Source organism: Amycolatopsis sp. NPDC051903 (assembly GCF_044452505.1).
In the GTDB taxonomy this organism is placed as follows: domain Bacteria; phylum Actinomycetota; class Actinomycetes; order Mycobacteriales; family Pseudonocardiaceae; genus Amycolatopsis.
The window spans coordinates 57,256-113,449 of sequence record NZ_JBITBT010000030.1 but is presented as its reverse complement, the minus strand read 5'-3'; the positions used below and the strand labels follow the sequence as shown (position 1 = coordinate 113,449).

The 56,194-nt window shown below is 68.1% G+C and carries 58 protein-coding genes (1 of these 58 cut by a window edge); 40 read left to right on the top strand and 18 right to left on the bottom strand.

All coding sequences use genetic code 11. The features are described 5' to 3' along the window. Both ACIA77_RS39340 and ctaD read left to right on the top strand, forming a co-directional pair. Positions 1–855, top strand: an 855-nt coding sequence (locus ACIA77_RS39340; protein WP_395891219.1) for a TetR/AcrR family transcriptional regulator, incomplete at its 5' end; no start/stop codon positions are given. Between the two features lie 248 nt (positions 856–1,103). Continuing rightward, the gene (ctaD, locus tag ACIA77_RS39335; protein ID WP_395891218.1) at positions 1,104–2,876 is read left to right on the top strand and encodes a cytochrome c oxidase subunit I; all 1,773 of its coding nucleotides are present in this window, start codon (positions 1,104–1,106) and stop codon (positions 2,874–2,876) included. 108 nt (positions 2,877–2,984) lie between these two features. On the opposite strand, the gene ACIA77_RS39330 is transcribed toward ctaD, so the two are convergent. The 3 genes from ACIA77_RS39330 to nhaA all read right to left on the bottom strand — a co-directional run bounded on the left by ACIA77_RS39330 (position 2,985) and on the right by nhaA (position 5,812). Continuing rightward, positions 2,985–3,611, bottom strand: coding sequence for a TetR/AcrR family transcriptional regulator (locus ACIA77_RS39330; RefSeq protein ID WP_395891217.1), 627 nt, complete (start codon positions 3,609–3,611; stop codon positions 2,985–2,987). 86 nt (positions 3,612–3,697) lie between these two features. Continuing rightward, positions 3,698–4,288 carry a uracil-DNA glycosylase family protein gene (locus tag ACIA77_RS39325; protein WP_395891216.1) on the bottom strand — a complete coding sequence of 197 codons (591 nt, stop codon included), beginning with the start codon at positions 4,286–4,288 and terminating at the stop codon, positions 3,698–3,700. Between the two features lie 111 nt (positions 4,289–4,399). Further along, the gene (nhaA, locus tag ACIA77_RS39320) at positions 4,400–5,812 is read right to left on the bottom strand and encodes a Na+/H+ antiporter NhaA (RefSeq protein WP_395891215.1); all 1,413 of its coding nucleotides are present in this window, start codon (positions 5,810–5,812) and stop codon (positions 4,400–4,402) included. 135 nt (positions 5,813–5,947) lie between these two features. Between nhaA and ACIA77_RS39315 the strand changes: the two genes are divergently transcribed. The 8 genes from ACIA77_RS39315 (at position 5,948) to ACIA77_RS39280 (ending at position 11,665) form a co-directional block, all read left to right on the top strand. Then, entirely contained in the window at positions 5,948–6,451 is a 504-nt protein-coding gene (locus ACIA77_RS39315) for a DsbA family protein (protein WP_395891214.1), read from the top strand. Positions 6,452–6,864: 413 nt separating this feature from the next. Beyond that, entirely contained in the window at positions 6,865–7,368 is a 504-nt protein-coding gene (locus tag ACIA77_RS39310) for a hypothetical protein (RefSeq protein WP_395891213.1), read from the top strand. Between the two features lie 27 nt (positions 7,369–7,395). After that, the gene (locus ACIA77_RS39305) at positions 7,396–7,485 is read left to right on the top strand and encodes an Ada metal-binding domain-containing protein (protein ID WP_395891212.1); all 90 of its coding nucleotides are present in this window, start codon (positions 7,396–7,398) and stop codon (positions 7,483–7,485) included. Between the two features lie 11 nt (positions 7,486–7,496). Then, positions 7,497–7,880: a GNAT family N-acetyltransferase gene (locus ACIA77_RS39300; protein ID WP_395891210.1), complete on the top strand. Its 384-nt coding sequence runs from the start codon at positions 7,497–7,499 to the stop codon at positions 7,878–7,880. An 86-nt stretch (positions 7,881–7,966) separates the two neighbouring features. Then, on the top strand, positions 7,967–8,545 hold the full coding sequence (locus tag ACIA77_RS39295) for a GNAT family N-acetyltransferase (RefSeq protein WP_395891209.1): 579 nt from the start codon (positions 7,967–7,969) through the stop codon (positions 8,543–8,545). 42 nt (positions 8,546–8,587) lie between these two features. After that, on the top strand, positions 8,588–9,460 hold the full coding sequence (locus ACIA77_RS39290; RefSeq protein ID WP_395891208.1) for an aldo/keto reductase: 873 nt from the start codon (positions 8,588–8,590) through the stop codon (positions 9,458–9,460). A 76-nt stretch (positions 9,461–9,536) separates the two neighbouring features. Then, entirely contained in the window at positions 9,537–11,003 is a 1,467-nt protein-coding gene (locus ACIA77_RS39285) for a DHA2 family efflux MFS transporter permease subunit (protein WP_395891207.1), read from the top strand. Positions 11,004–11,254: 251 nt separating this feature from the next. Next, positions 11,255–11,665, top strand: coding sequence for a hypothetical protein (locus ACIA77_RS39280; RefSeq protein WP_395891206.1), 411 nt, complete (start codon positions 11,255–11,257; stop codon positions 11,663–11,665). 61 nt (positions 11,666–11,726) lie between these two features. On the opposite strand, the gene ACIA77_RS39275 is transcribed toward ACIA77_RS39280, so the two are convergent. Next, the gene (locus ACIA77_RS39275) at positions 11,727–12,167 is read right to left on the bottom strand and encodes a nuclear transport factor 2 family protein (RefSeq protein ID WP_395891205.1); all 441 of its coding nucleotides are present in this window, start codon (positions 12,165–12,167) and stop codon (positions 11,727–11,729) included. 61 nt (positions 12,168–12,228) lie between these two features. Further along, the gene (locus ACIA77_RS39270) at positions 12,229–12,513 is read right to left on the bottom strand and encodes a hypothetical protein (protein WP_395891204.1); all 285 of its coding nucleotides are present in this window, start codon (positions 12,511–12,513) and stop codon (positions 12,229–12,231) included. Between the two features lie 434 nt (positions 12,514–12,947). On the opposite strand from ACIA77_RS39270, the gene ACIA77_RS39265 reads away from it, so the two are divergent. From ACIA77_RS39265 to ACIA77_RS39245, 5 genes are all read left to right on the top strand, one after another. Then, positions 12,948–13,721: an SDR family NAD(P)-dependent oxidoreductase gene (locus ACIA77_RS39265; RefSeq protein ID WP_395891203.1), complete on the top strand. Its 774-nt coding sequence runs from the start codon at positions 12,948–12,950 to the stop codon at positions 13,719–13,721. Positions 13,722–14,726: 1,005 nt separating this feature from the next. Then, positions 14,727–15,374: a sigma-70 family RNA polymerase sigma factor gene (locus ACIA77_RS39260; RefSeq protein ID WP_395891202.1), complete on the top strand. Its 648-nt coding sequence runs from the start codon at positions 14,727–14,729 to the stop codon at positions 15,372–15,374. Positions 15,375–15,471: 97 nt separating this feature from the next. Then, on the top strand, positions 15,472–16,080 hold the full coding sequence (locus ACIA77_RS39255; protein WP_395891201.1) for a sulfite oxidase-like oxidoreductase: 609 nt from the start codon (positions 15,472–15,474) through the stop codon (positions 16,078–16,080). Next, positions 16,080–16,778, top strand: coding sequence for an FAD-binding oxidoreductase (locus tag ACIA77_RS39250; RefSeq protein WP_395891200.1), 699 nt, complete (start codon positions 16,080–16,082; stop codon positions 16,776–16,778). The genes ACIA77_RS39255 and ACIA77_RS39250 overlap by 1 nt, the downstream gene beginning before the upstream one ends. Before the next feature lie 216 nt (positions 16,779–16,994). Then, the gene (locus ACIA77_RS39245; RefSeq protein WP_395891199.1) at positions 16,995–19,820 is read left to right on the top strand and encodes an ATP-binding protein; all 2,826 of its coding nucleotides are present in this window, start codon (positions 16,995–16,997) and stop codon (positions 19,818–19,820) included. Between the two features lie 84 nt (positions 19,821–19,904). Here the strand turns inward: ACIA77_RS39245 and ACIA77_RS39240 are convergent, their stop codons facing one another. Then, positions 19,905–20,846 (bottom strand): NADP-dependent oxidoreductase, encoded by a 942-nt coding sequence (locus ACIA77_RS39240; protein WP_395891225.1) that lies wholly within the window; start codon positions 20,844–20,846, stop codon positions 19,905–19,907. A 298-nt stretch (positions 20,847–21,144) separates the two neighbouring features. Between ACIA77_RS39240 and ACIA77_RS39235 the strand changes: the two genes are divergently transcribed. Both ACIA77_RS39235 and ACIA77_RS39230 read left to right on the top strand, forming a co-directional pair. Then, on the top strand, positions 21,145–21,687 hold the full coding sequence (locus tag ACIA77_RS39235) for a TetR family transcriptional regulator C-terminal domain-containing protein (RefSeq protein ID WP_395891198.1): 543 nt from the start codon (positions 21,145–21,147) through the stop codon (positions 21,685–21,687). A 115-nt stretch (positions 21,688–21,802) separates the two neighbouring features. Next, the gene (locus ACIA77_RS39230; protein WP_395891197.1) at positions 21,803–22,234 is read left to right on the top strand and encodes a DUF5709 domain-containing protein; all 432 of its coding nucleotides are present in this window, start codon (positions 21,803–21,805) and stop codon (positions 22,232–22,234) included. A gap of 46 nt (positions 22,235–22,280) precedes the next feature. Here ACIA77_RS39230 and ACIA77_RS39225 read toward each other — a convergent pair whose 3' ends face one another. Together ACIA77_RS39225 and ACIA77_RS39220 are read right to left on the bottom strand one after the other, a co-directional pair. Continuing rightward, positions 22,281–22,919 carry an RNA polymerase sigma factor gene (locus ACIA77_RS39225; RefSeq protein WP_395891196.1) on the bottom strand — a complete coding sequence of 213 codons (639 nt, stop codon included), beginning with the start codon at positions 22,917–22,919 and terminating at the stop codon, positions 22,281–22,283. An 87-nt stretch (positions 22,920–23,006) separates the two neighbouring features. Beyond that, positions 23,007–23,978: an ornithine carbamoyltransferase gene (locus ACIA77_RS39220; RefSeq protein WP_395891195.1), complete on the bottom strand. Its 972-nt coding sequence runs from the start codon at positions 23,976–23,978 to the stop codon at positions 23,007–23,009. A gap of 133 nt (positions 23,979–24,111) precedes the next feature. Here ACIA77_RS39220 and ACIA77_RS39215 point away from each other — a divergent pair, with 133 nt between their 5' ends. The 6 genes from ACIA77_RS39215 to ACIA77_RS39190 all read left to right on the top strand — a co-directional run bounded on the left by ACIA77_RS39215 (position 24,112) and on the right by ACIA77_RS39190 (position 29,718). After that, entirely contained in the window at positions 24,112–25,719 is a 1,608-nt protein-coding gene (locus tag ACIA77_RS39215; RefSeq protein WP_395891194.1) for a cytochrome bc complex cytochrome b subunit, read from the top strand. A 12-nt stretch (positions 25,720–25,731) separates the two neighbouring features. After that, positions 25,732–26,133: a GNAT family N-acetyltransferase gene (locus tag ACIA77_RS39210; protein WP_395891224.1), complete on the top strand. Its 402-nt coding sequence runs from the start codon at positions 25,732–25,734 to the stop codon at positions 26,131–26,133. 108 nt (positions 26,134–26,241) lie between these two features. Continuing rightward, the gene (locus ACIA77_RS39205; RefSeq protein ID WP_395891193.1) at positions 26,242–26,919 is read left to right on the top strand and encodes an alpha/beta fold hydrolase; all 678 of its coding nucleotides are present in this window, start codon (positions 26,242–26,244) and stop codon (positions 26,917–26,919) included. Between the two features lie 83 nt (positions 26,920–27,002). Then, on the top strand, positions 27,003–27,200 hold the full coding sequence (locus ACIA77_RS39200) for a hypothetical protein (protein WP_395891192.1): 198 nt from the start codon (positions 27,003–27,005) through the stop codon (positions 27,198–27,200). Between the two features lie 19 nt (positions 27,201–27,219). Beyond that, positions 27,220–28,806 carry an NAD(P)/FAD-dependent oxidoreductase gene (locus tag ACIA77_RS39195; protein WP_395891191.1) on the top strand — a complete coding sequence of 529 codons (1,587 nt, stop codon included), beginning with the start codon at positions 27,220–27,222 and terminating at the stop codon, positions 28,804–28,806. 249 nt (positions 28,807–29,055) lie between these two features. Next, positions 29,056–29,718: a DNA-3-methyladenine glycosylase family protein gene (locus tag ACIA77_RS39190; protein ID WP_395891190.1), complete on the top strand. Its 663-nt coding sequence runs from the start codon at positions 29,056–29,058 to the stop codon at positions 29,716–29,718. Positions 29,719–29,777: 59 nt separating this feature from the next. Here the strand turns inward: ACIA77_RS39190 and ACIA77_RS39185 are convergent, their stop codons facing one another. Beyond that, on the bottom strand, positions 29,778–31,535 hold the full coding sequence (locus tag ACIA77_RS39185; RefSeq protein WP_395891189.1) for a hypothetical protein: 1,758 nt from the start codon (positions 31,533–31,535) through the stop codon (positions 29,778–29,780). Between the two features lie 84 nt (positions 31,536–31,619). Continuing rightward, positions 31,620–33,491 (bottom strand): transketolase, encoded by a 1,872-nt coding sequence (locus ACIA77_RS39180; RefSeq protein WP_395891188.1) that lies wholly within the window; start codon positions 33,489–33,491, stop codon positions 31,620–31,622. Positions 33,492–33,804: 313 nt separating this feature from the next. On the opposite strand from ACIA77_RS39180, the gene ACIA77_RS39175 reads away from it, so the two are divergent. The 5 genes from ACIA77_RS39175 to ACIA77_RS39155 all read left to right on the top strand — a co-directional run bounded on the left by ACIA77_RS39175 (position 33,805) and on the right by ACIA77_RS39155 (position 39,485). Further along, positions 33,805–35,202: an FAD-binding oxidoreductase gene (locus ACIA77_RS39175; RefSeq protein WP_395891187.1), complete on the top strand. Its 1,398-nt coding sequence runs from the start codon at positions 33,805–33,807 to the stop codon at positions 35,200–35,202. 110 nt (positions 35,203–35,312) lie between these two features. Next, the gene (locus tag ACIA77_RS39170) at positions 35,313–35,693 is read left to right on the top strand and encodes a nuclear transport factor 2 family protein (RefSeq protein WP_395891185.1); all 381 of its coding nucleotides are present in this window, start codon (positions 35,313–35,315) and stop codon (positions 35,691–35,693) included. A 212-nt stretch (positions 35,694–35,905) separates the two neighbouring features. After that, positions 35,906–36,790 carry a hypothetical protein gene (locus ACIA77_RS39165; protein WP_395891184.1) on the top strand — a complete coding sequence of 295 codons (885 nt, stop codon included), beginning with the start codon at positions 35,906–35,908 and terminating at the stop codon, positions 36,788–36,790. An 80-nt stretch (positions 36,791–36,870) separates the two neighbouring features. Continuing rightward, on the top strand, positions 36,871–37,497 hold the full coding sequence (locus tag ACIA77_RS39160; RefSeq protein ID WP_395891183.1) for a TetR/AcrR family transcriptional regulator: 627 nt from the start codon (positions 36,871–36,873) through the stop codon (positions 37,495–37,497). Between the two features lie 530 nt (positions 37,498–38,027). Continuing rightward, positions 38,028–39,485 (top strand): MFS transporter, encoded by a 1,458-nt coding sequence (locus tag ACIA77_RS39155; RefSeq protein ID WP_395891182.1) that lies wholly within the window; start codon positions 38,028–38,030, stop codon positions 39,483–39,485. A gap of 19 nt (positions 39,486–39,504) precedes the next feature. Here the strand turns inward: ACIA77_RS39155 and ACIA77_RS39150 are convergent, their stop codons facing one another. Then, positions 39,505–40,419: a DNA-3-methyladenine glycosylase family protein gene (locus ACIA77_RS39150; protein ID WP_395891181.1), complete on the bottom strand. Its 915-nt coding sequence runs from the start codon at positions 40,417–40,419 to the stop codon at positions 39,505–39,507. A 49-nt stretch (positions 40,420–40,468) separates the two neighbouring features. Continuing rightward, complete coding sequence (locus ACIA77_RS39145) at positions 40,469–41,113, bottom strand: TetR/AcrR family transcriptional regulator (RefSeq protein WP_395891180.1); 645 nt, start codon at positions 41,111–41,113, stop codon at positions 40,469–40,471. 582 nt (positions 41,114–41,695) lie between these two features. On the opposite strand from ACIA77_RS39145, the gene ACIA77_RS39140 reads away from it, so the two are divergent. The 4 genes from ACIA77_RS39140 to pcaD all read left to right on the top strand — a co-directional run bounded on the left by ACIA77_RS39140 (position 41,696) and on the right by pcaD (position 45,296). After that, positions 41,696–42,244 (top strand): carboxymuconolactone decarboxylase family protein, encoded by a 549-nt coding sequence (locus ACIA77_RS39140; RefSeq protein WP_395891179.1) that lies wholly within the window; start codon positions 41,696–41,698, stop codon positions 42,242–42,244. A gap of 111 nt (positions 42,245–42,355) precedes the next feature. Next, positions 42,356–43,150, top strand: coding sequence for an isocitrate lyase/phosphoenolpyruvate mutase family protein (locus tag ACIA77_RS39135; protein ID WP_395891178.1), 795 nt, complete (start codon positions 42,356–42,358; stop codon positions 43,148–43,150). A gap of 53 nt (positions 43,151–43,203) precedes the next feature. Next, positions 43,204–43,851 carry a nitroreductase family protein gene (locus ACIA77_RS39130; RefSeq protein ID WP_395891177.1) on the top strand — a complete coding sequence of 216 codons (648 nt, stop codon included), beginning with the start codon at positions 43,204–43,206 and terminating at the stop codon, positions 43,849–43,851. A gap of 275 nt (positions 43,852–44,126) precedes the next feature. After that, positions 44,127–45,296, top strand: a complete 1,170-nt coding sequence (gene pcaD, locus ACIA77_RS39125; protein WP_395891176.1) for a 3-oxoadipate enol-lactonase — start codon at positions 44,127–44,129, stop codon at positions 45,294–45,296. Positions 45,297–45,362: 66 nt separating this feature from the next. On the opposite strand, the gene ACIA77_RS39120 is transcribed toward pcaD, so the two are convergent. Continuing rightward, positions 45,363–45,668, bottom strand: a complete 306-nt coding sequence (locus tag ACIA77_RS39120) for a DUF427 domain-containing protein (RefSeq protein ID WP_395891175.1) — start codon at positions 45,666–45,668, stop codon at positions 45,363–45,365. A 225-nt stretch (positions 45,669–45,893) separates the two neighbouring features. On the opposite strand from ACIA77_RS39120, the gene ACIA77_RS39115 reads away from it, so the two are divergent. Together ACIA77_RS39115 and ACIA77_RS39110 are read left to right on the top strand one after the other, a co-directional pair. Continuing rightward, positions 45,894–46,811, top strand: a complete 918-nt coding sequence (locus tag ACIA77_RS39115) for a ferritin-like domain-containing protein (protein WP_395891174.1) — start codon at positions 45,894–45,896, stop codon at positions 46,809–46,811. Between the two features lie 377 nt (positions 46,812–47,188). Then, positions 47,189–48,106: an NADP-dependent oxidoreductase gene (locus ACIA77_RS39110; protein ID WP_395891173.1), complete on the top strand. Its 918-nt coding sequence runs from the start codon at positions 47,189–47,191 to the stop codon at positions 48,104–48,106. A gap of 436 nt (positions 48,107–48,542) precedes the next feature. Here ACIA77_RS39110 and ACIA77_RS39105 read toward each other — a convergent pair whose 3' ends face one another. After that, positions 48,543–48,875 carry a GNAT family N-acetyltransferase gene (locus tag ACIA77_RS39105; protein WP_395891172.1) on the bottom strand — a complete coding sequence of 111 codons (333 nt, stop codon included), beginning with the start codon at positions 48,873–48,875 and terminating at the stop codon, positions 48,543–48,545. Positions 48,876–49,027: 152 nt separating this feature from the next. Here ACIA77_RS39105 and ACIA77_RS39100 point away from each other — a divergent pair, with 152 nt between their 5' ends. After that, positions 49,028–49,258 carry a hypothetical protein gene (locus tag ACIA77_RS39100; protein ID WP_395891171.1) on the top strand — a complete coding sequence of 77 codons (231 nt, stop codon included), beginning with the start codon at positions 49,028–49,030 and terminating at the stop codon, positions 49,256–49,258. Positions 49,259–49,260: 2 nt separating this feature from the next. Here the strand turns inward: ACIA77_RS39100 and ACIA77_RS39095 are convergent, their stop codons facing one another. Beyond that, positions 49,261–49,878, bottom strand: coding sequence for a TetR family transcriptional regulator C-terminal domain-containing protein (locus tag ACIA77_RS39095; protein ID WP_395891170.1), 618 nt, complete (start codon positions 49,876–49,878; stop codon positions 49,261–49,263). Between the two features lie 97 nt (positions 49,879–49,975). Further along, positions 49,976–50,605, bottom strand: coding sequence for a TetR/AcrR family transcriptional regulator (locus ACIA77_RS39090; protein ID WP_395891169.1), 630 nt, complete (start codon positions 50,603–50,605; stop codon positions 49,976–49,978). A gap of 753 nt (positions 50,606–51,358) precedes the next feature. On the opposite strand from ACIA77_RS39090, the gene ACIA77_RS39085 reads away from it, so the two are divergent. Together ACIA77_RS39085 and ACIA77_RS39080 are read left to right on the top strand one after the other, a co-directional pair. Beyond that, positions 51,359–51,916 carry a TetR/AcrR family transcriptional regulator gene (locus ACIA77_RS39085; protein ID WP_395891168.1) on the top strand — a complete coding sequence of 186 codons (558 nt, stop codon included), beginning with the start codon at positions 51,359–51,361 and terminating at the stop codon, positions 51,914–51,916. A 182-nt stretch (positions 51,917–52,098) separates the two neighbouring features. After that, complete coding sequence (locus tag ACIA77_RS39080) at positions 52,099–52,725, top strand: TetR/AcrR family transcriptional regulator (protein ID WP_395891167.1); 627 nt, start codon at positions 52,099–52,101, stop codon at positions 52,723–52,725. Here ACIA77_RS39080 and msrA read toward each other — a convergent pair. Further along, positions 52,706–53,236: a peptide-methionine (S)-S-oxide reductase MsrA gene (gene msrA / locus ACIA77_RS39075; protein WP_395891166.1), complete on the bottom strand. Its 531-nt coding sequence runs from the start codon at positions 53,234–53,236 to the stop codon at positions 52,706–52,708. The genes ACIA77_RS39080 and msrA overlap by 20 nt on opposite strands. Before the next feature lie 210 nt (positions 53,237–53,446). Between msrA and ACIA77_RS39070 the strand changes: the two genes are divergently transcribed. Both ACIA77_RS39070 and ACIA77_RS39065 read left to right on the top strand, forming a co-directional pair. After that, positions 53,447–54,394: an NADP-dependent oxidoreductase gene (locus ACIA77_RS39070; protein ID WP_395891165.1), complete on the top strand. Its 948-nt coding sequence runs from the start codon at positions 53,447–53,449 to the stop codon at positions 54,392–54,394. Positions 54,395–54,711: 317 nt separating this feature from the next. After that, positions 54,712–54,852: a hypothetical protein gene (locus tag ACIA77_RS39065; protein WP_395891164.1), complete on the top strand. Its 141-nt coding sequence runs from the start codon at positions 54,712–54,714 to the stop codon at positions 54,850–54,852. 43 nt (positions 54,853–54,895) lie between these two features. Here ACIA77_RS39065 and ACIA77_RS39060 read toward each other — a convergent pair whose 3' ends face one another. Further along, positions 54,896–55,069, bottom strand: a complete 174-nt coding sequence (locus ACIA77_RS39060; RefSeq protein WP_395891163.1) for a hypothetical protein — start codon at positions 55,067–55,069, stop codon at positions 54,896–54,898. A gap of 386 nt (positions 55,070–55,455) precedes the next feature. On the opposite strand from ACIA77_RS39060, the gene ACIA77_RS39055 reads away from it, so the two are divergent. Next, a protein-coding gene (locus tag ACIA77_RS39055; RefSeq protein ID WP_395891162.1) for an alpha/beta fold hydrolase crosses the window boundary here: on the top strand, positions 55,456–56,194 show its 5' portion. The gene runs 14 nt beyond the window's last position; only the first 739 of its 753 coding nucleotides appear in the window; its start codon is at positions 55,456–55,458; its stop codon lies beyond the right edge, outside the window.

Below are 56,194 nucleotides of genomic sequence, written 5' to 3'. Positions count from 1 at the left end.
ACGAAGCGGCCGAACTGGTCGGCGGCGGCTACGGCGCCGGCGCCCACTGACTTCCCGATTTTCGAACCACCCGAAGGAGAAACCCATGGCCAACAACGCGTCTGTCGCGAAGCTCGACCTGCGGGGATCGCCCTGCACGCCCGCACGTTCCGCATGGCCGGCGTGACCCTGCTCGTCCGAAAGATGGAGGTCATGGCCGGCGCACGCAGGCAATCCGGCGAGTGTCCTCAGCCCGCGAGCTCAGCGGGCGACGCGGACCAGCCCGATCTTGGCGGCCGGCCGCGTGATCCGGCCCTGGACGAGGCGATCGTCCTCGCCACCCGTGAGCGGTTGGTCCGGGACGGCTACGCCGAGCTGACCATCAGCGACATCGCGGCCGATGCCAAGGTCACGCGCCGCACGCTGCATCGGCGGTGGCGCACCAAGTTCGACCTCGTCGTCGACGCCCTCGACTACGGTTTCCGCAAACAGTGCGACCTGTCCACGGCCGACCTGAGCGGCCTGGAGCCCCGTGCCGCGTTCGTGGAAGCCATCCGCCGCATCGACCCCGCCTGCTACAGCCCCGGCGCCATGGTGCTGATGGGTGATTTCGCGGGCGAGACCATCCGCACGCCCGAGCTGGCCGAGATCCTGCGCAAGCACGCGGTCGAGCCCCGCGTCGGGTTCGTCGAGAAGGTGCTGACGCAGCTGCAGGAACGTCGCGCGGTCGGCGACGGCATCGACGTCCACACCATCGCGACCCTGTGCTTCGGCGCCTACTTCCCGCCGTTCTACCGCGGCGAGGTGGCCGAGGACATCCCGGAGAGCGCGGCGGCCGTCCTGTGGCCGGCAATCGTGGCGAACACCACGACTTAGCGGTGGGCCCGGTTTCGCGCTCGGCGGCGACTTGATTGGGACCATATAGTCCAGTAAGGTTCGGTCGCCGAAGTGCGACCGGCTGACTGCTCGCGCTCGGTGCCGACAGGAACCGGGTCCGGACTGAAGGCCGTCCGGCAAGGTGAGTGCTCCACGAAAGATCAGGCCGGACCGGTGCCGTCGAACGGTTCCCCACTCCGAACCGGGATCGAAGAAGCAGCCAGTCCAGCATCCAGCAGGAGGAAATCATGAGGACCGTCGCGCCTCGCCCGATCGCAACGCGGCCCTATCCCACGCGCGCTTCCACGAAGGGCGCGGCGTTGCTTCGGTTGATGCGGACGACGGACCACAAGCAGATCGGTGTGATGTACCTCGTCACGGCGTTCGCCTTCTTCATGATGGGCGGCGCGATGGCGATGCTGATCCGCACGGAGCTGGCCCGGCCCGGGCTCCAGTTCCTGTCTCAGGAGCAGTACAACCAGCTGTTCACGATGCACGGCACGATCATGCTGCTGATGTACGCGACCCCGGTCCTGTTCGGGTTCGCGAACTTCGTGCTGCCGCTGCAGATCGGTTCGCCCGACGTCGCGTTCCCGCGGCTCAACGCGTTCTCCTACTGGCTCTACCTCTCGGGCAGCCTGATCGTCGTCTCGGGGTTCCTGACGCCGGGTGGCGCGGCCGAATTCGGCTGGACGGCTTACACACCGCTGTCCGAGGCCGCCCACACTCCAGGCCCTGGCACGGACATGTGGATCGCCGGCCTCATCGTGTCCGGTCTGGGCACGATCCTCGGTGCGGTCAACATGATCACCACCGTGGTCTGCCTGCGCGCGCCGGGCATGACAATGTACCGGATGCCCATCTTCACCTGGAACATCCTCATCACCAGCATCCTGATCCTCGTCGCTTTCCCGATCCTCACGGCCGCGTTCTTCGGCCTGGAGGCCGATCGCCGCTTGGGCGCGCACGTGTTCGACCCCGCGAACGGCGGGGTGATCCTGTGGCAGCACCTGTTCTGGTTCTTCGGCCACCCCGAGGTGTACATCATCGCGCTCCCGTTCTTCGGGATCGTGTCCGAGGTCTTCCCGGTGTTCAGCCGCAAACCCCTCTACGGGTACAAGGGATTGATCTTCGCGACCCTCGCGATCGCCGCGCTCAGCGTCTCCGTGTGGGCGCACCACCTCTACGCCACCGGCGCCGTGCTGCTGCCCTTCTTCTCCTTCATGACCTTCCTGATCGCGGTCCCGACCGGCGTGAAGTTCTTCAACTGGATCGGCACGATGTGGAAGGGCCAGCTGTCCTTCGAGACACCGATGATCTTCGCTGTCGGCTTCCTGGTCACGTTCCTCCTCGGCGGCCTGACCGGCGTCCTGCTGGCCGCCCCGGCCATCGACTTCCACGTGTCGGACAGCTACTTCGTGGTCGCGCACTTCCACTACGTGCTCTACGGCACGATCGCCTTCGCGACCTTCGCCGGCATCTACTTCTGGTTCCCGAAGATCACCGGCCGGATGATGGACGAAAAGCTCGGCAAGTGGCACTTCTGGACCACGTTCATCGGTTTCCACGGCACCTTCCTCGTCCAGCACTGGCTCGGCGCCGAGGGCATGCCCCGCCGCTACGCCGACTACCTCACCTCCGACGGGTTCACCACCCTGAACACGATCTCCACGATCGGCGCCTACATCCTGGGCGCCTCCACGCTGCCGTTCATCTGGAACGTGTTCAAGAGCTACCGCTACGGCGAAATCGTCACCGTCGACGACCCCTGGGGCTACGGCAACTCCCTCGAATGGGCCACCTCCTGCCCCCCGCCGCGGCACAACTTCACCGAACTGCCCCGCATCCGCTCCGAACGCCCCGCGTTCGAACTGCACTACCCCCACATGATCGAACGCATGCACACCGAAGGCGAAATCGGCTTCTTCGGCAAACCCCGCCACGTCGCGGCGCCGTCGCAGAAACTCGTGGACGCCACCATGCCCGGCGACCACAGCACGGACAACGCAGGCGAGCACTAGCTTCGTGCTCCGCCCCCGGTGGAAGGACTGTCGTCCGCGTGGCCGGTGACCGGGCGGTCACCGGCCACGCGGACGGGCGGCACAGAACCGGCGACCGTCGCCGAGGCCTCAGGCCTGGAAACCGCGGATGTAGTCGATCGCCATGTCGAGTGCGATGCGCATCGGCTTGACGTCGTGCTCCGTCTGCGCCAGCAGGTATCCGCCTTCGAGGGCCCCCATCAGGCCGATGGCGAGGCGTTCGGGGTCGGCGTCACGGCGCAATTTGCCCGCGTCGCGCATCCGCCGCAGACCGTCCGCGATCAGGCCCAGCCAGGTCTCGAAGTGGCCGGCCAGTGCGGACCGGGCCCGCTCGTTCTGGTCGGAAAGCTCACTCGCGAGCGAGCCGAGCTGGCAGCCATAGGCTCCGTTGCGGAGCGCGTTCCGCTGGATGATCGCATCGCGCCAGCGCTCGAGCCCGCGGATCGAATTCAGCCGGCGCAGCTGTTCGCCCTGCGCGGTCAGCAGGTCCTGAGCCTGGTATTCGATGACGTCCTGGACCAGTGCGTCCTTGTCGGCGTAGTGGTGGTAGAGCTGTGACTTGCTGGTACTGCTCGCCGCGCGGACATCGTCGAGCGTGGTGGCGGCCACGCCTTTGACCGTCATGAGGTCCACGGCAGCCCGCAGAATCCGAGCCCGGGTCGCCTCGCCGCGCGCCGTCAGCCGGACAGGCTTCACTGTGCTCTCCGGTTCCACCACCGCGACAGGCTATCGTACCGGCGCGTAGCACGACCTCACATGATGCGACCCGACCGTCCGAGCCCAGGTCAGACGTCCTTCTCAGCTCATCCGCGGCCCAGCGAGATCGACACCTGGCGGGCCAGCTCGGGCACGACCTCGGCGGTGAACCAGGAGTTCTTCGCGTGCCAGCCGTAGTTCAGGGGCGACGGGTGCACCAGCGGGAACTCGGCCGGGAGGTATTCCCCATAGGACTGAACGGTCTGGGTGAGGTTCGCCTTGGCGCGGTTCGCGAGGTAGAACCGCTGCGCGTACGCGCCGATGAGCACGCGGAGAGTGATGTCGGGCATCGCGGCGAAGAGCCGCGGGTGCCACCGTGGCGCGAAATCCTTGCGCGGAGGCAGATCACCCGTCTTTCCCTTGCCGGGGAAGTAGAAATCCATTGGCACGATGGCGAACAGCGCGGGGTCGTAGAACTCCTCGTCGCGGACCCCGAGCCACGAGCGCAGGCGCACCCCGCTGGCGTCGTCCCACGGGATACCGCTCTCCTGGGCGCGCCAGCCCGGCGCCTGGCCGATGATCGCGATCCGCGCGGCGGGGGACCCGGCCCACACGGGGCGGTAGCCGAGCTCGCGTGCCCACGCGTTGGACGGGTCGGACGTCAGCTCGTCCACGACTGCACGCAAGACGTTGGTCAACTGCACTCCTGGTTCGCGGCGGGGAAGGCTGGGCACCACTTTAGATGGACTATGTGGTCCATCGACGCAGGGGGCGACGAGAGCGCTGCCGCGCTGGGGAGCGCTGTCGGGCTAGGCCAGGCTCGGATCCAGCCACGGACCTTCGGGCAGTTCCGGGAGCGAGAACCGCTCGTCGAACGAGCACAGTGGCAGGCGTTCGCCGAGGACGCGCAACACGACGGACCCGAGGACCGCCGCAAAGAGCGAACCGGCGAGAACACCCACCTTGGCCTGCTGCTGCAAGCCGGGGTCGGTGAAGGCGAGACCGGTGATGAACAACGCGATCGTGAAGCCGATGCCGGCCAGGATGGCGCCGCCGATGAGGTGGCCGTAGCGGACGCGGCCCGGCAGGTTGCCCAGTCCCGTTCGGAGCGCGATTCCCGCCCCGAGCGAGATGCCGACCGTGTTGCCGACGATGAGGCCGACCGCGACGCCGAGGGTCACGGTGGAGGACGCCGCCGTCCGCAGCGTGGTGCTGTCGAGCTGCACGCCGGCGTTCGCCAGGCCGAACACGGGGATGATCACGTACGCGCTGATCGGGTGCAGAATGGCCTGCAGCCGTTCGTTCGCCGACAGCGTCGCCTTCATCGCGGTGGTGGCGAGCCGCACTCGCACGGCATCCGCGCGCTCGATCACGGCGCGCCCGTAGAGGCGGAGGCGCTCGCGGGTGTGACCGTCGACCGCGCCGGCCGGCACGATCAATCCGATGAGCACACCGGCCAGCGTCGGGTGGACCCCGGACGCGTCGACTGCCGCCCACAACCCGACACCGACGACGAGGTAGGGCGTCAACCGCCACACGCCGAGCCAGCGCAGGCCGAGCAGCGCCAGGATCAGCACCGCGGCGACAACGAGCGCCGGCACGGACACGTGGTGTGTGTAGAACACCGCCATCACCGTGATCGCGCCGATGTCGTCGCCGATCGCGAGCGTGAGCAAGAACAGCCGCAGCTGGTCCGGGCAGCGCGGGCCGAACAGCGCCAGCACTCCGATGAGGAACGCCGTGTCGCTCGACATCGGAATGCCCCAGCCGACCGCGGCGGCGCCGGAACTGTTGAACAGGAAGTAGATGATCGCGGGCAGCGCCAGGCCACCGAGCGCGCCGCAGGCCGGGACCACGATCGAGCGGACGTCGTGCAGCTCGCCGACGGACACCTCGCGGCTGATCTCCAGCCCCACCACGGCGAAGAACACGACCATGGCAACGTCGTTCACCCAGTCACGAAGGTTCAGCGAGAAGTGTGCGGTGCCGACTTCCACGCCGGCGTGGGTTCCCCAGAACGCGTCGTAGTTGACCCCGGCCACGTTCGCCCACACGAGTGCGGCCACGGTTGCGGCGAGGAGCAGGACGGCGCTGCCGGCTTCGGTGGCCAAGAACCGGCGGAATCCCGCGGACACGTACGGCAGCGGCACGTTCATCTGGCGGGTCGTCGACGGCAGCCGGGGGAGGAGCCCCTCGTTGAATCGGCTCGAGTCGACTTTCACGGGCCGAGTATGCCTGACGTACCGGCGGCTTGGTTGTGTACCGTCCATCGGACTGGGCGTCAGCCCGGGAACTTCTACAGCTGTTTTGCGGTGACACTGTCCGGAGTGGACCGTCCTGGCACGGAGGGATCGCACGTGGCGACACGGAGTGATATCGACCTGGACCGGCACGTGTACGGCGATCCGTCAGCTCGCGTGACCGTGGTGGAATACGGCGATTTCGAGTGTCCGTACTGCGCTGCGGCGGCGCCCGAGTTGCGCAAGCTGATCGACAGCTCGGACGGCTCGATCCGCCTGGTGTTCCGTCATTTTCCGATCTTCACGGTTCACCCGTACGCGCTCACGGCCGCTCTCGCCGCCGAGGCATCGGGTGAGTTGTTCTGGGAGATGCACGACTTGCTGCTCACCCATCAGAGCAAGCTGACGGACGTCCACCTCCGGACCTACGCGGCCCGCATCGGGGCCGGCGACGTCACGGGCGAGGCCGTGCAGCGGTTCCGCCCGGCCGTCGTGGCCGACTACACCTCCGGTGCCGAACTGGACGTCCGGGGAACACCGACGCTGTTCATCGACGGTCACGCGTACCGGGGCCGGGTCAGCTACCAAGCGCTCCGATCGGCAGTGCGCCTGCCCTCCTGACCCGGGGCCTCAGCCGAAGCGGCTTCAGGATCGCTCAGCACTCACTGAGCACGCAAAGAGTGGACCTTCCAGTTCGGTACCTGGGCCGGTCGCCTCAGCGATCGACGACGCGGCCCCGATCGTCGCCGTGAGGACGCCCGGGCGAACGAACCCGGAACCGGTTTCGATCCTCCGCAGGTCGGGGCGTAGGCGCAACCAGTGAAGAGCTGCACAATCGCGCCGGCAGGTCTATGGTCCGACGTGCGGGCGACATGACCTGGGACACCCCGCTTGCCTCCTGTCGACCCCTGACTGGACTAAATAGTTCTCTTTGGTGCATGATGGGCGCGCCAGGGAACGAAGCTGCGTCGCGCGCACTCAGTGGCGCTTGAACGACCGGACTTCGTCGTAGGAACGCAAGAAGGGCTACCACGGTGAGTGAGCAGCTGGGCTTCACGCCGAGTTCGCCGGTTACCGGCCTGCCCCTGAAGCTGGCCTCGGCCGTCATCACCGCCGATGGCAGCGGGTTCCGCGACCTCGACCACCTCCTGCCGCTCGAGCTCTCGATCAGTGCGCAGGTGCTGGGCGACATCGAAATCATGCTCGCCACAACGCACGAACACGCAGAAGGCCCCACCAGTTCCACGGAAGAAGGCCCGGCAGCACCGCGGTGCGAGCTGCACATCAACTCGATCTTGCTGAGTTCGATGCCCGACGTTCTTCACCTCGCCGGCCGGAGCCACGGTTCGCACCCCGACGAAGCCGGCGCGCGGTCGTACACGCTGACGTTGAGCTTCTCCGGCGGGAGCGCGACCGAGATGGTCTGGAGCACGACGTTCGAGGTGCCCCGTTCACCAGCGGTTGACTCGCGATGGCACCTGACCGTGCCGTTCAGCCACTCGCTGATGCCGGCGACCCTGCCGCCCCGCGCTCCGTGAGATGAGAGGGCCGTCATCCACCACGCCGTGCGCACGAGGTGCCGGCCGTTGTGTCGAGCACGGACACCCCATGTCGAAAACGTGTCGTTTCAGACCCGTCCATCCCTCGCCGGCTGAGTGAAAAATTCATGCTGGCCTGGTCGAAGAAATATTGGGAGAAACAAGTGGATGCCGAAATGGATGTGCAGCGAAACGGCGACAGTGGCTCGTATGACGCGGTGATCGACGGGCAGGTTGTCGGCATGATCGTGTATCAACTCCCGGGCGGTGGCCGGCGCGTGACGTTCAGTCATACGATTGTCGACCCTGAGTTTCGTGGGCGTGGGGTGGCGACCCGGCTGGTGAAGAACGCGTTGGATGATCTGCGGGCGCGGGAGTTGACGCTCACCAATTACTGCACGTTCGTGGCGGATTACATCGCTGATCATCCGGAGTACAAGGAGCTGGTCGACGCTCGTTTCCCGGGCAGTGCGGTCGTGCCTGATCGTGCGCCGCGGGAGCGCGCCAGTTGACGGTCCGTGCGGACGTTGAGTAGACGGCGAGGCAGGGGAGTGTGGAGATGGTTCAACGGTCGCATTCGGTCGATATCGACGGTGCGGTGATTCGGACCGCGCGCGTGGAGTTGGCTCCGTGGACGATGTCCGATGCCGAAGCGGCTCTGGGCATTTTCGGTGACGGGGAGGTCGCTCGGTGGCTGGCGCCGGCGATGGATCAGGTGCCGGACCTGGCGGCCATGGCGGACCTGGTTTCCGGGTGGGTCGCCGATGGTGCGGCCCTGGAGGCGCCGCTCGGCCGGTGGAAGGTCACTGATCTCGCCACCGGGCGCGTCGTGGGTGCGGTTTCCCTGTTGCCGTTGCCTCCGGACGACATCGATTCCGAGATCGGTGTCCAGATCGCGCGGCGCTGGTGGGGGAGCGGGTACGCCGGCGAAGCCGGTGACGCGCTCGCGCACTACGCGTTCGGCGCCGGTGCCGATGAGATCTTCGCCGTGTCGCGTCCGGCGAACCGGCGCGCGGCGGCGGCTGCGCGGCGGATGGGGATGGACTGGGTCGGGCAAACCGAAAAGTACTACGACACGAGGCTCGACGTGTTCCGGCTGCGCCGGTACGACCTGGACGTACCGGCGGTCGCGGCTCCGCCGGACACCGCACAGGCGGGCGAACCCACTGACCTCTGACCGATTCCTGCCGGCGCCCGTCCACAACACCTTGGAGGAGACATGACCACGCCTGGAAACCTTCCCGATCGATGCGGCACCTTCACGATCGGCGGCCACGCGATCACCCGGCTAGGACTCGGGACCGCTCAGATGAGCGAGTCCGGTGTCTGGAGCCATCCGGAAGACGCCGCCGAAGCGGCCCGTGTTCTCCGAGCGGCGGTCGATCTCGGGGTGAATCTCATCGACATCGCCGAGACGTCGGGACCGTTCGACTACGAAGAACTCATCGTGCGGGCACTGAGTCCGTTTCCCGAAGACCTGCTGCTGATGATCAAGGGCGGACTTCTTCGCTCGCCGGACGGGCAGTGGGAACCGGTACCGCGGCCCTCGTTCCTCCGCAAACAGATTGAGACGCGGCTGTGGTACCTGAAGCTCAACCGCGTGCCGTTGTTCCAATTGCACGGGTTCAGTCCGAATTCCCCTATTTCTGATCAGATCGGCCTGCTCACTGATATGCAGCGGGAAGGAAAGATCGGGCAGATCGGATTGGCGGAGGTGACCCTGGGCGAACTGGAGGAGGCGAGAAAGTTCGCGGAGATCGCGACAGTCCAGGCTGAATACAATCTCATCGACCGCGCGGCCGACCCGTTGCTGAACTACGCGGAAGCGGCCAACATCGGGTTCATCCCCTGGCTTCCGCTGGCGACCGGTGCGCTGGCGAGCCAGGAGGGCCCTCTGGCAGAGATGGCGCGACGGCGTGACGTCACGCCGGCGCAGCTCGCACTGGCCTGGCTCTTGAAGCGCTCGCCTGCGATTCTCCCCACGCCCGGCACACTGAGCGTCCAACACCTGAACGACAACGTGTCCGCAGTGGACATTCCGCTGACCGCGGTCGAAGTCGATGAGCTCAACCGGTTGACAGCCAAACCGTGATCGGAGTCTTCCGGCAAAGGCGTTCGGCGAGCTCGTTCGGAAAATGCTGGCAGTCAGTACGTGGAGGACGCTCAGCGTGGCGAGTTCAGAGGTCGCCCTGCCGAAGCCGGTGGGCTTTCCCCTCCGGTCTGCCCAAGGTCGACGGATCCTGATCGCGACCGTCCTCGGCTCCAGCATCGCGGGTATCGACTCCAGCGTCGTGAACGTCGCCCTCCCCGACATCGGCCGGGACTTCGGCGCGGACTTCGCGTCGCTGCAGTGGACCGTGACCGGGTACACGCTCAGCCTCGCCTCGCTCATCCTGCTGGGAGGCGGGCTCGGAGACCGGTACGGCCGCCGGCGGATCTTTCTCGTCGGCGTCGCGATTTTCACCTTCGCCTCGGTACTGTGCGCCGTCGTCCCCGACGTCGGGAGTCTCATCGGCGCGCGCATCCTGCAAGGCATCGGCGGCGCGTTGATGGCACCCGCGAGCATGGCCATCCTGCAGGCCACGATCGCGCCTGATGACCGGCCGAAGGCGATCGGAACCTGGTCCGGGTTCGCCGGAATCGCGGGCGTTCTCGCGCCGTTCGTCGGCGGGTGGCTGCTGTCGATCAGTTCGTGGCGCTGGATCTTCCTGATCAACGTGCCGGTCGCCGTCATCGTGCTGCTGGTGAGCGTGCGCCACATCCCGGAGACCCGCGATGACGAATCGTCCAGGATGGACTGGGGCGGCTCGGCTCTGGCCGTCCTGACGTTCGCCGCGGCGACGTACGCCTTGACTGCGATACCGGCGGATCCCGCGGAACCGTGGGCGTGGGCGAGCGCGGTCGTCGCCGGTGCGGCGGCGACGGGGTTCGTCTGGTACGAACGGCGCACGGCATCGCCGATGGTGCCGTCGTCGCACCTGAAGTCCAGGCCGTTCGTCACGATCAACGTGCTGACCTTCATCGTCTACGGTGCGTTCGGCGTGTTCTCCCTGATCTTCACGATCGCACTGGAGACCGTCTCCGGGTACAGCCCCGTCAAAGCCGGCAGCGCTCTCTTGCCGATCACGATCATCAGCCTCGTTTTGTCCCGCTCCAGTGGCAAACTCGCGGCGCGGATCGGGCCCGGACTGCAGCTGACCGTCGGCCCCGCGTTGTGCGGCGTGGCCGCGCTGATGGCGTTGCAGCTCAGTCCGGACGCGGGCTACTGGAGTGTGGTGATCCCGGTCGAGTGCGTGTTCGGCCTCGGTACCGCCACGATGGTGACCCCCTTGACGGCCGTCGCGCTGTCGTCCCTGCCGGGCAAGCGCGCCGGTGTCGCGTCCGCGGTCAACAACGCGGTCGCGCGCAGCGCCGGCTTGTTGTGGATCGCGGCGCTTCCGCCGCTCGCCGGGCTCACCGGTGCCTCGTACACCCGATCCGACGCGTTCCTGCCCGGCTTTCGGCTGACCTGCCTCATCTGCGCCGTTGCCTTGTTCGTCTCCAGCGCTTTCGCCGCCGCGAGTTTCCGCAGCCACGCTCCGTGCGACCGGCACCTCTTGTTCGCCCACCCCTTGCTGCACCCACTGTGTCGGTGACGGTGAGTCATTCGGGTTGTGTCTCTCGACCTTGGTGGCGAAAACGCGCAAACCGGTGGTAAGAGCTGCGACTGCCTCGTCGCCAAGCAGGTAGCAGTGCAGTGACGACGGTGGCGTGGTCTTCCCAACGCGCCCGGGGGGATCTGTCTCCCATTCCTTCCGGACTACAGGAGGAGAAGTCCTTGACAGACGCAGTGAACGGCAAAGTGGTGCTTCGCTTGCCGCGACTGGTTGCGAGGATCGACCGGGCCATGGCTGTCGCGGTCGCCGTGCAGGGCGCGTTGGTGCTGGCCGACTTCGTGGTGCTGGGGCTGCTCGCCCGAGGGGTGCCCGTGCTGAAGGAGTTGTTCCTCGTCGTGTCCGGCCTCGCCGGCCCGGCGATCGGCGTCACGCGCCATTTCCGGTCCGCGACACGGGACGGAGCGGGCCTCGTTCTCGTCTCGTCGGCCGGCTCGCTGGTCCTGGGTGTGCTGTGGCACTTCGTGCTCGACGGGCCCGGCAGTCTCCGTGTCGCCCTCCGTTCGGGGGTGCCGGTCGTGGCGAGGGTCTTCGAGGTCTCCGTGACGCTCGAGGTGGCCGCGGGAGCCGCGGCAGTGCTGCTGGCCGCGCTCGCGTTTCGCCGCCGGACTGAGATCTTGTCGATCGGCCGGCTACCGGCGTAGGCCGAGGATGAGGCCGGCACGTGGCGGGATCGGGGTGACCTCGCTGTCGAGGAGCCCCGCCTCAGGCCTCCACAGCGTTTTCGGCGACGTTTTCGGCGACGTTTTCGGAGAGGTTTTTGGCGAGGGCGATGATGCGGGTCACGGTGGCGACGTCGAAGTACTCTTCGATTCGGGTGATCTTGCCTCCGGTGACGGCGAGGTACATCACGGTGTCGAGCGCGGACTCCTCACCGTTGGGCAGCTGTCCGCGCAGGACGTGCTGCTGAAAGACCCCGTCTCCTACGTCGACGCGGCGCGAGACGTCGAAGTGCAGGTCCCGGATGCCGCCGCTGAGCACGCGGAGGACGGCGAGGTTGGCTTCGAGGTCTTGCTCGCCGGCGCCGTCGTTGTGCCAGATCACGGCATCAGGGGCGTAGCTGGCGCGCACTGCGTCGAGGTCACCGCGCTCGATCGCTCGGAAGTAGTCGTTCACCAGGGAGGTGTTGGTGCTGGTTTCGGCCATGGGTGTCTCCGATCCGTGAAGCAACTGCAACCGTTCAGGAGCAGCGCACACATTCTGCAGGTCAGGCGTAGCGGGCGGAGAACTGTGAGCCGTGTTCGCGGTGGCTGAAGCGCAGGCCGACGATCGATCCGTCTTCGACGATCCACTGCAGGTCGTAGGGAGCGCGGTAGCTGGGCGGCCAGAACAAGGCGAAGCGGCCGTCGTCGTCCACGTACCACTCCCCGTGCACGGCGTGCCCCCGATCAACGTAGGTGGTGGCACCACTGTGGTCGAAGACTTGTTCTGCGCCGTTGTCGTAAACGATCCGTCCGGCTGTCAACGCGGCCACGAGGTCCTTCGTCGTCACCCGTTCGCCATCGACAGGATTCGCCGACCTGCTCACTGAGCTCATGGTGGATTGGTGGCGGCGACCGTGCCAGGTCTTACCTCTGTGCGGGCTGAGAAGAGTGGTTTCGCGTCGCTCGACGATCCGAATCCGTTTCCCATTTGACCCACGGGCCTGGTTTCCCCGGGATTCCTACGGGTGCGTTGTCTTCGCACGCCGAGTTGACTGGAACCCGCACCTTGCTACGGTGTGGTGCGCGGCCGGGGCGCACACTTCGGTTGCGGGTCCGCGGGGGAGTGGGAACTGTCCGACGGGTGCGGGCTCATCGGCTGTGCGGGTTCGGGACCGTCGCGCAACCCGCGGCTGTCTCGCCGGCCAAGGCAATGCTGTGGCGCGCTGCGCTTTTCATCTATTGCGGGCGCGCCTCAGTCGTTGAGTGGGGAAGGGGAGTTTTCATGGGCGAAGCGTTCGAGGGCGCTAAAATTGTCGTTGTCGGTGGGAGCAGCGGGATAGGTTTCGCAACGGCGCAACAGGTCCTCGCTGGGGGTGGCAGCGCCGTGATCACCGGCCGAAATCCGGAGAAGCTGCAGAAGGCAGTGCAAACGCTGTCGCAGCACGGTGAGGCCTGGGGCATCGCGGCGGAGTTGACCGACCGGGCCCAGATCCCTGACGTTCGAAAGCAGCTTGCCGCCGAGCACGCCGATGCGAACCTGCTCGTGAACGGCGCGGGGATTTTCACGCCGAAACCGTTCACCGAATATGACGAGGCCTGCTACGACTCGTTCAACGAGCTGAACCGCGCGATGTTCTTCATCACCCAGACTGTTGTCTCCGGGATGCTCGCCGAGGGCAAAGGTGGCGCGATCGTCAACATCGGCGCGATGTGGGCCCGTCAAGGGATCGCGGCGACGCCGCACTCCGGCTTCTCCGTGCAGAAGGGCGGCCTGCACTCGCTGACGAAAGCGCTCGCGATCGAGTTGGCGCCGCACGCCATTCGGGTCAACGCGGTCTCGCCGGCGTCGGTGAAGACGCCTCCGTATTTCCGCCTGGTGCCTGAAGAGCAGCTCGACGATCCCGTCAACAGCTACGCCAGCATGCACCCGCTGGGCCGGGTCGGCACCGCGGAAGACGTGGCGAACATGGTGTCGTTCCTCCTTTCCGACAAGGCGAGCTGGATGACCGGCGCCATCGTCGACGTCGACGGCGGCGTCATGGCCGGGCGCAACTAGCCGCAGGAGCTGACCGAGTGAGGCGCACTTCTGGTGATCCCCGGCGGCAGCCACCAGGTGATCATCCACAGAGGAGGGACACCGTGCGCGTGAGCCAGCACGCCAGTCCGGACGGACCGGTTCTGCCGGCGCCTTCTACGGTGGCGGCGGACGCGATCGCCGCTCACCACCCGGTTCCGGAGAGTCATCTGAGGACCGCGGTCTCCGACGGCTCGATCACCATCTTCGTCAGCGGCCGGCTACTCGACCCCTCGGCTGTCGAACGCCTCTGTGCCGAACTCGACTTCGCGACGTCGGTGTGTCGCGGGATCGTCACCATCGACCTGACCGACTGTTCTGAGCTCGGCGCGGGGGCGATCCGGGTCCTCCACTGGCGGCACAACGCGGCTCGCACTTCGGAATCCCGATACCGGTTCCGCGTCGTCGTGGGCTGTTCGTCGACGGTCCGCGCCCTCGTCGCCGGGGGTGTCCCGCTCGAGCACGAGGCCCGATCGCACTGTCCGTGCGGTGTCCTGCCGCCCCGGCCCACCGGCAGCCGAGCGCCACTTCGAACGGCGTAGCGCACAGCGCACAGTGCCCGCGGACATACATCGCAGAACGGGCGTAGCAGACATTCCGTGACAAAGCGAACTGCCGTGGTGATGCAACAGGCGCTACCTCGCGGGGGACGGAAGGGCCAGGCGCGAGGGACAACCGTTCACCCTGCTGGTCATCCCTGGAACAGAGTCTGGACTTTTTGGTCCTTTTTGGCTATGAAGGTAGCAGCGGACTCGGCGGGCCGTCCCTGATCACAGCGGCCTGCCCCGAGGGGCGACCGTCGTTGCCGATGGCCGTCGATGCGGTGGTGCGCAAGTCCTTGCGGGTGCTCTCGAGCAGCGACGAGGGCGTCGCCGCGAGGTTGCAGATACAGGCGGTTCACGAAGGAAGGTGAGGCGGCATGACGCGAAGCGCGTCCCGCATCCAGACGGCACACACCGCTGACACCGGACGGAAACCCCAACCCACATGACCACATCGGACATCAGCGGACGAGTCCTGGTCCGAGGACGCAGCTTCGACCCCGAGTCCGCCGCCTGGGTCCGAGAACTGAGCCCCGACAGCTCGAACTTCGAGGATGCCTGCCGCAGGTTGCACGCGATGCTCATCAAGATCGCCAGAAGGGAGACCGCACGCAGGTCTTCGACCACGCGGATCAGCGGCCCCGAGCTCGAAGACCTCGCCCACCAGGCCGCGGCCGACGCTCTCATGCGCATCACCCACAAGATCGGCGACTTCCGCGGCGACGCACAGTTCAAGACCTGGGCCTTCAAGTTCGTCATCTTCGAGGTGTCGACGAAGGTCGGCCGGCACTTCTGGCGCGACCACCGGGTGTCCCTCGACCAGGACGAGACGGACCGCGCACCCGCGGCCGTCGGTGACGAACCGCTCCACCAGGCGCAAGCCGTCGAACTCCGAGCCGCTCTCACCCACGCCATCGAGAACGTGCTGACCGAACACCAGCGAAAAGTCTTCGTCGCCGTCGCCATCGACAACGTTCCCATGGACGCACTGGCGGCACGACTGGACACCAATCGCAACGCCATCTACAAGACCATGTTCGACGCCCGCCGCAACATCCGCACCTACCTGGTGGAAAACGACTTCATCACCTGACCGACCGGCGTCCAGTGGCTTGCCTTCTGGACGTTATAGTCCATAAGCTCCAGGATCGCTCACGCGCTCCGCAGCCGAACAAGAAAGGCGAACAGCTTTGGTGATCACAAGAGGCTTCACCGGGCGCCAGCCCTCCAGCCGGGATCCTCGGCTACCACCAGGTCAATACGACGCGGGTGACGAATGGCCGGTCCTGCACGTGGAAGCGACTCCGTCGATCGACACCGAGGACTGGTCCTTCACCGTCGACGGCCTCGTCGACAAGCCGACCAGCTGGACCTGGGACGAGATCCACGCACTCGAACCGGATCGGTACGAAGGCGCCATCCACTGCGTCACGACGTGGTCGAAGTTCGGCATGACGTTCGACGGGGTCTCCGTCGACACCCTGCTCGAACTCACCGGGCTGAGCGACGACGCGGCGTACGTGATGGCGCGCTCGCACACCGGCTACACGACCAATCTGCCGATCGAGGACGTGGTCGACGGCCGGGCGTGGGTGGTGTGGGACGTCAACGGCTCACCCCTGGATGCCATCCACGGTGGCCCGGCCCGGCTGCTGGTGCCGCACCTGTACTTCTGGAAGAGCGCCAAATGGGTGTCCGGGCTGAAGTTCATGGCCGAGGACGAGCAGGGCTTCTGGGAGCGAAACGGCTACCACGACCACGGTGACCCGTGGCTCGAACAGCGTTACCAGGGGGACTGATGGCCGCCGTGTCAACCTGGCAGACCGGCGTCGTGACTGAGATCGGCCCGGAGACGGCACACGCGAAGACCTTCCGGCTCCGGCTCGCCGAGCCCCGGACCCACCGGGCCGGCCAGTTCTACGTCGTCCGGCTGACCGCCCCGGACGGCTACCACGCGCAGCGCGACTATTCCGTGGCCAGTGCCCCCGGCGGAGACGACATCGAGCTCACGGTCGAGATGCTGCCGGACGGCGAGGTGTCGGGGTTTCTGCACAACGTGGTCGAAGTCGGCGACGTCCTGCAGGTCCGCGGCCCGATCGGCAGGTTCTTCTCCTGGGACGGTGTCACGCCGATCCTGGGGGTTGCCGGAGGCTCGGGCGTGGTCCCGCTCATGTCCATGCTGCGGCTTGCCCGTCGCGGGAACTCCGCTGACCTGATGCGGCTGTTCGTGTCCGTCCGCTCGCCCGCTGAGCTGTACTACGCGGACGAACTCCCCGGTCCCGAGACCACCGTCGTCTACACGCGCGAAGCTCCGACGCACAGCTCCCGGCCCGTGGGGCGTCTCACGGCTGACGACCTCCGCCCGCTCGTCGGGCCGGATCGCGAGGTCTACGTCTGCGGTTCGGCGGGCTTTTGCGACGGGGCCACCAAGTCGCTGCTCGATGCCGGAGTCGAGGCGAAGCGGATCCGCGTCAGCCGGTGGGGTCCGACAAGCTGAGCCTGGCGTTGCCGCGCGTAGCAAGCCCTGAAGAGACCTGCCCGTTCGCCGATAGTGACCAAGGGTGCGATTCACCACCACCATGCGGGTGCCAAGTACACGATGTGTCCCGGTAGAAGGAGGACCGCCGCTTCTACCCCGGGGGGATTTCTGCGGCAGCGGAAACAGCGAGGCCCGGCCGACGTTGTGCCACGGCTTCGGCCGGCGGGGGATGCGGTGAACGGCGGTGCCGATCCCGCTCCGGTCCTGTTCGGCCGGCACCGTGAGCTAGAGGTGCTGGGCGCGGTGCTCGGCGAGCTGCGGCAGGGACACAGCGCGGTGCTGGTCGTTCGTGGGGAGGCGGGGGTCGGCAAGACCGCGTTGCTCAAACGCGCGGTCGCCGAAGCCGGTGATCTGCAGGTCGTCCACGTGTCCGGCGCCGAATCGGAGGCGGAGCTGGCCTTCTCCGGCGTGCACCAGGTGTGCGCGCCGCGGCTGGACTTGCTCGGCCGCCTGCCTGCTCCCCAACGCTCGGCGCTGACCACCGCGTTCGGGCTGACGGAGGGGAGTCCGCCGGACCTGTTCGTCGTGGGCTTGGCGGTGTTGACGTTGCTGGCCGAGGCTGCCGCCGAGCAACCTCTGGTGTGCGTGATCGACGACGCGCAGTGGCTCGACAGCGCGTCGATGCGGACGCTGTCGATCGTCGCGCGCCGGCTGCGCGCGGATCCCGTCGCGATGGTCTTCGTGGTCCGCGAGGGCGAGCAGAACGCGGATTCGGCGTGCCTCGAGCGGCTGCCGGAGCTGGTCCTGGCCGGACTCGGCGACAGGGCTGCCCGGGCACTGCTGACGACGACGATGCCCGGCCTGATGGACGAACGGGTGCGCGAGTGCATCCTCGCTGAAGCGCGCGGCAACCCGTTGGCTCTGCGAGAACTGCCGCGGGCGGCGAACCTGCCCGCGTTCGCCGGAGGCTTCAGGCCGGGTGGCCACCGAAGGCCGTTGGCGCGACGCATCGAACGCAGTTTCGCCGCCCGGGTGTCCGCTTTGCCGGCGGACACCCGGCTGCTGCTGCTCATCGCTGCCGCCGACCCGGTGGGGGAGGCGGCCGTGCTCTGGCGTGCCGCCGAACTGCTCGGTGTACCTGAGTCGGCGGCGAAACCGGCGGAAACGGCGGAGCTGATCACGATCGGGCGCCGGGTGCGGTTCCGCCACCCGCTGATCCGGTCCGCCGTCTACGAGTCGGGCGGCAGCACCGACCGCCGGCGCGTGCACGAGGCGCTCGCCGATGCCCTCGATCCCGGGGCCGACGCGGAGCACCGCGCCTGGCAACGCGGTCAGGCGGCGACGAGTCCCGATGAGGCCATCGCGGCCGAGCTGGAACGGATGGCGGAGCGCGCACGGGCGCGCGGCGGAGTTGCCGCGGCGTCGGCGTTCCTGGCCGATGCGACCGAGCTGACCCCGGACCCCGTCGAGCGCGCGTGCCGTGCTCTGGCTGCGGCGCGCGCGAAGCTCGACGCCGGAGCTCCGGACGCGGCACTCGAACTTCTCGCCCAGGCGCAGGCGGCGCCGCCGGAACTCATGCGGCAGGCCCAGATCGAGCTCCTTCGCGCGCAGATCACGTTCTCCCTTAACCGGGGCCGCGACGCGCCGGCCTTGCTGCTGTCAGCGGCAGAACACCTGCGGGAACTCGACCCCTTGCTGTCGCGCGAGACCTACCTCGAGGCGATGGCGGCGTCGGTCTTCGCCGGTCGCCTCGTGTGGACGCAGGACAGCGCCCCGGCCGGGATCGCCCGCGCCGTGCGGTCAGCCCCGCGGGCCCCCTCTCCGCCCCGGGCAGTCGACCTGCTGCTCGACGGCCTCGTGCTGCGGTTCACCACCGGCTACGCGGCCGCGGCCCCCGGGCTCATCCGCGCCGTCCGGCAGTTCCGGCGTGATTCCGCCTCCGGTACCGCCGGGCTGCGCGGGTACGGGGTCATCAGCCGGATCGCGCTGGACCTGTGGGACCAGCAGTCGTGGGACGACCTGGCGGCCCGGCAGGTGCGGATTCTGCGGGAACAGGGCGTGCTGAGGTTGCTGCCGGTCGCGCTGGCCAACCGCGCGGGCGTGTGCGTGCACACCGGCCGGTTCGACGAAGCCGCTGCCCTGCTCGAAGAATCCGATGCCATCACTCAAGTCACCGGTGCGCCGCCGCCGCTGTACATCGAGCCAGTGCTCGCGGCCTACCGCGGGCAGGAGGCGCGGACGCTGCAGCTCGTGCGCACGAGCCTGCAGAGCGCCACCGCACGCGGTGAGGGCTTCGTGATCCCGATCGTGCAGTACGCGGCCGCCGTGCTGCACAACAGTCTCGGGCAGTACCGCGAGGCGCTGGCCGCCACCGACTGGGCCGTCGAGCACGACGACCTCGGCATGTACGGCTACGCGCTCCTGGAACGCGTCGAGGCCGCCGCTCGCTGCGGCGAGACCCGGATCGCGCTCGACGCGATGCGGGAGCTGGTCGGCCGCGCCGACGCGGCGGGGACCGAATTGGCACTCGGCGTCGCGGCGCGCTCGCGCGCGTTGCTGGCCGGAGGAGCCGAGGCCGACGAGCTGTACCGCACCGCCATCGAGCACCTCGAGCGCAGCGAAGTCGACGTGCTGCGAGCGAGGGCCCAGTTGCTCTACGGCGAATGGCTGCACCGGGAACGCCGTCGTGACGACGCAGCCAACCAGCTGAGGCGCGCCTACGACACGTTCCGGCGCGTGCGCGCCGACGGGTTCGCCGAACGCGCCCGCCGCGAGCTCGTCGCCGGCGGGGAAATCGTCGCAGCACCCAAGGCGTCGCCGGCGGAACAGCTGACCGGGCGGGAAATCACCATCGCCCAGCTGGCGGCCGAAGGACACACCAACTCCGACATCGCCGCGCAGCTGTTCCTCAGTCCACGAACGGTCGAATGGCACATGGGCAAGATCTTCGGCAAGCTCGGCATCGCCTCGAGGAGGAAGCTGAAGGCCGCGCTCGCGGATCCGCTCGCGAGCAGACTCCCAGGGACACAGCGGGACTCGGCGGATCCGCGGGTCTCATGACGACCCGTTGCGGCGGTTCCCTGGCGCGCGGGCGAATTCTGGTTGTCCGAAGGGATAGTGCGCGGTTCCGCAGCCCCCGAGCCGCTACCGAACGCGGATGATCGTCTTGCCCTTGACCCGTTCGGTCGGGTTGAAGGCGGCGACGGCGTCGTCGAGGGTCGCGACGGTGCCGATGTTCGTCCGCACCCGTCCGTCCCGCATCCGCTGGACGACCTCGCCCAGCTGGGTGCGATCGGGCACGACGACGAAGTCGATCGTGCGGCCTTCGGCAGGCCGCGCTTCCGGCGGGCCGGCGACGCTCACCAGCGTTCCTCCGGCTCGAACCAGACCCGCGGATCGGTTCGCGATGTCCCCGCCGAAAACATCGAAGACGAGATCGACGCCACCGAGGTCTTCCAGGGTGTCGTGCTCGAGGTCGAGGAACTCCTGCGCGCCGAAGTCGAGCGCCGCCTGACGGCCGGCGGCGCGCCCGGTGCCGATGACGTAGGCGCCGGCTTCGCGCGCGAGCTGGGCAGCCATCGATCCGACGACGCCGGCCGCACCGTGCACGAGGACGCTCTGGCCCGCTTGCAGCCGGCCGTGCTCGAACAGGCCCTGCCACGCGGTCAGGCCTGACATCACCAGGCCCGCGCCCGACGTGAAGTCGACGTCCCCCGGCAGCGGCGCGAGGTTGCGCGCCTCGACGACGACGTACTCCGCCAACGTGCCATCGCGAGTCCAGTCCGTGAGGCCGAACACCCGCTGCCCCACGGCCAGCCCCGCCGCGCCGTAGCTGAGTGCGGTGACCACACCGGCCACCTCGTGCCCGGGAATCGACGGCGTCCGGTCACGACCGAGCCGATCCACCCAAGTCGAGGGCCACGACAGCTCATCCCAGGTGAAACCCGACGCGTGAACCTCGACGACGACATCGCCGTAGTTCGCGCCCGAGAGGTCGGCGAGCTTCGCCGCGTCCGGATCGGGCCGCTCCGCCAGCCTCATCCCAGCCCGACCCGCGGCCTCGTCCGTCACCACGATCGCTTTCATGTGAATCCCTCTCACCAGCAGTTCGCGCCGTCGCACTCGGTGGACGACATCGTCCATTATGGTGCCCGCGCACGGTGCTCGCCAGCCCGGGGTCATCAGGTGCCACTGAGCCAAAGACACCGATGGCCCGCACCCTTCCTCTGGTCAGTGAGAAACGGACTTTCTAGTCCATGTATGGTCGGGGCGGAGGTTCGTGGCCGGATCGGGTGCGGCTACTGTTCCCCCCATGACGGCCGACCGGAACGACGGGCCCTGCCCACGTCGCAACACTTCGGAGCCGGGGCCTCGGGCACGCATCGTGGCAGCGGCAACCGCGCTCCTCCTGCGAGAAGGTGTCGGCTCGCTCACCCCGGCGCGCATTCACGTCGCCGCTCACGTGACTCGGGCCGAGTTCGAGGAGCTGTTCCCGGACCCGGACGCGATCGTGGAGGCGATCGTGGAGACTCAACTCGACGTCGTGTTGCGCGCGCAGTACCCCAGCTTGGACGCGGTCCAGCGCCTCGCCGATCTGGAACACTGGCGGTCACGGCTGCTCGAGCCGTACACCCCGGAGAGCAACTGCCCGCTCGGCTCGCTGATCTACCTCGCCCATCGGCACGACCGTGGCCGCCACGCCCTCACCGCGGCGTTCTCCCAGTGGAAAGGGTTGCTGGCCTCGGCTTTGTCCCGGCTCCAGGCCGCCGGTGACCTCGACCGCTCCGCGGACCCCGAGGTTCTCGCCACCGGCCTCATCGCTGCCCTGCAAGGAGGTTACCTGCTGGCGCACACCACCCAGGACGCCGAGCGGTTGCGCGCGACGCTCGACATGGCGCTGGGCCAGGTCCGCTCCTACGCACAATGATGGACGCTATAGTCCTCTCCTGTGCGGGGTGGCGGGCAGCTTACGGCTCTGCGCGAGAGCCGTAAGAATCCGCGCTGCCCCGCCGCACATCGTCGACTACCCAAGGAGGTTGGACGTGAGCGACGACGCTGACGAGTACGACGGCGGCGTGGACATCGACTCCGGTGTCTTGGAACCCGACGAGAGCCTCGACGAACGGAACGTCGAGGACGTCCTCGACGAGGGCTACTCCCCGGTCGAACGACCGATCGCCGTGTTCGATTGGGGTACCACGGCCCGCGAGGCCGCCGGGCACGAGGACCTGGGGCACCGCCTCGCGCGCGAACTCCCCGATGTCACCGGCGATCCCGAGGGCGACGGCCTGGGCGACGCATCGGACACGGACGGCGAGCTCTACGACGACCAGGTCGGCGTTGTGCGCGCCGGACGGCTGATCGAAGACGACGAGGCAGACCCGGTCTACCCCTATCTGTTCGCGTCGGACGCCGGAGTGGACGGCGCCGCCGCGTCCGCGGAGGAGGCGGCCGTTCACATCGTCGCCGAATAGCCTGAGCCGGCCAGGGCGCTCAAGCTGAGGCGCACTGGCCCTTGGGTCACTCATCCAGCGCGGCCCGGATCTTGGACCGGGTGTCGAAGAGGAGCTTGTAGACCGCGTTCCGGTTCGAGCCGAGCTCTTCGGCCAGCTCCTCGACAGTGCGCCCTTCCACCACCGTCCCGATGAACGCGCGCCGTTGACGAGAAGTCAAGCCGGTCTCGACCACCCGCCGGACCGCGTCCGTCACACCCGGGAAGGTGTCCGTGTCAGGCTGCGCGGTTTCCGGAACCTCACCGACCAGTTCGATGAATCCGCGGTTCCAGGGATGGCGTTCCACGCTGCGTGACACGGTGCGCCGGACGATCGTGTAAGCCCAGGTCGTGAATCTGGCTTCACCTCTGAACGACCCGAGACCGTTGAGGACGAACAGAAACGCGTCCGCGACGGCCTGGTCGACCACGTCGACCAACTCGACGCCGACGAGTCCACCGGTTCCCCGGCGATGACCCAGTTGCACACGCCCGAAGCGCAGCAGCAATTCGAACAGCATCCGCCGGGCGGCTTCGCCGGCGGCTCCGTCACTTCTCAGCAGTCGCAGCCACTCTTCGTCCTCGAACCGCTCTTCGGCAGGTCCCCCTTCGGTCATCCTGGCCGCCTCGGCGCGTGGCCGGCCGACGACGGCTTCGTGCTCAAACACCGCTACGCAAGAGCATCACAATGTGGACTTTATAGTCCAAGTTGGCGAGGCTCAACCCGGCATTTCCGCCGGCTCCGCGAACGGTGCTCAGCCGACCGGCGCCGGTGCGGGGAGCACCCACTGCAAGGCGGCAGCCGCAGCCGACGCCTCGTGGTAGGCCTGCCGGTCGGCAAGGGACAACGGTCCGCGGAGCACGTCGGACTCGACTTGCCCACCGGGCACGGCGGGCAAGTCGTGGAGCAACACCGCGGCGGTGTCGCCGGAGAAGCTCGCCATCGTTTCCCGGTTGACGTGGAACGGGGCGAAGTGTTCCTCCCGGCCGGGGTCGTCGTGGGGCAACCCCCTCGACTGCCACCGGGCCGCGTAGACCGCGTCCACCGGATCGGGCCGCCGGGGCAATTCATCGAACTGCCGGATCGGGTCGCCGTCGGTGCGGCGCCCGTTCAGCGCCTCCAGCTCCTCCGGGGGGAAGCCGTACCCCTTGGGGCAGTAGACGTCGAGGCGCATCTCCGGCGTGCCGGTCACCAGGTGAGCCAGCGAGCGGGCGGTGTTGCCGGCCTCGCCGAGGTAGGCGAGGCGCAGCGCCGTCGTCCGCCCGAAGTGATCCAGCAGCGCGCAGGCGTCCGCGATCGCCTTGGTCGGATGTTCCCGGTGGGTCGCCGCGTTGATGGTCGCGGGCAGTTCGCTCGCGAGGGCTTCGAGTTCGGTCTGCGGGCCGTTCGTCCGCACCACGGCGGCGTCGACGTAGGGAGCCAGCCGCATCCCGGTGTCCACCCACGTCTCCCGCGCGGCGGCCTGCAGACCGGACGCGCCGAAGTGCATGGTGTGGCACCCGAGCCGGGTCGCGGCGCTCCAGAACGACGAGCGGGCGCTCGGGGCCGGCGCGGTGAAGATGAACGCCACCCGCGCTCCGGCCAGCCGGTCCGTCCACCGGTCGGGATCGGTGCCGTAGTGGTGGGCGGCGGTCACAACGGCCGCCAACTCGTCCGGCGTGAGCGTGGCGAGCGACAGAAGCGGCCGCCGGACGGGATCGGGAACCCTCGCCGTCCCAGTGGTCACATTGCCTCCCGTGCCAGTCGGTGTGGGCCCGACGTCGAGGGACTATAACTGGACCATGTAGTTCACATCGAAATCGGGATGTCCGAGGCGGTCGAGGGGTAAGACCGGGGTGGTCACGTGCCACCAACTCGGTATGAGCTCACTGAGCACGCCGACAAAGGGCGCGAACGCGCTCCAGCAGCGCCTCGGGCGGGCCGCGGACAACGCGGATCAGCGTTACAAGCTCGCCAAGGGCCTGCGGCACCAGATGAACAAGGTGTTCCCCACCCATTGGTCGTACCTGATCGGTGAGGTCTCGCTGTACAGCTTCCTCGTCGTGATCGCATCGGGTGTGTACCTGACGTTGTTCTTCGACCCGTCGATGCAGGAAGTCACCTACCACGGCAGCTTCACGAACCTGCAGGGCGTCGAGATGTCGCGAGCGTTCCAGACGACGCTGGACATCTCGTTCGACGTGCGTGGTGGCCTGTTCGTGCGCCAGCTGCACCACTGGGGAGCGCTGATCTTCATCGCCGCGACCCTCCTGCACACCTTCCGGATCTTCTTCACCGGCGCGTTCCGCCGGCCGCGTGAGGCGAACTGGGTGATCGGTGTGGTCCTGCTGTTGATCAGCATGTTCGAGGGCTTCTTCGGCTACTCACTGCCGGACGACCTGCTGTCGGGCACCGGGATCCGCGCGACCCTGTCGGGCATCGTGCTCTCCGTGCCGGTCATCGGCACCTGGCTCCACTGGGCGCTGTTCGGCGGCGAGTTCCCGGGTGACCAGATCATCCCGCGGCTGTACACGCTGCACATCCTCCTGCTGCCGGGGATCCTCTTCGCCCTGATCGGCGTGCACCTGGTGCTGGTGTGGTTTCAGAAGCACACCCAGTTCCCGGGCGTGCGAGCGAAAGAAGACAACGTCGTCGGCATCCGGATCGTGCCCGAGTTCGCGCTCCACGGCGGGTCGCTCGCCGTGCTCGTCACCGGCGTGACCGCGCTCATGGCCGGGTTGTTCCAGATCAACCCCGTGTGGAACTTCGGCCCGTACAACCCGTCCATGGTGTCGGCCGGCTCCCAACCGGACTGGTACATGGCCTGGGCCGACGGCTTGCTGCGCATCTGGCCCGCGTGGGAGGTCTACCTCGGCGACTACACGATCCCGGCGGTGTTCTTCTCCGGAGCGATCGGCATGTCACTGCTGTTCGGCACGCTGATCCTCTACCCGTGGATCGAGCTGAAGCTGTCGAAGGACACGGGACAGCACCACAACCTGCTGCAACGGCCGCGCGACGCACCGGTCCGCACGTCGCTGGGCATGATGGCCATCGGATTCTTCCTCGTCATCGAGCTGGCGGGCTTCAACGACATCATCGCCGACCAGTTCAACATTTCCCTGAACGCCACCACGTGGGCCGGCCGTATCGGTGTGCTGATCGTGCCGCCGATCGCTTACTACGTGACGTACCGGATCTGCCTGGGCCTGCAGCGGGCCGATCGCGAGGTGCTGGAGCACGGTGTCGAGACGGGCATCATCAAGCGCCTGCCGCACGGTGAGTTCATCGAGGTCCACCAGCCGCTGGGCGGTGTCGACAGCCACGGCCACGCGATCCCGCTGGAATACCAGGGCGCGCCCGTGCCGAAGAAGATGAACAAGCTCGGCGCCGCCGGACGGGCCGTGCCGGGCTCGATCTGGACGCCGGACCCGCCGGAAGAAACCGCCGCACTGGAGCGGGCCGCGGAACGGACGGAAACGAAGTGACAGCCGGCACGAATATGTGACCGGAAACGAAGACGACGTTGGTCCAGAAGTATCAGGAGGGATGAAGTGGATTCCGAGATGGATGTGCAGCGCAACGGTGACGGTGGGTCCTACGATGCTGTGATCGACGGGCAGGTTGTCGGGAAGATCGTGTACCACGTGCCGGGTGGTGGTCGGCGGGTGACACTCAGCCATACCATTGTCGACCCTGAGTTCCGTGGGCGTGGCGTGGCGACGCGGCTTGTGAAGCACGCGTTGGATGATCTGCGGGCGCGGGAGCTGAAGCTCACGAATTACTGCACGTTTGTGGCGGATTACATCGCTGATCATCCGGAGTACAAGGAGCTGGTCGACGCTCGGTTCCCGGGTCGGGCGGTGGTGCCTGATCGCGCGCCGCGGGAGCGCGCCCATTGATGGTCCGTACGGACCTTGAGCAGAGGCCGAAGCAGGGGAGAAGGGGTCGCGGCGCCGCCACGCTCTGACAGAGCACCGCGGCCTGGTAGCGATTCAAAGGAGAATCCGGTGGCGAATTACCTGCTCGTGCCCGCGGCTTGGTGCGACGGCTCGGTGTGGCGGCACGTCGCGGCCGAGCTGCGCCTCGCCGGCCACGACGCCGCTGTGGTCGACCGGCTGCCCAGCGTCGGCGATGAACCCGGCGCGCTGGGTGACCTCTACGCCGACGCGGGCCACCTCCGGTCCATTCTGGACTCCGCCACCGAGGACGTGGTGCTGGTCGGGCACTCCTACGGTGGCATGGTGATCACCGAGGTCGCCGACCACCCGCGGATCCGGCACAGCGTCTACCTCACCGCGTTCTGGCCGAAAGTGGGCGAGACCCTGCTCGACCTCCAATCGCCGCACCCGCGGGAATGGCTGGTGGCCGACGACGGTGCACTGCGGATCACCGACGACCTGGCGATCGCCCAGGCGGTCCTGGGCGCCGATCTCGAGGACGGCTTCGCCGAGTTCCACCGGAACCGGCGCAGCCAGTCGATCGCGAGTTTCGCCTGCCCCAGCTCCGCACCGCCGCGCACACACCCGACGACCTACGTGATGTGCGAACGCGACCAGACGATCTTCGTGGCCGACCAGGAACGCATGTCGACCGCTGCCGACACGGTCACCCGCATCGACGCCGCACACCTGGCACCGCTGTCCCGCCCGCTGGACGTCACCATCGAACTGCTGAAAGTCGGCTGACCGCCGCGAGCGGCCTCGGCAGCCGCAGTCGCTGATCCCTGGAACCAGCGGGCATCCACTCTCGTACCCAAGGGAGCACACCGATGACCGACATGTTCTCAGGCGCGGTCGCGATCAGCGGTGTCGGTGAGGTCACCGACCAGCACGTGTCCGAAGCGGTGGGTGTCGACCCAGCCGACGTGTACCGGGCCTTTGAAGATGAGGGGTTCGAGAAGTTCATCCGCGCGTGGCTGGAATTGCTGGACACCAGCCGGAACGGGCCGGCGACCGCACGGACCTGAACTTCGCCGGCGTTCGCGGATGATCACTGCTGAGCTCGCGTCTCTGTTTCGCGCGGACGCCGATCGGCTAGGGCGGCTCGGGCGGGCACAACCTTTGACCGGGGCGGATCCGAGACCCAGCGTAAGAACCTGGTGCCGGCGCGGCGCAGAGTATCGGCAACGCGAGTGTGCGCCGATGGAAGCTGTCGTCGACGACGCCGTCCGGCTTCACCTCCCCGGTCACGGCACCCGAGAAACAGAGGGCATCATGCGGAAGATCTTGATCGTCGGCGGCGGCTACGCAGGGTTTTACACAGCGTGGAAACTCGAAAAGAAGCTGCGTCGGGGCGAGGCCGAAGTGACGGTGGTGGATCCGCGGCCGTACATGACCTACCAGCCGTTCTTGCCCGAGGTGGTGGCCGGGTCGATCGAGGCCCGGCACGCCGCGGTGTCGCTGCGCCGCCACCTTCACCGCACGCGCATCATCACCGGGATGGTCAGCGCGATCGACCACGAACGCCGTTCGGTCACGGTCCGGCCCGCCGGCGGTGACGCGTTCGAACTGGGCTACGACCTCGTCGTCGTCACCGCCGGTGCGGTCACCCGCAAGTTCCCGGTGCCCGGTATCGCCGAGCAGGCGATCGGTCTCAAGCACGTGGAGGAGGCGGTCGCGATCCGCGACCGGCTGCTGACGTCGTTCGACCGGGCGGCCATGCTGCCGCCGGGCCCACAACGGCAGAAGCTGCTCACCGTCGCTTTCGTCGGCGGTGGGTTCTCCGGTGTCGAGGGCTTCGCCGAGCTGCTGTCGCTGGCGACCGCGTTGCTGAAGCGCTATCCCGAACTGCGTCGCGAAGAGCTCCGGTTCCACCTCATCGAGGCGTCAGGCCGGATCCTGCCTGAGGTCACCGAGGCGCCCGGCCGCTGGGTCGTGCGTTTCCTTCAGCGGCGCGGCGGACAGGTGCACCTGGACACGCAGGTCAAGTCGATGACCGGTGGGCACGTAGTGCTTTCCACGGGCGAGGAGTTCGATGCGGAGCTCATCGTGTGGACGGCGGGCAACGCGGCGAACCCGGTTGTGGACAAGCACACCGACCTCCCGGTGGACGAGCGTGGGTTCCTCGTCGCCCGGCCCGACCTGCGCGTCGGCACCGATGCCGAACCGGTGCCCGACGCGTGGGCTGCCGGGGACGACGCCGCGATCGAGGACCTCACCTCGCCGGTCCCCGGCACCCGCACGGTGCCCAACGCCCAGCACGCCGTCCGCCAGGGCAAGCTGCTCGCCCGCAACATCGTCGCGACCCTGCACGGCAGAAAGCCGAAGAACTACCGGCACCACAGCTTGGGTTCGATCGCCGAGCTCGGCATCGGCCACGGCATCTTCCAGTACCGGCGGCTCGTGATCAAAGGGCCGCTCGCTTGGCTGATGCACCGCGGCTACCACGTGCTGGCCGTGCCCAGCTGGGAACGCAAGGTCCGCGTGCTCGTGATCTGGCTGACCGCCGGGTTGTTCGGCCGGGACATCCTGTCGCTGGCGTCAGTGCAGCACCCTCGCGACGCTTTCGTCGACGGCGGTGAACCCGCGGTGCCGGCTGAACCGGGCTCTCATGACCGAACACCGCTGCCTTGAGCCGTTGGCATCCCGAAAAGGACTCGCGCACGGGCAAGTGCGCGAGTCTTCGGATCTTCCGCACCGTGCGTTCGCCGACCGCGTGCGATTAGTTCGGTCAGACGGCAAAACGAACTATCTAGTCCACTGAGGCGGCCAACAGGCTCGGATTTAACGCCCGTTGTGTATGTCGACCTTGCGGACGCCCTGTGTCGCCACTGTCTCCGTCTGGACTATCTGGGCCACGTTTGCCACGCTGGTGCGGTGACCATGACTCGCACGGGTAAGCGCGCCACCAAGGAACAGCGCGCCGCGTCCAAGTACTTGGGCTCGCTCGACGACTCACTCGCCCGGTGGGTGCAGTCGACGGGTCCGATCGATGCCTACGAGACGCACCTCCCCGTCGAGGTCCACGGTCCGCTCGAATGGTTGACCTTCACCGTCGTCTCGCGGCAGCTCAGCAGAGCGGCGGCCACCGCGATCTACCACCGGCTCGTCGCGCAACTGGGCGGCTCCATCACCGCCGAGCGCGTCATCGCGGCCGACGAACGGACCATCCACGGCTCCGGTTTGTCGAACCCGAAAGCCAGGACAATCCGTGGAGTAGCCGAACTCGCCGATGACGGCCTGCTGGACCCGGACACGCTCGCGGTCATGTCGGACGCCGAAATCCACACCGCGCTCGTGGCGGTGCCGGGTATCGGCCCGTCGTCGGCGCAGATGTTCATGATGCGGTACCTGCACCGACCGGACATCTTCCCGGCCGGCGACCTCGCCGTGCGCGCGGCGCTCACAGCGCTCGAGCGACTGGACACGAGGATCACCCCGAAGGTTGCCGAGCAGCGAAGCGAGCTGTGGCGGCCCTACCGGTCGTATGCGACGTCGTACCTGTGGGGCTACCTGTGGGAGCTCCCTTCTCGCGCCGCTGGGTGAAATGACGCGCATCGATTAGCGTGGCCGAAGCGTAAAAGCGCAGGCACCGAACTTGGCCCCTACGCGGTGGCTGCAGCTTCACGATCGTCGCGCGCACGCAGTTTCACCCAGGGCCAGGACAGGCGCAGCGGGCCCTGCGTAGTGGAGATCGCCTCCCACAGCCGGCTTGCCGATCCGACGTCCGAGCGGCGCGCAGCGTGGTTTGCGCGGGCGATCCGGCCGGCTTCATCCGCAGTGATGCCGAGTGCGCAGCGCAGCAGAGCGAGGTAGGTGCCGGCGGGGCCGCCGTACCCGTAGCCACAACCGCCGCCGTAGCTGAAGCCTTCGGTCCCGTTGCGAGGCTGCATCGGGACCGGGTCGGTGCGCAGCGGGCCCTGGAGCGTGGGGGTGAGGGCGAGCAGCACGGTCGAGGAGCCGGGTTCGTCACCGGCGAGGATCGTCTCGTCGGTCCAGCCGTCGACGACGTCGAGCGCGGTGGGCCACTCGGCCCGGAACCAGATTTCGCCGTCGGTGAGCCGGACGGTGACGAGGTAGCGGCCGTCGACGTCGCGGTAGGCCTCCAGTGCGACCTCGTCGAAGCCGTCAGCGAGCAGGCGCCGCACCCCGCGCAGCCGGCGAGCGTGGTCGAGGTCGACGGACGTCAGGTTGGCGCGCCAGGCGTCGACGACCGGCCCGTCCCACGGTGCGCTGTAGATCGCCGCGCCGCTCTCGGCCACCTCGGTGTACTTCCCCGGGTTCCCTCTCTCCGCGAGGCGCAGCCGGCGGGCCAGGAACTGGGTGGCTTCCTCGTAGACCTCGCCGAGCGGGTCCTCGACGTCGAGGTCGCCTTCGAGCGTGCGCAGCTCGGTCAGCTCGCCGGCGACGATGTCCGGATCGGTGACCGGGGTGGCCTTGGCCAGCACCTGCTCGAGCTTGACCGATGGAGCCGGCTGGGCGGGGCGGGCTACGAGGTACCAGCCCGCCCCGGCGCTCGGAGTGTTCTCGTGGGCGGTGCGCACGGCGCGCAGGCGCTCGGCCGCGTCGACGGCCAGCGCGGCGAAAGCGGCCGGGTGCTGTTCGGCGACCTTGGCGGTGATCGCGCGCTCGAGACGGGCCTGCGTGGCGGGCCATCCGGTGACGGTGTCGGGGACGGTGAACGTGTCGGCGTGGGCGAGACTGCGCCCGGCGTTCTCGACGGTCTGGGTGCCGTCGATCCAGAACGGGATCGGCCGGCCGATCACCTTGGCTACGTCGGCCAGGTCGAGGTGGGTCTGCCACTCGACGGCGGCGCCCGGCGGCGGGTTCGGGCAGAGGCGGAGCACGGACGGGGGCTCGTCGATCGGGCCGGTCCGAGACGTGATCCGGTAGACGTACGCCGTCGGTGAGAACTCGGTGGTCAGGGCCAGGGTTTCTTCCACCGGCATGATCACCGCGGCGGTGGACCACCAGCGCGGCTCGATCAGCTCGGCGGCACCCACGGCCAGCCAGTCCTTGTGGTGTTCGTCCGTGTCGCCGAGGGGTTGCAGGTAGATCACGTGACCGTGGTCGGTGTCCCACACGATCGCGAACATCGTGCGCCGGTCCCGCCCGGGAGTGTTGACGGTGACGACGCGGCGCATCAGCTCGACGGCGGGCTCGGTCGCGGCCGGCGCGGCGATCACCCACAGCGAATCGTCGGGGACGGTGCTGCCGGTGCGCGCGGACCAGGCGTCGATGGTCGCGCCCAACCACAACGGCTTGCCCTCGGCGTCGACCCGATCCGGGTGGGGCAGCCCGGACGGGTCGGTGTCGTAGAGCGCGCGGGCGCGGCCTTCCGAGATTCCGGTGCGGCGCGCCAACTGAGCCAGAGTGTGCGGATGGTCCCGAGACGGTGCTGAAGCGGTTCCACCGGGTGAGTGCGACATCATCTTCCCGGCCGGTGCTCAGGCCAGCAGAGCGCGTGCCGCGGCGGCGATGTGCGACGCCGAGATCCCGGCCGCGTCGAGCAATTCGGGGGCTGTGCCCGAGCCGGGCAGTTCCCGCACGGCCAGGTGCTTCATCCGCAGCGGTGAGAGTCCGGCCGCCAGCAGCGCGTCGGCCACGGCGGATCCGAGACCGCCCTCGGGGTGGTGATCCTCGGAGACCACGATCCGTCCTTGGGTGGCGTCGGCCGCGGCAAGCAGGGTCTCGGTGTCCACTGGCTTGATCGAATAGAGGTCGATCACGCGCGCGGCGATGCCCGCGCGCGCCAGCTCGTCGGCGGCGGCCAGGCATTCGTGCAGCGTCACGCCGGCGCCGATCAGCGTCACGGCGTCGTCCTCATCGGAGCGCAGTACCTTGGCGCCGCCGATCGGGAACTCGTCGTCCTCGGAGTACAGCGTCGGGTAACCACCGCGCGTGGTGCGCAGGTAGGAGACACCGGACCGGCCGGCCATCTCCTCGATCAGCGCCACGGTGCTGGGCCCGTCGCAGGGATACAGCACCGTCGAGCCCTGCACGGCGCGCATCATCGCGAGGTCCTCGAGCGCCATCTGCGAGGGGCCGTCCGCACCGATCTCGACGCCGGCGTGCGAGCCGACCAGCCGGATGTTCGCCGCGGAGATCGCCGCCATCCGGATGAAGTCGTACGCCCTGGTGAAGAACGCGGCGAACGTGGACGCGAACGGCACGTAGTGACGCACGCTCAGCCCGACCGCCGAGGCGACGAGCTGCTGCTCGGCGATGTACATCTCGAAGTAGCGGTCCGGGTAGGCGTGCGCGAACTCGGCGGCGTGCGTGGAGTTGCTGACCTCGCCGTCCATGGCGACGACCCGCGGGCGGGTGGCGCCCAGCCACTTGAGTGCCTCGCCGTACGCCTTGCGGGTGGCCACCTTCTCGCCCAGCTGGTAGGTCGGCTTCTGCGCGCTCACCGGCCGCATCGCGGGGGAGCTGCCGGAGGCGGGCACCGGCCCACGGACCAGCAGATCTCGCTCGCCGCCCAGTTCGGCGAGCGCGCGTTCGGCCAGGTCCGGTGGCAGGGCCTTGCCGTGCCAGCCCTCGTGGTCCTCGATTTCGGAAAAGCCTTTGCCCTTGATGGTCTTGGCGAGGATCACCGTCGGCTGGTCGCCGCCGGCCCCGGCGGCGCGGAACGCGCGGTCGATCGCCTGCACGTCGTGACCGTCCACTGTGATCACCGCCGCGCCGAACGCCTCGGCGCGGCGGGCGTAGGCGTCGAGATCCCACTCGAGTTCCGTGGGCCCGCGCTGGCCGAGCCGGTTGACGTCGATCACCGCCACGAGGTTGCCGAGCCGGTAGTGGCTCGCCTTGTCCAGCGCCTCCCAGACCGACCCTTCGGCCAGCTCGCTGTCGCCGCACAACACCCACACGCGATAGGGCAGCTCATCCAGGTACTTGCCGGCCAGCGCCACGCCGACGCCGTCGGGCAGTCCCTGCCCGAGTGAGCCGGTGGCGACGTCCACCCACGGCAGTACCGGCGTGGGGTGGCCCTGCAGCCGAGAACCGAAGCGCCGATAGCCGGACACCAGTTCGTCGTCGGAGATGACGCCGACCGCCTTGTAGACCGCGTACAGCAGCGGGGAGGCGTGGCCCTTCGAGAAAATCAGGTGGTCGTTGGTGTCGGCCCGCGGTTGATCCCAGTCGTAGCGCAGGTGCCGCGTCACGAGCACCGCGAGCAGGTCCGCCGCCGACATGCTGGAAGTGGGATGGCCGGAACCGGCGCTGGTGCTGGATCGGATCGAGTCGACCCGCAGCTGCGCGGCCAGCTCGGTGACCTGGTCCAGGCCGACGTCGGTGAGGGGTTGCCGGGTGTCGGTCACAATTGTCTCCCTTTTCCGTGTGGCGACTCATCGCCGGGGCGCCGGTGGTCGGCTGACGAACGAGATCCCTCTTGGTTAGCCGCACGGGAAGCTCGGATCTTTCTGCTGCCGTCGGCTCGCATCCTCGGGCCCGATTTTCGGATCGCGCCCGGTGGCCGAACGTGCATCAGGCATTGACTTCCGCCCGCCTGTCCGATTTATTGTGCCGCGGCAGTCGCGGACACTTTCATTTCCGGCGTTCTACTACCTTCTGATAGGTGAGTGAATCGAAAGAACCATGTACGAAAATCCTGTGAATTCTGCCTTTTCGCCCGTGCAGCCTCAAGATCTGGCTGCCCTTCGTCGCGAGGTCATCGGCACGGTCCTCGTCCCGGGACAGCCTGGTTACGCGGACGAATGCCGGCAGTACAACCTGCTGGCAACCCTGGAACCCGAGGTTGTCGTCAGTGCCGCACGCGCGGAAGATGTCCGGGCGGCGGTGCGGTTCGCCGCGTCGCACGGATTGCCCGTCGCGGTGAAGAACTCCGGTCACCAGATGGTCTCCTCTGCTCGCGGCGCCGTGCTCGTCACCACGCGACAGCTGAAGGCCATCTCGATTGACGTACCGCGCCGAAGGGCCCGGGTGGAAGCCGGCGTGATCTGGCAAGAGGTCATCGACGAGGCGGCCCGGCACGGCCTGGCGCCGCTGAGCGGTTCGGCGCCGGACGTCGGAGTGGCCGGATACACGCTGGGCGGAGGGCAAAGCCCCATCCTCGGCCGGAGCCTGGGCTACGCGGCCGATCACGTCCACTCCCTCGACGTGGTGACGGCCGACGGGGCGCTGCGTACGGTGACCGCCGACAGCGAACCCGACCTGTTCTGGGCCTTGCGCGGGTGCAAGGGCAATTTCGGGGTGGTCACCGCGCTGGAGTTCGAACTCTTCCCCGCCAGCCGTTTCTACGGTGGCTCGCTGTACTTCGCGGGCGCGCACCTGGCCGAGGTCCTGCACGTTTGGCGGGCGTGGGTCACCGGTTTGCCGGAAGCGGCGACCTCCTCGATCGCCGTGCAGCGATTGCCCCCGCTGCCCGAACTGCCGGCGCCCCTGAGGGGAGCGAACGTGGTCCACCTCCGTTACGCGCACCTCGGGTCCGAACAGGAGGCCAACCGCCTGCTCGCCCCGATGCGCGCCGTCGCGCCGGCGGTCCTCGACGCGATGGCAGATCTGCCTTACCCGGCTTCCCGGCGTATTCACAACGACCCCGAGGACCCGATGCCGTACTGGGACAGGACGACCTCCCTGCGGGAGTTCCCCGCCGGGGCCGCCGACGCCTTCGTGGCGGTACTCGGTCCTGAGTCCGGCTCGCCGCTGGCCAACGTCGAGATCCGGTACCTCGCGGGTGCCTTCGATCGGGAGCCGGCCGTGGCCAACGCCGTCTCCACGCGGGGTGTGCCGTTCGTCGTGTTCGGGTTCGGTGTCGGCGGACCCGATCAAGCCGAACTCATGCGCAGCAGCCTCGCCGCGGTGATCGACGCGCTGGAGCCCTGGTCGGACGAGCGCCGGATGATCAACTTCCTGTCCCCGGACGAAGCCACCAGCCCGGCCGCGGTGGAGAAGGCGTTCGGCGCCGAGCGCTACGCCCGCCTGGTCGAGATCAAGAAGGCCTACGACCCGACCAACACGTTCCGGATCAACCACAACATCCCCGCCGCGCTCCAGGCACGAACGCGATAGCGAGCGGGACGGTAAGACGGCACGTCAGGCGGACGCTAGCGCCTTGCACGGTGGCGCCGGTCGCGGCGCACACCGACGACCACTGAACCGCGTGGTGAAGGAGCAAGAAGATGAGCGACACCGAGCAGCCGAGCGAGGATTTCGCGATCCTCGAACAGCTCAACCTCGACTACGTCGACGCCGACCAGGCCAGCGATGCCGTGCGCTTCAGAGAGTTGCTCGCCGAAGATTTCGTCGTGCAGACGCCGGGTGTCACCCGCAATCGCGAGGAGTTCCTCGAATACATCGCCAAGCCGCGGCCCTTCAAGGATCTCGCCGTGCACGACGTCAAGATCCGCGTCCTCAGCGATGTCGCCCTGATCCACGGTCGCAGCACGTACACCGTGCTCGCCGATGGCTCGGAGCAAGAAGCTCTGTACACGGACGCGTACCAGAAGCGAAAGGGCACCTGGGTTTGTGTCTCGGCGTGCGCGATCGCTCCGGGCACCTGACCCCCGTGAGGGTCTGGCTCACGCGACATCGCCGCGCAGCCGCGGGATTCGGGGGCACGGTGTGCAGCCCGCGCACGAACTCGGCTTGCGCGCGGTCGCTGTGCCGTGCACCAGCTCCAGCCGCCGTGCGACGGCGGCGGCCGGCTCAAGTCGGACGTTCGGTTGGACGACAAGGGCACTCGCCCAAGCCGTTGAGGGGGAGGAAGTCCACGATGCCCGTCACCCCTGGGCCTGCCGTGTCCCGCAACACCAACGCGGTCGGGGTTGTGCACCTGCCGGTTCCCGAGGGTGCGGTGCTGCCTCCCCTGCCCACGCAGGCTGACCTGTGGGTCGGGCACTACCAGCGGGTTCTTCTCAACGTCCGGACCGGGGAGCTGTCCTTCTTCTGCGCCGACTGGCGCATGCACGTGCCGATCCGGGGCAAAGGTGAGGACCGTGCGGTCTGGACGTCGCAGTACCCCGGCGAGAGTCCGAAAAGCTCCGTGGCCGCGGCCACGGAGCCGATCCCGGAGTTGCTGATGTTCTTCATCGACACCTGGACGCGCGTCGATTTCCCGGCTACCGCGGCCCCGCCGACCCCGGCGTGGGTGTACCTGACCCGCGAGCAAGGCGACGCGTTCGTGGCTTCCCTGGTGCCGCTGGCCCAGCAGCTGGTCGACAACCTGTTCCGAGTGCCCGGCACCGACGACCTCGAATGGTCCGCTGAATCCGTGGCCGCCGTGCGGGCGATCGATGCCGCGTGCAGCCGATACCACCAGGGACCGCAAGGCGTCGAGGCGTCGCCGGCCGGCCTGGTCAATTTCGCCGATGCTGTCGCGGCGGCGCCGGGGCTGGTCCGATGCGAGTGGGCCGACCTGGAAGACACCAAGCTCGACGACGTGGCCGACGGGCTGAGCCGGTTCGCGCACAACTGCGACCCGCAGCTGCGGGAGCGATTCGGGAAGCCGCACCAAGACGGCAGCGGCGTCGAGCTGACCGTGTACGGAGCGCGGTCCTGGCTCTACGCCTACCGTGCCCAGGAGGCCGGCAACCCGCGTCGCGGATCCATGAGTGGACCGAAAAGTCCGTCTTCAGCTACGTCACCATGGGAGAGATGAGAAAGAGGCTTGACCTGCGCTCGGACTGTCGAGTCCCATTGCCGGCGCTCCGGCCTGCGCAGGTACGATAATCTGTCGCGGTGGTGGAACCGGAGAGCACAGTGAAGCCTGTCCGGCTGACGGCGCGTGGCGAAGCGACTCGGGCCCGGATTGTGCGGGCTGCGGTGGACCTGATGACGATCAAAGGGGTGGCCGCTACTACGCTCGACGATGTCCGTGCGGCCAGCGGTACCAGCAAGTCACAGCTCTACCGGCACTATGCCGACAAGGACGCGCTGGTCCAGGACGTCATCGAATACCAGGCCGAGGACCTGCTGACCGCGCAGGAGGAGCAGCTGCGCCGGCTGAATTCGATCCGCGGGCTCGAGCGCTGGCGCGATGCGATCATCCAGCGGAACACCGTGCACAACCGGGCGTACGGCTGCCAGCTCGGCTCGCTCGCGTGTGAGCTTTCCGACCAGAACGAGCGGGCGCGATCCGCACTGGCCGGCCACTTCGAAACCTGGCTGGGCCTGATCGCGGACGGTCTGCGGCGGATGCGCGACGAGGGCAAATTGCGCTGTGACGCCGATCCCGAGCGCCTTGCCATCGGCTTGATGGGGGCCCTCGAAGGCGGGTATCTGCTGGCGCAGACGGAGCAGGACATCAGGTCCATGCGCATCACGCTCGACATGGCCATCGACTACATCCGTACTTTTCAGGTGTGAAACGCCGGTAGCGGGACACCGGAGTGGACCCGGCCGGCCGAGGCTGCGGGTGACGTCGCCGCGCTGCCACTGTTCGCCCGGGTTGTCGTGGTGGTGGTTTCCTGGGCTGACAGCGTCGGTGAGCAGCCGGGACAGCGGCCTTGTCCCGGTGTCGGCAAGGACTGCCCTCCTCTCCGGGTGATCCGCTGCCCGATGCGGCGCACCCGCCGTCCGCCGTGGTGTGGAGCGGGCCGAACCATCGCGACTCACTTGACCCTACGGGCATTCCACGACTGTATCGTAACTCTGATGGACACTATGGTCCAATCAGTCGAAGGGTGCGGCTGCAGTGACTCGCGGGAGGCCGCTCGCAAACTGATCGTGGACGGGGTGTTTTCCTGGTCATCCGGCGACAACACGACCGCGCCTGCCCGCCACGCGCATCCACACCGAACGTCGCTCGTGCGGTGGCTGCGGTCTGCGTGACCTCGCGCGACTTCCGTCCTCCATCACACCCGGCCCGCTTCGCACAGGACTGTATAGTCCAAGTAGTGATCGACAAGCCTCAGTGGACCACCGCTTGTGTCCGAGCCCGACTCCACGTTGTCGCCGCGAATCCCAGCCCGGCCGAACGGGCCGGTGCGCTGGTCACCTGCGTCTTCACCACCGGAGACCCGCTCCAGGTCGACGATCCCCACTCGTATATCGGCGAGGTCGCGGTCGAGCCGGCCGGTTCCGCCTACGACGGCGTGGTTCAGCACATCAGACCAAGAGAAGGGCATCGCTCGATGCAGAACGTGTCACCAGCGACCACCGTGACCCGGCGGGGCAGAACGCTCTCACTGGCCTTCCTGTCCGCGGTGGTCGCTCTCGTGGCGTCATTCGCCGCGGTGGGCTCGACGATCCCGCTGTTCAACGTCTACCGGGCCGAGGACGGGTTCACCAACGCCGGCATCTCGATCACCGTCGTCGCCTACTCCGCCGCCACCCTCAGCACACTGCTGGTGCTGGGGCGGGTGTCCAACCACCTGGGGAGACGGCCCACTTCGATCGCCAGCCTCGGCCTGCTCCTCCTGGGCTGCGTGCTGCTGCTGAACGTGCACCACATCGGCATCTTGATCGCCGGTCGGCTCTTGATGGGCTTCGGTGCCGGGCTGGCCAGCAGCAGCCTCACCTCCTACATCGTCGACGCCGCACCCACCAGGCCGGCCTGGCTGGCGTCGGTCGCCTCCAGCCAGACGGTCATGCTGGGCCTCGCCGTCGGCGCGATCGCCTCCGGCGCCCTCGTCCAGTTCGGCCCCTGGCCACGCGATCTCATCTACCTGGTCGTGATCGGCCTGCTGCTCGTTTCCATCGCCCTCATCGTCGTCAGCCCGGAAACGGTCACCCCGAAGCCGGGTGCTTGGCGATCACTGCGCCCCCGGGTCGGGGTACCGGCCCGGGACCGGCACCTGCTCCCCGTCGCGGCAGCGGTGTTGCTGGCCACCTGGGCGACCGGGGCGTTCTACCAGGCCTTCGTGCCCGCGCTGGTCGAAGATCAACTCCACACCCGCAGCCCGCTCGTCCTCGGACTCGTGTTCGCCGCCTACATGGGTCCCAGCGTTCTCGGCGCTCCCCTCGGCGGGCGGTTCACCCCAGCAGCGGCCCAACGCCTTGGCATGATCGGTTTTCTGGCCGGCATGATCGGCATCATCACAGCGATCGCCACGGGCACGCTGGTGCTGTTCATCACCGCAACCATCGTCGCGGGCGCCAGCCAGGGCATCGCCATCAGTTCCGCCACCCGCGGCCTGCTGTATGGCAGCGCGCTGGCCGAGCGGGCACCGATCTTCAGCGTGATCTACATCCTCTCGTACTGCGGCGCCACGATCCCCGCTCTCATCGCCGGCCAGCTTTCCGGTTCCTTCTCGCTACCGCAGATCGCCCTCGGCTACGGCGGACTCGCCTTCATCGCCACCCTGTTCACCGTCCTCGCCGCACGCAATCCGCGCAGCGACGCGACCGCGTAACCGCAGGCAAGGCATCGCGTCAGCGGAACGGCTGGGCGCGGGGCGCGCGGTGGCTGCGACGCGGCGCCGTGCGCGGGGTGAGCTCGAGGATGCGGACCACCCGGTAGCGGTGCGGCCGCCACGGCAGGTAGAACGCCTCGATCTCCTGCTCGGCCAGTGGACGGCCGAGCAGGGCGAGGCCGGTCATCCGGCCCAGGTGGAAGTCTCCGAGCGGCAGCGCGTCGGCGTCGCCGAGCGCGCGGTGCCCGACCTGCGCGGCGGTCCACACGCCGACGCCGGACATCGCGGACATCAGTGCGTAGGCGCGCGCGGGCTCGGCGGCGGCGCGATCGAGCTTGGCCGCGTGCCACGCCGCGGAAATGACGGTCTTCGAACGCTGCAGGTCGACCCCGGCCCGCCGCCAATCCCAGATCGGGATCTTCGCCCACACCTCGGGCGTGGGCATGACCCGCATCGTCTCGGGCGCCGGACCGGGCGCCGGGCCGCCGTGCGTGCCGACGAGGCGAGCCCAGGCGGCTCGGGCGTCCGGGCCGACCACCCGCTGCTCGAGGATCGCGGGGACGAGGGCTTCGAACAGCCGTCCCGTGCGCGGGACGCGGAGGCCGGGCAGGCGGCTCCAAGCGCGTTCCAGAACCGGATGCGCCGGCCGGAAGTCCTCGGGACGGTCCTGTTCGCCGAGTTCGGTGCGGATGTTCTCCACGAGTTCGCCGGCGCCTGGCCCCCACGCGTCGACGGCCAGATCGTCCAGGCGCTGTTGCCGGATCCGGTAGGTGACCGGCCCTGACGAGGTCAGCGCCGTCCGCCACAGGGTCCCGTCGGCTTCCTGCCGGTGGGTGGGATCGCGGCGGCCTCGCTGCAGGCTCTTGAGCGTCAGCTTCGCGTCAACGGGAAAGCCGGGCTGCCAGTGCAGGGAACAGTCCGGCGGCATGTCCATCGTCCCCTCTCCGGGGGTGTGCGGTCTGCTCGACCAAGCCGGCGATGAGTCAGCCGCGAGCGAAGGATTCGATGTGATCGAGGGCCATGTCCAGCGCGACGGCCATCGGCTCGGAGCTGTGAGCGTTCTGCGCCAGCACGTAACCGCCCTGAAGCGCGGCCAGCAGCCCGATACCGAAGCGGCGCGGCTCTGCTTCCTCGGCGAGCACGCCGAGAACGCGGAGCAGCGTCAGCGTTTCGACGAGCATCCGGAGCCAGGCCTCGAACGATGCGTTGAGCGCTCGGCGGGACTGCTCATCGCCGTCGGACAGCTCGACCGACATCACGCCCAGTGGGCACCCGTAGGAGCCGTCCTGCTGTGAGTTCGCCTGGACCAGGGCGTGACCCCAGCGGCGCAGTCCGGTGAGGGTCTTCACGCCGCGCAGGCGCTGTTGCTCGCGGGCGAGGACGATCTCCGACTGCACTTCGATCACTGCGTGGATCAGTGCGAGCTTGTCCTCGAAGTGGTTGTACAGCTGAGACTTGCTGGTGCCGCTGGCCAGCCGGACGTCATCGAGCGTGGTGGCGTTCACGCCCTTGACGTAGAAGAGCTCGGCTGCCGAATCAACGATCCGTGAACGGGTCTCGAGGCCGCGAGGCGTGCGGCGTACGCCACCGGTTCCAGGCACGGTGTCTCCCTCGGGCGTGTTGTCCACTCGTGCAGCTTGGCTGCGGGTGCGTCGCAACCGCGGTGACCTCGATCTCCGGAAGAAGACTGGGCCGGTTCAGTTGTGGCACCGCTGCGAGCAGGTAGGCCGGTCGGTGGGAGATGAGGTCCTCGCGAACGTTCACCTCCTCGTAAGATTGGACCATATCGTCCATTAATTGTCAAACGATCGTGGCTGCGACGGTCGAGCTAGAGGTGCCCCTCAAACTCGCGCAATCCGGTAGGTCGGATCGCCTGCGGCGCGGTCGGCTTATGCCTCTGAGCTGCGGACTTGGTGGTCGCGCGCGACGCCGGGCCGCCTATGGCCAGCGTGGTCGACTCGGCTCACCCGGGGAGGGTTTGTGTAGCAGACGTTGGTCTGTATAGTCCATCAGCGGTGTCCAGTGGCGAACAGGTCCGGAACTCGGCGCCGACGAAGTCACCCCCCGAGACAGGCGACCAGGCCCGGCGCAACCGACGCGACCGGCCAGGCTGCGGCCGGCGCGGGCAACGGCTGCGGCGGAACTCTGGCCCCCTTGGAGCCCGGCTCGGGCTCGACGACGACTACTCCCACCCCGGAGGTTGATTCGCTGTGACACGACTGAACGTTCCCCCTCTGGAGGACATCCCCGCCGGCGCGAAGCCGATCCTCGCCAACGTCGAAGCTCAGCTCGGCTTCGTGCCGAACATGTTCCAGATGATCGCTTCGAATCCGACTGTGCTCGAGGTTGTCACGACGCTGCAGGGCACCTTGAGCCGGGTTCTGGACGCGAGGACCCGGCACAGCATCGCGCTCGCCGTCTCGGAAGCCAACGGCTGCGGCTACTGCCTGGCGATGCACTCCTACGTCTCGTCCGAATTCGGCGGGATGTCGAGCGACGACATCGAGCTCAGCCGTGCCGGGAGCGCGGTCGACCCCAAGCGCGCCGCCGCCGCTCGCTTCGCTCAGCAGGTGATCGAGAGCCGCGGGCAGGTCAGCGACGCCGACCTCGCGCAGGTGCGAGACGCCGGCTACACCGATCCGCAGATCTTGGCGATCGTCACGGTCGCCGTGCAAGCCCTGCTCACCAACTTCATCAACAACGTCAACCAGACCGACGTCGACATCCCCGCGGTCAACTCGGCCGGTACGCCCAGCTGATCGCCGGAACCCCCGCCAGGGCAACGCAGACAGCCCGGTAATCCGTCACGGCCCCCGATGTCCATTCAGAAAAGGTGCGATATGCCGGGCTCCGAACTCCACGAGAAATTCATGGCGCTGCACACCCGCGACGGTGGCCTCGTCATGCCGAACGCCTGGGACGGTCTCTCGGCGCTGATGCTGGCCGACGCCGGTTTCGAGGCGATCGCGACATCGTCGGCGGCGCTCGCCGCCACGCTCGGCCGGCCCGACGGACGTCACGAAGTCACCCGTGGCGAGCACCTCGAGCACGCGGGACTGCTCGGCCGGCTCACCGGGCTGCCCGTCAACGGGGACTTCGAGGACGGTTACGGCGACACGCCCGAAGAGGTCGCGGGGACCGTCGAAGCCGCTGTCGAATTCGGCTTGGCCGGGATCGGAATCGAGGACACCTCGGGGAATCCGGATCAACCCATCCGCGACTTCGACGACGCTGTCAATCGCGTTCGCAGCGCCGTCGAGGCGGCCAAGGGGCGCATCGTCATCACCGGCCGCACCGACAACTTCATCCAGGGGCGGCCCGATCTCGACGACACCATCCGGCGGCTGACGGCCTTCGCCGAGGTCGGCGCGGATGTGCTCTACGCGCCGTTCCCGCCCGACCTCGACGCACTCGACGCGATCGTCACCGCCGTCGCGCCGACGCCGGTCAACATCCTCGTGTCGCCCTCGGACAAGGTGCTGACCGTCGCCGAGTTGCAGAAGGCCGGGGTCAAGCGCATCAGTCTGGGTCCGTTCCTCTACGCCAACGCGATGGCGGCGCTCGAGCAGGCGACCAACGCGCTCCTCGCGGGTGACCTCGCGTCGGCGACAACGGGGATGAGCTTCGACCGCATCGGCGAACTGATCGCCCGAGCCAAGAACTAACCGCACAAACCACCACCGTTCACCTACTGGTCGCAAGAAGAAGGCAGATTGACATGGATCTCGACAAGCTGATGAACCAGCACCTCACCAGGGCTTTCGACGGCAGCAAAACGATCCCGGAAGAAACTCTTCAGCAACTGTTGCGGTTTCTGCGGTCCGCGCCGACCTCGACGAACATCCAGCCCAACCACTTCTACGTCCTCGCGTCGGCCGAAGCCAAGAAGCAGCTCGCGGACAACTTGGGCGAACGGTTCCAGGACAACAGCTCGAAGATCCTGAACGCGTCCCACACCATCATCCTCACCACCCGGGCGGACGTGCCGGACAGCCACCTCGACGACGTGTTCGCCAAAGAGACCGCCGACGGTCGGTTCCCCGACCCGGAGAAGAACGCGATGTGGCAGTTCATGACCCGCGACTTCCTGAACCTGCGCAACTACGCCTACAAGGATCTGAACCACTGGATGGAGAAACAGACCTACATGGTCATGGGCATGACCATGATGGCGGCCGTTGAACTCGGCGTCGACGCCACACCGCTCGAAGGGTTCGACCCGACCAGCGTCGACAAGGCCTTCAAGATCCGCGAAACCGGTCACACCACGACGGTGCTGCTGGCTCTCGGGTACCCCGTTCCCGAGAAGGCGTACAAGGGCCCGATCTCGCGCTTCGAAACAGACCGGCTGTTCACGTTCATCTAAACCTCCGCGGCACGGGGAACGGCTGGAGTACGGGGATCGCGGACACCTCGGTCCTCGCCGCCGGCCCACCCGGGCAACTCCGGCCGGCGGCAGGCGCCGCCGGCCGGGGCCTCGCATCGGTGAGGTGGGCCGGCCACGCCGGCTCGGCACCAACGGCCGGAGCCCGATCCGGGCCGGCGTCTCGACGACGTCGGACGCGGGCTCCGGCCGTGCTCACGGCTTCTCGACAACCGGGGCGCCACCGTTCTGATGACCACCAGCCCGAAAGACACGACATGACCGTCCTGCACCATCGCACCGACGGAGCGGGCAGCGCGCCCCCCTTGGTGCTCGGACCGTCCCTCGGTACCTCGCTGTCGGTGTGGGAGCCGCAGGCGGCGGCCCTGGCTCGTGGCCGTCAGGTGATCCGGTACGACCTGCCAGGGCACGGCCGTTCCCCCGCCGGGCTGCTGCCCGCTTTCGCCACGGTCGGCGACATCGCCGGCCTCGTCCTCGCTCTCGCGGACCGGCTCGGCATCGACCGCTTCGCATACGCCGGGATCTCGCTCGGCGGAGCCGTCGGCACGTGGCTGGCGGTCAACCACCCCGACCGCGTCACCTCGCTCATGCTCATCTGCACTTCGGCGCGCTTCGGGGAGCCCGAGGGCTGGCGCGAACGCGCGCGCCTCGTCCGCACGGAGGGCATCGCTTCGGTTGCCGACACCGCCGGCGGCCGCTGGTTCACCCCGTCCTTCGTGGATGATCCCGCCGCCCAGGCGCTGGTCGCCGACCTACGGGCCACCGACCCCACGGCCTACGCCGCGAGCTGCGACGCACTGGCCGCGTTCGACCTCCGGGCCGAACTGTCCCGCATCACCGCGCCCACCCTGGTGGTCGCCGGCCGCGAGGACCTCGCCACGCCGGTCGACCACGCGCGGCTCCTGGCCGACCGGATCCCCGGAGCGAGCCTCACGGAGGTCGCGCACGCGGCGCACCTCGCGCCGGTCGAACGTCCCGCTGCCGTCCTCGCAGCGCTGCGCAGCCATCTCGACAGCCACGGCGAGACCCGCGACACGACAGTCCCCGGCGACGACGGGTCCCGCTATGCGGCCGGTATGGCCGTACGCAGGGCCGTCCTGGGCGACGCCCACGTGGATCGGGCGATCTCCCGGACCACCGAGTTCACCTCCGTGTTCCAGGACTTCATCACCCGCTACGCTTGGGGGGAGGTCTGGACCCGTCCCGGCCTCTCGCGAACGACCCGCCGGTGCATGACCATGACGGCGATGATCGCCAACGGCCACCACGAGGAACTCGCCATGCACATCCGGGCCGCTCTCGAGGACGGACTCACGCCCGCCGACATCCAGGAAGTCCTGCTGCAGTCGGCCATCTACTGCGGCGTCCCCGCGGCGAACACCGCCTTCGCCATTGCCGGCAAAGTCCTGGCGGAGCAGGAAAACTGACCTGGTCGGGCCTGGCGTCGTCAGTCCGGTTGAGCAGTGGTGCGGTCTTCTGGCCGAGGTTCCCGGTCAGTCGACGAGGTCCGTCTGCCGCGGGTCGAAGGCCACGTAGCCGGAGAAATCCTTCCCGACCCGGTCGATGGCGGACTGGCGCAGTTCGGGGTAGCACCAGGCCGCGTCGCGTGCTTGTACGCCGTCGCCGACGACGTCGTAGTACCGGGCAGCACCCTTCCACGGGCAGGTGTAGGCCGTGGTGCTCGGATGCAGGCTGCCCTGCCGGATCGTTGCCGGAGGGAAGTAGCGGTTGCCCTCGATGGAGATCAGGTCCTTCGGTTCGGCTTCGGCGATCACGATCCCTGCCACGATGGCTTTCACGAGCACACACCCTTCGTTCTTGTGTCGACTGTCTGTGGCGCCCCGACGGCCGGGTCTTACGGGGCTTCACGAGGTTGCGCCCAGCGGGCCCGCTTCAAGGTTCAAACTGGACTTTTTCGTCCACTTCGACTAAGAAGATGGCGGCCGGTATCGACGGTCTATCCGAGATTGCCGGCGATCCGCCGCTGAGCGCGATCGTCCTCATCGAACAGCACAGGAGCCAAGATGTCCGAAAACCGCTTCATCGACGACGCCATCAACCGCAGTGCCGAAACACCCGAAGATCGCGCCAGACTCTCGAGCATGGTCGCGGAAGCCGCCGGCGGCGCGCCGACGGCCACGACGGAAGAAGGACCGAGTGACGCCTCGATCCTGAACTTCGCGCTCAACCTGGAGTACCTCGAAGCCGAGTTCTACCTTCGTGGCGCAACGGGACAGGGCCTGCCGGATGACCTGGTCGGCGGGACGGGGAAGCCGGGACAGGTGTCCGGTGGACGACAGGTCGACTTCCGCAGCCCCGTGATCAAGAACATCGCCCGGGAACTCGCCATGGACGAGCGAGCCCACGTTGCGTTCCTCCGCAATGCGCTCGGTGACGCGGCCGCTGCGCGCCCCCGGATCTCCCTCGACCACAGCTTCACCGCCGCGGCGACCGCGGCCGGGTTGATCAAGCCCGGCGAGATCTTCGACGCCTATGCGAACGACCGCAACTTCCTCTTCGCTGCCTTCCTCTTCGAGGACGTCGGAGTCACGGCCTTCAAGGGGGCGGCGCCGTTCATCTCCAACAAGACCTACCTGGACGCGGCGGCCGGCCTGCTGGCCACTGAGGCCTACCACGCCGGGGTCGTGCGGGCGACGCTGTTCGCCGAAGGGCTCGCCGACGAGTCGGTGTTCGATGCCGTGCACAAGATCTCCGCGGTTCGCAACGCGGTCAGCGGTCCCGCCGACGACGATCAGGATCTCGGAACCAAGCACGAGGCCAACCTGGTGCCCACCGATGAGTACGGTCGTGCCTTCGGCAGGAGCGCCGCGGAGATCCTCAACATCGTCTACCTCGATTCGCACGCAGGCTCCTCCGGCGGCTTCTACCCGGATGGACTCAACGGAGACATCGTGCAGGGCACGGGACCGACCGCCGGCTAGTTTCCGCCTCCGTCATCCGGCCGTTCCGACGGGAAAGCTCACGGAGCCGAAACTGGTCCCGGGAATGGACGCGAACAGTAACCTCCCTTCGCGCCGAGGATCTGCGTGGACGGGCCGGCCTTCTGCTCCCGGAACGCCGGCTGCTCGTTGTCAGGCCTGGCCCGGCGTCGGCTTCTGACACGATCCACGCGCAGCCGGCCAGAAGATCTTCCCCGGGACGCCCGTGGTGGAGACGCGGCCGGAGAGTGGGCCATCACGAATCGCGCTCAGGTTCGACATTCCGCTGATCAGCGTGGTAAGACGCTGAGGTCTGATGCCGCAATACCGGTGTACTGAAAGTGCCGTGCAGGCGAAGGCTGGATACAGGAAGGTGCGGGATGAAGGCGATTGTGGTGGCCGATCAAACCGTGGGAACGGCCGGGATGACGCTCGAGGAGCGACCTGATCCAGAAGCCGCGGGGAACGATGTTCTCGTTGAGGTTCACGCGTCGGGGTTCACCCCGGGTGAGCTGACGTGGCCGTCGGCCTGGGTCGATCGCCTCGGTCGTGACCGCACGCCGTCGATCCCGGGCCACGAGCTGGCCGGTGTGGTCAGCGCCCTCGGCTACGGCACGGCGGGGTTGTCGGTGGGCCAGCGGGTGTTCGGCCTCACGGACTGGACGCGCGACGGCACGTTGGCGGAGTACGCGGCCGTCGAGGCGCGCAACCTCGCGCCGCTCCCGGGCGACGTCGACTTCACGGTCGGCGCGAGCCTGCCGATCTCGGGCCTGACCGCGTGGCAGGGCTTGTTCGTGCACGGCCAGGTCCAGCCGGGGCAGAGCGTCCTCGTGCACGGCGCGGCTGGGGGAGTCGGTTCGATGGTGACGCAGCTCGCGCGTGAGGCGGGTGCCTACGTCATCGGCACCGGCCGGGCTGCCGACCGGCAGGCCGCGCTCGACTTCGGCGCGCAGGAGTTCGTCGATCTCGACAACGACGCGCTGAAAGAGGTCGGCGGAGTCGATCTGGTCTTCGATGTCATCGGCGGGGACATCGGGAAGGCGTCCGCGGGCCTGGTCCGAGCCGGAGGAACGCTGGTGACCATCGCCGGCCCGCCCGAGGCTCGGCCGGCCGAGGGGCGCGCGATCGACTTCGTCGTCGAGGCCGACCGGGCCCAGCTGGGTGAGATCGTCCAGCGGGTACGGGACGGACGGCTGCGGACGACCATCGGCACCGTCGCGACCCTCGATGACGCTGTTGCCGCCTTCAACCCCACAGAGCGGACCAAGGGAAAGACGATCATCCGCGTTCGTCCGTAGGGAGTCCGGACGGCGGCTGATCCTGACCGCTTCGCGCGGACCGGCGTCAACCAGGTGGCCGGCGGCGGAGTGTCCTGCTGGTCCGTCGCGGAGTCGTGCCCACCGGCAAACCCGCCGACCGACGGCCGTCCGATGACGCCGGCTTGCTGTCGTCGGCGGGTTCTGCTCGTTCTCGCACATCTGTGCCTACGCGAGTTCGCCGCGCGGTTTCGCGTCGAGGCCGATCACGGCGCACCGGTACCTCGGTGATTTCGTCGATGCGGCGGCGGCGCGCACAGCCGGCCGAACCGGTGGAGGCGGCGTCGGCCAAGGCCTTCGTCACACCGGTCGGAGCGCCGCTGCCGGTCATCCTTTCCTCAGTGTCCTGTGTAGATCGCGACGGCACTCAGCGCTGGGTCGGCTTGGGCGGGCCTCGCCAGGCAGCCAGGGCCCGGCGTCAGCGCCGCGACCGAACGCCGGGGTGGTTGCCGTCGACGACAGCGGCGTACTCGGGATGCTCGTCGATGAAGGAACGAACGGCCGGGCAGCCGATCGTCACCTTCCCGCCGGAGCCGGCGACGTCCTCGAGCGCGCTGGCGATCAGTTCCGCGGCCACGCCCTGGTGCTGGTAGTCGCGTTCCACCGCGACCGAGATCATCGCGACCCGGCCGGCGGTCAGCTGGTAGACCAACGTTCCGATGCGATCCGGGCCGAGCCACGCGTCGTAGGTTTCCGTTTCCTCGTTCTTGTCCACGTGGATGTCGAGGTCGGTGTACTTGTCCCTGTCCATGCCATTACTGCGCTTCAGAGTCGATGATTCTTACTCGTAAGAATCATCGAAGAGTGGGTGCTAACAGTCCAGTACTGCGTTTCACAAGTCCGCGCGCCGGGCATCCGAGGTCGTGGCGATCATCCAGGAAATGACAAGTCTCGAGGCAAAACATGAGCAACTGGGAGGCACTGGATGAGTTCCTCCGCACCGATCCGCGGGATGTCGGTTGTGACCTCGCACTCGACGCGCTCCACGCCTACGCGGAGATGGCAGCCGCCGGCGAAAACCCCGAGGAGCGTTTCCCCGGGCTGTCGGTTCATCTGCGGTCGTGCAGTGCGTGCTCAGGAGATCACGAGGCCCTGTTGCGGACAGTGCGCGAATTCGGTGGTGAATTTCGCTGACGCTACCGGTGGGAATGCACCCGCAGGTGCTCGAGCGACACGTCGAGAACCGTCGCCAGCTGGTCGGGGTCACGCGTCGTCTGGGCGAGCAAGAAGCCGCCCTGCAGTGCACCCATGATGGCGGTGGCGATCTTCTCCGGGTCGGCGCCGGCGTCGAGCTCGCCACCCTCCTGGATGCGCCGGAAGGCTGCCGCGAGAAGGCTTTCCCACGCCGCGAACCCGGCGACCAGTGCGCGGTGACCACGCTCGTGCCGCCCGGCGAGCTCGCCGATGAGCGACCCGATCGGGCAGCCGCCGGCACCGCCGCTCACGAGGGTGTCTTCGACGAGCTTGTCCCGCCAGGCCTGGAGACCGGCGAGCGAGCGCACCCGCTCCAACAGAGGCTTCTGCCCGGCCAGCACGCCGGCGACTTGGGCCTGGACGACCGCTTCGACAAGCGCGTCTTCGTTCTCGAACACCTGCCTGAGCTGCGCCTCGGAGATCCCGCTGGCGGCTCTGACGTCATCGAAGGTGATCTCCCCGAGGCGGCGCTCACGCAGCAGGTCGATCGCCGCTGTCACCACAAGCCGGTGCGGCTCCGGGGCATCCTCGGCGTGCCTCCCGGTCTGGTCACCCGACATGGTCCGAACACTAGCGGACAGGCGGGGGCTAGTACACCTCGGCCCGGCAGGTTTGTTGGACCTTCTCGTCCACTGTTGGATCTTGGCGCGCGGGCGGCTACGAGGCCAGGAACGTACGGACGTGGCCGATCGCCATGTCGAGCGTCAGCTTCATCGGCTCCGTCGAGTGTGCTGTCTGCGCGAGCAGGTAACCGCCCTGCAGCGCGGCGACGAGAAAGGTCGCGAGCTTCTCGGGATCCGCGTCCGGCCGGAGGGCGCCGGAGGCGCGCATGCGAATCAGCCCCTCGGCCAGGAGCTCCTCCCAGATCTCGAAGTACTTCGCGAGCATCGAGCGGGCTTCTTGGTCCCGGTCGGCCAGTTCGGCGGCCAGTGAGCCGATCGCGCAGCCGTAGGCGCCGTCGCGAAGGGAGGCTCGCTGGATGAGCGCGTCGCGCCAGCGTTCGAGGCCGCGGATCGAGTTCAGCCGCCGCAGCTGGTCCTCTTGGCTGGCGATGAGCTGCGTGCCTTGGGCCGCCACGACCTCGCGCACGAGGGCCTTCTTGTCGGGGAAGTGGTGGTAGAGCTGCGACTTGCTCGTGCTGCTGGCTGCCCGGACGTCGTCCAGCGTGGTGGCGGCCACCCCTTTGACCTGCATCAGGTCGACTGCCGCCTGCACGATGCGGGCCCGGGTCGCCGCGCCGCGTGCGGTCAGCCGGGTCGTCTGCGTCGTGCCCTCCTGTTCGTCCACGGCCGTCAGATTACCGCACAGTGTGACCCGCGACCTACCGCCAGCTGGACCGCACGGTCCGCGTTGGGGGAGGATCGGGGCCTCGCGGCGAGCACGCAGGGTGCCTGCCGGCCGGCGATGTCCGCGGACTGTGGGAGCGAGGAAGCCGGGGTTCGGTGGAACGCGGCGTGCCGGCGGCGGCAACGGTATCGTCCCTGGTAACCGCGCGTTTGGCCGGCTGGAACGCGGGGCGAAACCCGGGGGCAGGGCAGCTCGGCAGGGCACACCGTTCGCCCGATCTTCGGTCAGGCCGTGTCACGAACTCTGCTGCTGCTACGGAGCCGGCCTTACCGATTCCTTTCGGTTTGCGGCCGGCCGCGGTCGACGTGAGGGCACAGGTGGGACCGCAGTTGTCACGTGTGCGCCGTCGGGTCACGCGCTGTGAAGCGGCGCGCGGTCGTGAGGAGAGCTTTGCTTGGACTTAAAAGTCCAGTATACGGTGGGCACCATGCTGGACGTCGAGGTGACACAACTTCAACGCCATGTCCGAATTTCCGCGAGCAATGCTGGGTTTTGGTCGAAAAGTGAAGCTACTGCGATCGCTGCAAGCGGATGCGTCGCAGGCCGGTCACGCGCCATCGCTGACCGAATATCTGGACCTATTAGTCCTCTCATGAAGGCTCTGGTGGGTTGGGGGACCGAGGCGTGACCGGCGATTTCACGGGAGATGGAGCGGCCTGGGGGGCCACGGCTGGGGGCCCGGCGAGGCAACGGGTGACGGCCGCGGTGGTGGACCTGCTGTGCCGGCGCGGGCTGCAGGCGATGGACCTCGACATGGTCGCCGGCCTGGCGCGAGTGAGCGGATCTTGGCTACGGGGGTACTTCGCGGACGCCGAGGCACTCGTCGCGGAGGTGGTGAGGGACCAGATCCGTGATGTCTTCGCGAAGCCCGGCCTCCAGCTGATCACGGCGGCCGCCCCCGGCGACTTGTACCGGTGGCGCGACGGGGTGGTGGCCGCGTATCGCGCCACCCGGATGTCCGCCGGGTATCCCCTGGGCATCGTCGTCCACGAGCTGACCGGACGCGACGGACGGGCCAGCGAGGCGCTGGCGGCGAGCCTCGGACCATGGCAGTCCGCGCTTTCGGACGCCTTCGCGCGGCTGCGCGATCGCGGCGAGCTCGCGCCAGGCTCGCGGCCGATGGAGCTGGCGATCGCCGTCATGGGTGCGCTCGTGGGGGCGATGGGCCGCTCCGGCAAGGCGTGCGGGCCGGACGACGTGCTGGAGCCCTTCGACATGATGCTCCGCCACGTCCTGACCGCGCGCCGCTGATCGACCCCACCACCGCCATCCGTCGACGAGGCAGCGAGGACCGGCTGCTCCGGGCTGGGGTGATGATCGGGAACGTCAGGCCTGCGGCTGGTCCACTCCGTGAGGCGGCCGTCGAGATGACGGGGTTCTCGCGGCGGCTGTCGCGTGCGTCGTTGCAGGTCCGCGTGCGGTAGCCTGTTCCCGTGGTGGAACCGGAGCGCACTGCGAGGGCTCCCCGGCGGACGGCACGGGGCGAGGCAACGCGTGCCCGGATCCTGCAGGCGGCGGTCGATCTGATGACCGTCAAGGGGGTGGCCGCGACCACGCTCGACGAGGTGCGCGCCGCCAGCGGCACGAGCAAGTCGCAGCTCTACCACCACTTCGATGACAAGGCCGCCTTGGTCCAGGGCGTCATCGACCGCCAGGCGGAGGACGTCTTCGCCCGGCAGGAGGTGCTGCTGAAGCGGCTCAATTCGATCCGCGGCCTCGAACGGTGGCGGGACGCGATCGTCCAGCGCAATACCCTCCGCAACGGCGCGTATGGCTGCCCGCTCGGCTCGATGGCGAGTGAACTGTCCGATCGGAACGAGCGGGCGCGGTCAGCCCTCGCCGTGCACTTCGAAACGTGGGAAGGCCTGATCGCGCAGGGCCTGGAGCGGATGCGAGCCGCCGGCGAACTGCGTCAGGACGCCGATCCTCAGCGGCTCGCGATCGGGCTGATCGGCGCTCTTCAAGGCGGGTACCTGCTCGCGCAAACCCAACAGGACAGCACGCCCATGAAAGTCGCGCTGGACATGGCGATCGACTGCATCAGGGCGTACCAGGCCTGACCGCGGCGCCGGGTCGGTCACGGGGGACTTTCCACTCGGGACGGGGGAAGTGGCACGTGTAGCCGTGGGTGTGCTTCTGCAGGTAGTCCCGGTATTCGGGTTCGGCTTCCCAGAAGTCGGCCGCCGGGGTGACCTCGGTGACGACCTTGCCGGGCCACCGGCCGGACCCGTCGACGTCGGCGATGGTGCCTTCCGCGATGCGCTTCTGCTCGTCGGTGGTGTAGAAGATCGCCGAGCGGTAGCTGGTGCCGACGTTCTTGCCCTGGCGGTTCTTCGTGGACGGGTCGTGGACCTGGAAGAAGAACTCGAGCAGGGCGCGGAAGGCGATCTCTTCGGGGTCGTAGAGGACCTCGATCGACTCCGCGTGGGTGCCGTGGTTGCGGTAAGTCGCGCCTGCGACGTCGCCGCCGCTGTAGCCGACGCGCGTGGACACGACGCCCGGCTGGTGCCGGAACAGCTCCTCCATCCCCCAGAAGCAGCCGCCGGCGAGGATCACTCTTTCGATCGTCACGTCCTCTCCTCTGCAATTTCTCGGTGATCGCCAGCGCGAACCTGGCGTCAGCGGATTCTAACTGGACTATATAGTCCCAATCAAGGCGAGAATCCCTGGTAGGGTCCAGGCGGAGGCGCTGCAGTACCGACGGTTCGGCCGGGACCGGTTCCGCGCCCCTCATCGCGCGGGTGGTCCGGAAGATTGTTCACCTGAAATGGAGAAAATGTGATGCGTGCTGCAGGAGTGCGTGAAGTCGGTGGCCGGGTCGAGCTGCTCGACCTCCCCGAGCCCGATGGCCCGGGTCCGGACGAAGTGGTGCTCGCCGTCGAGGCGGCCGGCGTGGGCAACTGGGACGACATCGTCCGAACCGGGGCGTGGCACGTCGGGCTGACCCCGCCGATGGCGCTCGGGGTGGAGGTCGCGGGCACGGTCATCGCGGTCGGTTCGGACGTCACGAACCTTCGGGTCGGCGACGAGGTCGTCGGTCATCCGCTTCAACTGCAGCACCAGGGCTGCTGGGCGGAGCGTGTGGTGGTCGACGCGGGTCTGGTCGTGCCGAAGCCTCGTGGCGTGTCGTGGGAGACGGCGGCGGCGTTCCCCGTGCCCGCGCTGACTGCGGAGCAGGTCCTTGCCGAGGCGCTCAAGGTCGCCGAGAACGAGACACTGCTCGTCCACGGCGCCGGGAGCACCACCGGTGGGTTGGTTGTGCAGCTGGCTGCCCTGCGAGGGGTCCGAGTGATCGCGACCGCGGGACCGTCGAGCGCGGTTCGAGTAACGCAGGCCGGAGCGGCCGAAGTCGTCGACTACCACGACGCCGGCTGGCCCGATCGCGTCCGTGAACTGACCGGCGGCGTCGGCGTCGACGCTGCCGTCAACGCGGTCTCCGGAGGCAGCGCCGACGCCATCCTGGCTCTGCGGGAGGGCGGCCGGATGGCGACCATCACCGGCGACCCGCCGGCGGCCGAGCGTGGCATCAGCGTTGCCGACGTGTACGTGCGCCCGGACGCCGCCCAGCTCGCCGAGCTCTGCGCACTGCTGAGCGGTGGCCGGCTGACCCTGTCGGTCGGCGCCGTCCTCCCGCTGGCCGACGCGGCGACTGCGCTTGAGCGCGCAATTTCGGGCGCCAACGGCGGTCCCGTCGTCCTTCAGGTCGCGCCCGGACGCACAGGAGACTGAGCCCTTCGGTCCTCACGCACCAGTGCCGGCGTTGGAACGCAGCACAATGCGCGCCTGCGCCGGCCTGGTCGTTTGTCCCGGGACTGCCTCGCGGTCACCGGAACGAACGCCCATCTCACCTCCCGGCTGTGCTGGCGCGCCATAAGAAGTAGCTCACCCTCGGCGCTCAACACCGAAGCGATTCAGAACCACACGGTGATCGCCGTCGACCTGCGTCGCACTGCCGACTCCGAGGTCCACCAAGACCGGTTACCCGGCGGCGCAGTTGGCCGAGGACGTGCATCAGCCAGGAATTCTTGGCTCGGGACAAATTGAAGATGCCCATCCTCGCGGTCGGCGGCGAGGATTCCTCCGGCGAAGTGATCGCCGACCAGCGGCGTGACTACGCCGTGCACGTCGAGGGTGTGTTCTGCGGAATTCGGGACATTTCGCGACGGAGGAGAAGTCGCGCGAAGTGACGGCCATGCTGCAATCCTTCCTGCAGCAGGAGAACCGTCTACATCAATAGGGTCGCCCTGGTGGTAACCGCATCGCGGCGCCCCTTTCTTCCTCGGCTTCGGCCGCTTCGACCGTCATCGTCGCCTGGGTCTGACGGTGCTGGCGTCGAACGCGGTCGTCGCGGTGGCGCCGAACTTCGCCCTGGTGCTGATCGCCCGGATTGATCTTCGGTGCCACCCTCGGCGCCTTCTGGACCGTGGTCTCACCGGTCGGACCCAAGCTGGCCGGCCCGGAGGAGCACCAGACGATCGAGGTGCACGTCGCCGACTCGGCGCGGTTCACCCTTGCGCCCGCGCTATCCGGCCGGATGATCTCCGTCGCATCCGGCGGAGATCATCCGGCCCTCCGGACTGCCGCCGATCCGGCTGGACCACGGGAGACCGCCGGACTCCTGCGCTCATCCGAGACGGCCGCAGGAGTCGTTACCTGTCAGGTAATCGACTGGCCTCTCGCCTTCGGCGAATATCGGGTCATCACACAATGGTGAGGAGCTGAAAATGCCTTTCTTCGAGGTCGGTGACGGGACCCGCTTGTCGTACGAGGACTACGGTGCGGGCACGCCGATGGTGTTCGTCTCCAGTTGGGTGCTGAACGCCGACATGTGGGAGTACCAGGTCCCGTTCTTCGTCGAGCGGGGATTCCGGTGCGTCCTGCTGGACCGGCGGGGGCACGGCCGCTCGGACCGCCCCTCCTCCGGCTACGGCGCGGACACCGGCGCCGACGATCTGGCCGCGTTGATCGAGCACCTGGACCTGCGCGGCATCACGCTCGTCGCCCACTCCGCCGGCGGTGGTGAGGCCGCACGCTACCTGTCCCGGCACGGTGAGGAGCGCGTCTCCCGTGTCGCGTTCCTGGCGTCGACGTTGCCGTACCTCAAACTGACCGAGGACAATCCCGAAGGAATTCCCGAGGCGGTCAACGAGGCGACGCTGGCGCAGTTGCGCAAGGACCGGCCGAAGTGGTTCGCCGATCGAGCGCAGGGCTATTTCGCCACACATCTGGGCAACGACGTCTCACCGGCGCTGATCGAGCACGAGGTCCGGCGCTGCCTGTCGGCATCGCCGTTCGCGACGGCCGCGATGTTCCACTCGAACTTCCACACCGACTTCCGCCCCGACCTGCGTCACCTCACGATTCCGACGCTGGTCGTGCACGGAGTGGCCGACCAGTCCGCGCCCATCGACGTCACCGGCCGCCGTACCCGGAAGCTGGTGCCCCATGCCGTCTACCGCGAATATCCCGCTGCCGGTCACGGCCTGTACGTCACCCACGCTGAACAACTCAACGCCGATATCTTGGAGT

Bases quoted from the DNA above. Each gene is read 5' to 3' on its own strand.
- ctaD (WP_395891218.1), top strand. From the start codon at position 1,104: ATGAGGACCGTCGCGCCTCGCCCGATCGCAACGCGGCCCTATCCCACG.
- ACIA77_RS39300 (WP_395891210.1), top strand. From the start codon at position 7,497: ATGCTGGCCTGGTCGAAGAAATATTGGGAGAAACAAGTGGATGCCGAA.
- ACIA77_RS39290 (WP_395891208.1), top strand. From the start codon at position 8,588: ATGACCACGCCTGGAAACCTTCCCGATCGATGCGGCACCTTCACGATC.
- ACIA77_RS39280 (WP_395891206.1), top strand. From the start codon at position 11,255: ATGGCTGTCGCGGTCGCCGTGCAGGGCGCGTTGGTGCTGGCCGACTTC.
- ACIA77_RS39275 (WP_395891205.1), bottom strand. From the start codon at position 12,167: ATGGCCGAAACCAGCACCAACACCTCCCTGGTGAACGACTACTTCCGA.
- ACIA77_RS39265 (WP_395891203.1), top strand. From the start codon at position 12,948: ATGGGCGAAGCGTTCGAGGGCGCTAAAATTGTCGTTGTCGGTGGGAGC.
- ACIA77_RS39260 (WP_395891202.1), top strand. From the start codon at position 14,727: ATGACCACATCGGACATCAGCGGACGAGTCCTGGTCCGAGGACGCAGC.
- ACIA77_RS39250 (WP_395891200.1), top strand. From the start codon at position 16,080: ATGGCCGCCGTGTCAACCTGGCAGACCGGCGTCGTGACTGAGATCGGC.
- ACIA77_RS39240 (WP_395891225.1), bottom strand. From the start codon at position 20,846: ATGAAAGCGATCGTGGTGACGGACGAGGCCGCGGGTCGGGCTGGGATG.
- ACIA77_RS39215 (WP_395891194.1), top strand. From the start codon at position 24,112: ATGAGCTCACTGAGCACGCCGACAAAGGGCGCGAACGCGCTCCAGCAG.
- ACIA77_RS39200 (WP_395891192.1), top strand. From the start codon at position 27,003: ATGACCGACATGTTCTCAGGCGCGGTCGCGATCAGCGGTGTCGGTGAG.
- ACIA77_RS39195 (WP_395891191.1), top strand. From the start codon at position 27,220: ATGATCACTGCTGAGCTCGCGTCTCTGTTTCGCGCGGACGCCGATCGG.
- ACIA77_RS39190 (WP_395891190.1), top strand. From the start codon at position 29,056: ATGACTCGCACGGGTAAGCGCGCCACCAAGGAACAGCGCGCCGCGTCC.
- ACIA77_RS39170 (WP_395891185.1), top strand. From the start codon at position 35,313: ATGAGCGACACCGAGCAGCCGAGCGAGGATTTCGCGATCCTCGAACAG.
- ACIA77_RS39165 (WP_395891184.1), top strand. From the start codon at position 35,906: ATGCCCGTCACCCCTGGGCCTGCCGTGTCCCGCAACACCAACGCGGTC.
- ACIA77_RS39150 (WP_395891181.1), bottom strand. From the start codon at position 40,419: ATGGACATGCCGCCGGACTGTTCCCTGCACTGGCAGCCCGGCTTTCCC.
- ACIA77_RS39135 (WP_395891178.1), top strand. From the start codon at position 42,356: ATGGCGCTGCACACCCGCGACGGTGGCCTCGTCATGCCGAACGCCTGG.
- ACIA77_RS39130 (WP_395891177.1), top strand. From the start codon at position 43,204: ATGGATCTCGACAAGCTGATGAACCAGCACCTCACCAGGGCTTTCGAC.
- pcaD (WP_395891176.1), top strand. From the start codon at position 44,127: ATGACCGTCCTGCACCATCGCACCGACGGAGCGGGCAGCGCGCCCCCC.
- ACIA77_RS39115 (WP_395891174.1), top strand. From the start codon at position 45,894: ATGTCCGAAAACCGCTTCATCGACGACGCCATCAACCGCAGTGCCGAA.
- ACIA77_RS39110 (WP_395891173.1), top strand. From the start codon at position 47,189: ATGAAGGCGATTGTGGTGGCCGATCAAACCGTGGGAACGGCCGGGATG.
- ACIA77_RS39105 (WP_395891172.1), bottom strand. From the start codon at position 48,875: ATGGACAGGGACAAGTACACCGACCTCGACATCCACGTGGACAAGAAC.
- ACIA77_RS39100 (WP_395891171.1), top strand. From the start codon at position 49,028: ATGAGCAACTGGGAGGCACTGGATGAGTTCCTCCGCACCGATCCGCGG.
- ACIA77_RS39095 (WP_395891170.1), bottom strand. From the start codon at position 49,878: ATGTCGGGTGACCAGACCGGGAGGCACGCCGAGGATGCCCCGGAGCCG.
- ACIA77_RS39070 (WP_395891165.1), top strand. From the start codon at position 53,447: ATGCGTGCTGCAGGAGTGCGTGAAGTCGGTGGCCGGGTCGAGCTGCTC.
- ACIA77_RS39065 (WP_395891164.1), top strand. From the start codon at position 54,712: ATGCCCATCCTCGCGGTCGGCGGCGAGGATTCCTCCGGCGAAGTGATC.